Raw genomic sequence first — 55,476 nt, forward strand, 5'->3', positions numbered from 1 at the left:
CTCATCATGGCCCTTATCCAGCAGCTTGTCGCGCAGGGCTTTCGCGCTCAGCGCGCGGTAAGACAGCTGCTTGGCAGCCGCATCCAGCGCCGCGCGGTATTTATCCTCGCTCATTCGTCGTCGAGGTCGTCAAAATCGTCCGCGTCGATCGAAACTGCCTTGGACGAGCTGGCCTTGGGCGCGGCGGTCTTGGCCGCAGGCGCTGCGGCCGGTGTGCCGGGCTTTGCCGCCTTCTTCTGGTGCTCATTGCGGCGCTCTTCCTCGACCTTGTCCATGATCTGCTTCTGCACGTCGTCCGCGATGTCCGGATGGTCCTTGAAATACTGCTTGGCAGCGTCGCGGCCCTGTCCCAGACGGGTCTCGCCCATCGAGAACCACGCGCCCGACTTGTTGACGATGCCGTATTTGACGCCCAGATCGACCAGCTCGCTCGTGCGCGAGATGCCCTCGCCGTACATGATGTCGAACTCGGCCTCCTTGAACGGCGGCGCGACCTTGTTCTTGACCACCTTGACGCGCGTGTGGCTGCCGATCATCTCGGTGCCGTTTTTGAGGTGCTCCATGCGGCGCACGTCCAGACGCACGGACGCATAGAACTTGAGCGCGCGGCCGCCGGTCGTGACTTCCGGGCTGCCGTAGATGACGCCGACCTTTTCGCGCAGCTGGTTGATGAAGATCGCCACGCAGTTGGACTTGGAGATCGAGCCGGCCAGCTTGCGCATCGCCTGGCTCATCATGCGGGCGTGCAGGCCGACGAACGAGTCGCCCATTTCGCCCTCGATCTCGGCGCGCGGGGTCAGCGCGGCGACCGAGTCGATGACCACGATGTCGATCGCGCCCGAACGCACGAGCGCTTCCGCGATGTCCAGGCCCTGCTCACCGGTGTCCGGCTGGGAGACCAGCAGGCTGTCGATATCCACGCCCAGCGCCTGCGCGTACACCGGGTCGAGCGCATGCTCCGCGTCGATGAACGCGGCGGTGCCGCCCAGCTTCTGCGCCTCGGCCACGCAGTGCAGCGCAACCGTGGTCTTACCGGAGGATTCCGGCCCGTAGATCTCGACGATACGGCCGCGCGGCAAGCCGCCGATGCCCAGCGCGAGATCCAGACCGATCGAACCGGTCGGGATGTGGTCTATGTTCATGCTGGCGTTTTCGCCCAGACGCATGACCGAGCCCTTGCCGAACTGCTTTTCGATCTGCCCGAGCGCGGCCTCGAGCGCTTTCTTTTTATCGGCCGCAGGCGCGACCGGTTCCAGCTGTTTCTTGGTAGCCATGAAAAGCCTCCTGCACGTTTTGAAAATTCCTGCTCTTATTATAGCAGTGCCAAAAAACAAAAGCAAGAAAAATCGAAAATTTGTTCGTATTCTTTTTCGATAAAAAATGCCCACCAAGTCGGTGGGCATGTGTTTTGCTTATGCCAGCGGATCGCTGATATCCGTGTTGTAGCCATAAACGATGCGCGGCACGCCGGCCAGATCTTCCGTGATGCCGATGCCGCCAAAGCGGTTTTCCTCCAGAATGGCGGCGACGTCGTTTGCCTGCTTCCAACCGCACTCAAACAGGATCATGCCGCCGGTGACCAGCAGTGAACCCCATTTGGAGCAGATCGAGCGGTAAAAGTCCAGCCCGTCTACCCCGCCATACAGCGCTTCGTGCGGCTCGAAATCGGAAACACTCCGGTCGAGCTGGCGCATTTCCGCGCGGGTCACATAGGGCGGGTTGGAAACGATGATGTCGAACTGGCCCATGTTGCCGGGCGGGCGCAGACACACATCGGCGTTCACCGCCACGAAACGGCTCTGCACGCCCAGCCGCCGCGCGTTTTCGCGCGTGATGCGCAGCGCGCCCTCGGAATTGTCCACCGCGGCAACGTGCGCATCGTCCACATAGTGCGCCGCCGCGATGCCGATGCAGCCCGAACCGCAGCACAGGTCAAGGATGCGGGGCGACACCTTTTGTTTCGCCTGCTCGATCACCAGTTCGCACAGCCGCTCGGTGTCCGAGCGCGGAATAAGCACATTTTTGTCCACCTGAAAGGTCAGGCCGTAAAAATCCCATTCCCCCAGAATGTAGGCCAACGGCTCGCCGTCCAGACACTTGTCGCACAGCAGGTTCGCATAATCGACGGTCGCGTCGTCCAGATAAACGTGGCCCCAGTCGCCCGTGCGGTTTTTGTCCGCCTTGCAGGCGTACGCGGTCAGCTCGCGCGCGGCGAGCGACGGTTGCGGGTCGTCCGCTTCCTTGAAGCGGTGAAACAGCTCCATATAGACATCGTTGATCGTCTTGGTCAAATAGGACCACCTCTTTTTGTGAAATGAGCACGCGTCCGTAAGATCGCCCTCCCCCCTGGGGTGGCAACCGTTCCGGTTGTTCTGATTCTGCGAAACGGGCGGCAGCCGGAAGCCAGAACCCTGTTCTGCGCGCGCAGCGCGCCCTGAAAGGAAGCGGGGTGATTCGCAAGAGGGGAGAAACCTGTGGTGTCTCCCCTCTTGTGCGCCTGCGGCGCGCAGCCGCATCGTTTCTCTTGCTTTGCCAAAGCACCGGCGGAAACCGCACGCCCTACGTCGTGCAGCCGCAATGTTTCCGCCGCTTTGGAAAAGCGTGTTTTACCAGTTGTCCGAACCGTCGTCCGGGATGACCGCCTTCATGCCGGTGATCGCCACTTCGATCATCGAGTCGTCCGGCTCAAACACGGTCAGGTGCTGGATCATCAGGCCCGGCCAGCGCAGCGCGCGCGAGATCAGGCTTTCCGACCGCCCCGCATAGCGGTTGAACTCATAGCTGATGCCGACGACGAGCGGCAGCAGGATCAGATGCGCCAGCATGCGCAGAAACGGGTTGGTGATATCGATGATGGAAAACACGATCGACGAGACGATCGTCGCAATGATGATGAGCACAAACATAAAGCTGGTGCCGCAGCGGGGGTGATACTTTTTCTGACGGCGCACGTTTTCCACCGTCAGCTCCTCCCCTGCCTCATAGCAGAAAATGGTCTTGTGTTCCGCGCCGTGGTATTCAAACGTGCGGCGGATGTCCTTCATATGCGACACCGACCACATGAACAGCAGGAAGATGATGACGCGCACGACGCCTTCGAGCACGTTGCGCGCCAGCACGCCCCAGCTTTTCGGCACGAAGCCGCCGAGAAAGCTCGGCAGCAGCAGGAACAGCGCCACCGGCAGCGCGATGCCGATCACGGTCGAGATGCCGAGGATGAATTTGTCCAGCCCTTCCGAGCCGAACTTTTTCTCCACCCACAGCTCGAACTTGGAGGGCGGCACGTCGGCTTCCTCATCCTCAAAAAAGGACGCCGAGTAGTTGATGGCCTGAATACCGTCCTTGAGCGCCATAAACAGGCCGTAGGCGCCGCGGAAGATGGGTTTTTTCCAGAGAGCGGACGGCTGGTGCGCGTCCTCCTCCTTGACGACCAGCTCACCGCCGGCCTTGCGCACGACGGTGCAGGTCTTTTTGGGGCCTTTCATGACGATGCCCTCAATGATGGCCTGCCCGCCGATGGTGGTTTTCTTTTGCGTTGTCATGGGTTATCTCCTTCGGGGGTATAGGGATTGTCCGGGATTTTGGGGATCGCGCCCGTGATGCCGAGCGCTTCCTCGGCCTCGGCGGCCGGCAGCGTGACGGTCACGGTCGTGCCCGCGCCCAGCGTGGACGCGATATCCAGCGTGCCGCCGTGCAGGGATACGATCTCGTCGGTCACGGCAAGGCCGATGCCGCTGCCGCGCTGCTTGGACGAACCCTTGTAAAATTTCTCTTTGACGAACGGCAGCTCGGCCTCGGGAATGCCCTGGCCGTAGTCACGCACACTTGCTACCACCTTGCCGCCGTCGCGCCGCAGAGTGATGTCGATTTTCTTGCCGTCGCCGCCGTATTTCGCGGCGTTGTCGAGGATGTTGAGGAACACCTGCTTCATGCGGTGCCGGTCGCCGTTAATGTAATAGTTGGCGTCCACGTCCTCGTCATAATTCAGTTTGATGCCGCTTTTGTGCAGCAGGTTTTCATACATGTAAACCGCTTCGTACAGCTCGATCGACAGGTCGAACAGCTCGACCTCGAGCTTCATGCGGCCGGATTCGATGCGGGCAAAGTCCAGCAGCTCCTCGACCATACGGGTCAGGCGGTTGGACTCCTTCTGGATGATGGTCAGGCCCTGCATGACCTCTTCCGGGTCCTCGCCGCCGCCGGCGAGCAGTGTTTCGCTCCAGCCGCCGATCGCGGTCAGCGGGGTACGCAGCTCGTGCGACACCGAGGAAATAAAGTCGTTCTTCATACGCTCGGCGCGGCTGATCTCATCCGACATATAGTTGATCGTGTCGCACAGCTCGCCGATCTCGTCGTCATAGGTCTTTTGCAGCCGCACGCCGTAACGGCCCGCCGCAATTTCCTTGGCAATCGAGTTGATCTTGAGCACGGGATCGACGATCGACTTGACAAAATAGCTGTTGGACGCGACGACCAGCACGAGGAAGATCAGGCAGGCCAGCAGGCCGATGCCGATGATGATCCAGATCTGCCGCTCGACGATGCGCAGCGAGGTGATAAACCGCACGCCGCCGATCAAATCGCCGCGCGAGGACAGCAGCGGCGCGGTCACGCTCATCACGCGCTCGCCCGAGAGCGGATCGCGGCCGGTGTAGATCGACGTTTTCTGCGTGGAAAGCGCCTGCGTGGCGTCCTCGGTCGAGGCCATGCCGCCGCCCGACAGGCCGGAGGTGGACAGCAGGATGCGGCCGGTCGAGTCGAGGAACTGCTCTTCGAGCTTGTCCTGCTCCTGGAAGGTCGCGACGGTCGATTCCGCCTGCGTGTAAAACTGGTCGTAGGTCTCGGTAAAGTACTTGCGGAAGGTATCCGCCGCCGTGGTGGCGCGCGAGACCAGATTGTCGCGCACGGTTGCATAATAATAGCCCGATATGCCGACCGAGATCAGGATCATCACGACCGCAAGGATGACCAGCACGAACGAGAGCGAGTTCATCATCCAGCGGCCTTTGATGCCGCCCGGAGAGTGCAGCACCTTGGGCACGGCCGGCTGCGGCGGCACTTCAGGCTTTTTCTTTTGTCTGTGATAGTTCATATTCGGGGGCCTTTCTGCAAAATGCCGGTTTCAACGCGGCAAAAAGCCGCGGGAAGGCCAAATCAGCCTTCCCACATGTAGCCGTAGCCGCGCACGGTGACGATGTGCGTCGGGTCGGCCGGATCGTCCTCAATCTTGATGCGCAGACGGCGGATGTTGACGTCCACGATCTTGAGCTCGCCCACATAGTGATGGCCCCACACCATCTCGAGCAGTTCGTCGCGCGAAAGCGCCTTGCCGATGTTCTCCATAAACGCCTTCAAGAGGCCGTATTCGATCTGCGTCAGCTCGATCTTGATGCCGTTCTTGAGCACCTCGCGCGCGCGCAGGTTGAGCTTGAACGGGCCGGACTTGATGACGTCCTCCTCCGAGAAGGGCGAACCGGACACGCGGCGATACAGGGCGTCCACGCGCGCGGCCAGCTCAATGACCGAGAACGGCTTGGTGACATAATCGTCCGCGCCGTTCATCAGACCGGTGACCTTGTCCGCTTCCTGCGTGCGGGCGGTCAGCATGATGACACCCGCGGCATAGCCCGCGGCGCGCATCGCGCGGCAGACCTCATAGCCGTCAATGCCGGGCAGCATGACGTCCAGCACCGCGACCGCGATATCCTGATTGGCATGGTATTTTTCCAGCGCCTGTTCGCCGGTTTCCGCCTCTATCACTTCATAACCGCTGCGCTTGAGGTTGAGCACCAAAAACGAGCGGATATTCTCTTCATCTTCCAATACCAGTATCTTACGCTTCATGGATAGTCCTCCTTTTATTCCAAACAATCAGTTATTCCAATCCTGTTTGACGAGCGAGAAGCGGTTTTTGATCTCCTCGCCGCTGATTTGCAGCGAGCTGTCCTCCGCCTCGTCCGCGACGCGGGCAAAATACACCGCCTGCGCCGTCTGACCGAGCTGCAGCAGGTCGGTGCGGCCGGCATAGTAATCCCGGTTGGAGCCGGTGGCGCAATAGATGGTGAACAGCGGGATATGGCCGCCTCTGCCGACATATTCGGAAAACGTGACCGCGCTCAGGCCGCTGTCGGCCGATTTGGTCGCGGTGATGCGATCGTGCCAGGTCGGGTCGATGACCAGGCTCCACGCATCCGAGATATTCTGATAGGTCGTCATCACCAATGTGGGCGGCTCGTTTACGCTGTACGCGTACCAGTCGAGCATGAACACCGCATCGGACGACGCGGCGTCGGTATAGCCCGCCATGAGCACAGCACGCGGCAATTCGGTCACGCCGTCGCCGTTGACGTCGGACGCATAGACCGACACCGGGCGATAGGTGCTGCGCGAAATGGAATCCTCGCCGTCAAGCGCCAGATTGACCAGCGTCTGATCGGCAAACACAAAGATATCGGTCGTCAGACCCACGCCGCTTGCCATTTTTTCCTCGGCGAACACCGCCGTATAATCATTCAGCACATGACCGGTCTGCATGCGTTCCACCGAAACCGTTTCCGCACTCGTGGCCGCTTCGCCCACCATGGTCAGGCTGCCGCTGCGATACTGGTACAGCCGCGCCACGCGCTTGCCTTCGGGCGCGGTGGTCATCAGCAGCAGATCCTTCGCGCCGTCGCCGGTCATATCGACCAGATCCATGGCGGAATACTCGGTCTCGAGCAGCACGCCGGGCGCGCAGTCATTGGAAAAATCGCACATGGTCAGTGCACCCGTGCCGTCCGCGGACAGCCGCCAGGAAATCACCATGCCGCGCCGTCCGTCGGGCGTGATGACCGGATAATCGACCGACTGGATGGCCGTGCCCGTGCCCTCGATCGAGCCGGTGCAGACGTAGCGGTCGTCCTGCTTGCGGTAAACATATACCTTGAACTCATTGCTGGTTGCCGAGGACGAACCGCGGAAAAAGGAGATGGCTTCCTCCACGCCGTCGTTATCCAGATCGATCAGCTGGATGGAAGAGCGGTTTTCCCCTTCCACCGGCGCGGTGTAGGAGATGCCGGAAGCGATCAGCTCTTCCAGTTCAGCCTGCAATGTTTGATAGTTGGTTGACGGCTTGGGCGCCGCCAGAAGATCGTCGCCAGACGGGAACGTACAGCCGCTGAGCACCAGAAAAGCCAGCAGTACGGAAAGCATACGAATCGGTTTCATGGATTTCTCCCATTCATTCTACTGCAACAGATATACAAATTCAGTATAGCACAAAACGGTTTGCTTTGGTACTGGGAATTGCATAATTTTTAAGCGTATTGCTTTTCTTTTGCGGCAAAAGGAGGAGTCCCGGCAGCCTGTTCTGCGGATTGACAAATCCGCGTAAAGTGGGTATACTGAGGATACCTTTGTTTCATCTTTCTATTTTCTATGCGGGTATGGCGGAATTGGCAGACGTGCAGGATTTAGGTTCCTGTGCCGCAAGGCGTGTGGGTTCGACCCCCACTACCCGTACCACGTTGGAGCGGACGGCGCTCCCTTTACAAAGCCCGGCTTTCGGCCGGGCTTTCATACTGTTTTTTCCGGTCCGGATGCATCGTTTTGATGGGTCCGGATTTGTTTTTTTGCGCGGAATACGCTATACTGAAAGCACTACCGGCAGCGGCGGCCCGGCCGCCCTGTCCGTCCGGGAGGAAACAGCCATGGAATTACGGGAATATTTTCCCTTTTGGGATGAGATCAGTGAAGAACAGCGCGCGCGCTTGCAGCAGGCCGCTCTGCCCGCACATTTTGCGCGCGGCGAAACGCTGCATGAGGGCGGCGTGTGCACCGGCCTGATCATTGTCGTGCGCGGCCGCATCCGCGCCTATACCCTGTCCGCCGAGGGCAAGGAGCTGACGCTGTACCGTCTGCTCGAACGCGATATCTGCCTGCTGTCCGCGTCCTGCATCATGCGCGGACTGGATTTTGACGTTACGCTGACCGCCGAGACCGACTGCGACGTGCTGGTCATCCCGGCGGAGGCATACCAGAGCGTGATGCAGCAGTCCGCTGCGGTCGCGGGCTTCACCAACGAGCTGATGGCCGCGCGGTTTTCCGACGTGATGTGGCTGATGGACCAGCTGCTCAACCACAAGCTGGACAGCCGGCTTGCGGCCTTTCTGCTGGAAGAGCGCACGCTCGAAGGCACGGACACGATCTCGCTGACGCATGAGCGCATCGCGTCCCACCTCGGCAGCGCGCGTGAGGTGGTCACGCGCATGCTCAAGTATTTCCAGAGCGAAGGGCTGGTGCGGCTCGAGCGCGGCAGCGTGACGCTGACCGACCCCGACCGGCTGCGCGCCCTCGCGGGCGACAGCCTGCGCTGAGAAAGGGGTTTCGCCATGCCGAAAACCATCCTGTGTCTGGGCGACTCCAACACCTGGGGCTATGACCCGCGCGGCGCATTCGGCGGCCGCTATCCGGCGGACGTGCGCTGGACGGCGCGGCTTGCGCAGTCCGGCGCGTGGGTTATCCACAACCTTGGGGAAAACGGGCGGGAAATCCCGCTCACGCCCTTCGCGCTCGACCTGATCGCGCGCCAGATCGACGCGCTGCGGCCAATCGACGGCATTTGCGTGCTGCTTGGCGCAAACGACCTGCTGTGCGGCGCAGCGCCCACGCAGGCGGCGGCGCGCATGGAGCGCCTGCTGGACCGGCTGGCGGATTTCCGTGTTCCTGTATTGCTGCTTGCGCCGCCGCGCTTTGCGCCCGGCGATTGGGTGCAGGATGCGCGTCTGATCGACGCTTCGGCGCAGCTAGCCGGTTATTACCGCACGCTCGCCGCCGACCGCGGCCTTGCGTTTGCCGACGCGGGCGCATGGGACATTCTGCTCTGTTTTGACGGCGTGCACTTCACCGAAGAGGGGCACCGGCGGTTTGCGGCGCAGGCGCAGGCAGCTTTTACACAAGCCTTTGGCGCATAAAAAAAGGACGGCTTTCGCCGTCTTTTTTTAGTTGTCCTGCGCCGCAATTTCCCACAGATACAGTCCGGCGACCGTCGCATAAGGCGCATACCGTGCGCGATAAACCGCAAACTGTTCGCGCGTCAGCTCGTCCAACCCGTACAGGCGGCAGATGCCCTTGCGGATGCCGAAATCGTCAAACGCGAGCACGTCCGGCCGCTCGAGCGAGAAGATCAGCAGCATTTCGGCCGTCCAGCGGCCGACGCCGGGCAGCGCGGTCAGAGTGCGGATGATCTCTTCGTCGGATTTTTCCACAAGGCTGTGGATAGGCAGCGTTCCGTCCTGCACGGCGCGCGCCGCTGCCAGCATATAACCTGCCTTTCGTCCGGATAAGCCGCAGGCGCGCAGGTCATCTTCCCCTGCCGCCAGCACGGCCGCAGGCGTGATTTCGCCCAGCCGGTCGCACAGCCGCGCCCACACGGTCGCAAGCGCCTTGCCCGAGATCTGCTGCCCGGCGATCGAGTTGATGAGCGCGGCAAACAGGTCGGGGATCACGACGCGGTCGATGTGCCCGATGCGCGCGATCGCATCGCCCAGCACCGGGTCGCGCGCCGCCAGATAATCGGTCTCAGTCGATCCGTACCAGAAAAATTGCTGTTTCATGTGAAACACCTCACAAAAAAGGGCGGGATTGTATCCCGCCCTAAGTTTATAAAATTTTCTTCAGACGATGTAATGATTCACGCGCGGCAGCGCGTATTGTTCAGCCGCTCTGTGAGCGGCATCGGAAAGTCGAGCTCTGCCCGACTTTTCGATACGTCTGATTCGATCGAAAGCGTGGTTTCGATCGAGTGTTTACGCGTTCTTCTTGGCCTGTGCCTTCTGCTCAAAACGCTCCTTGCTGACGATGGCGCGCTGATGCGTGCCCTCGCCGATCAGGCCAGCTTCGTCGTAGGCCGCGACCTTGAAGGTCAGCATCTTGCCGTTCGGCGCAATCTCGGTCAGCTCGGTCTCGACGCGCACTTCCATGCCTTCGGGCGTGGCGGCGACATGGCTGACGTTGACCAGCGTGCCGACCGTGGTCTTACCCTCTTCCAGATAGGGCGCAACGCTGCCCGCTGCGGTGTTTTCGATTGCTGCGATCATCATGGGCGTGGCGAAAACCGACACCAGACCGCTGCCGACGTTGCAGGCCAGCTTATCGTTTGTTACGACGAACTTCTGCTCGCCCTTGATACCAATTTCCATATTTTTACTTTTCCTTTCTGCGGATCTCGGTCATGCCGCCCATGTACGGCTGGAGCACCTTCGGGATGGCAACCGAGCCGTCCTCACGCAGGTTGTTTTCCAGGAAGGCGATCAGCATGCGCGGGGGCGCAACGACCGTGTTGTTCAGCGTGTGCGCGAAGTACAGTTCCTTCGGGTTTTCCTTGCTGCGCACGCGGATGCCCAGACGGCGCGCCTGTGCGTCGCCCAGGTTGGAGCACGAGCCGACCTCGAAGTACTTCTTCTGGCGCGGCGACCATGCCTCTACGTCGCAGGACTTGACCTTCAGGTCAGCCAGATCGCCCGAGCAGCACTCGAGCGTGCGCACCGGAATATCCAGCGTGCGGAAGAAATCAACCGTGTTGTTCCAGAGTTTATCATACCACATCTTGGAATCTTCCGGCTTGCAGACGACAACCATCTCCTGCTTCTCGAACTGATGGATGCGGTACACGCCGCGCTCCTCAATGCCATGCGCGCCGACTTCCTTGCGGAAGCAGGGCGAATAGCTGGTCAGGGTCTGCGGCAGGGTGTCCTCATCGTTGATGGTGTCGATGAACTTGCCGATCATCGAGTGCTCGGAGGTGCCGATCAGGTACAGGTCCTCGCCCTCGATCTTGTACATCATGTTCTCCATTTCCTTGAAGGACATAACGCCCTTAACCACATCGCCATGGATCATGAACGGCGGGATATAGTAGGTGAAGCCACGGTCGATCATGAAGTCACGCGCATAGGACAGGATGGACGAATGCAGGCGTGCGATGTCGCCCTTGAGGTAGTAGAAGCCGTTGCCCGAGGTGCGGCGCGCAGCGTCCAGATCGATGCCGTCAAACGACTCCATGATGTCAACGTGATACGGAATTTCATAATCCGGAACGTACGGATCGCCGAACTTCTCCAGCTCGACGTTCTCGGAATCGTCCTTGCCGATCGGAACCGAGGGGTCGATGATGTTCGGAATGACCATCATGCGGCTCTTGACCTCTTCTGCGTAGGTCTTTTCGTCCGCTTCCAGCTGCTCCATCTCGTCGGCCATGGCCTTGACCTCGGCCTTGATCTTCTCGGCCTCGTCCTTCTGACCCTTGGCCATCAGGCCGCCGATCTCCTTGGACTTCTTGTTGCGCTGCGCGCGCAGCTCGTCGCAGCGGGTCTTGGCTGCACGGTACTTGGCGTCAAACTCGATGACCTCATCGACCATCGGCAGCTTTTCGTCCTGGAACTTTTTCTTGATGTTTTCCTTGACCGCGTCCGGGTTCTGACGGACAAATTTGATATCCAGCATGTTTTTCTTCTCCTTCTATATCCTTATATTATTTTTCTTCGCTATCCTGGCTATCCATCTGCTGCTGCACGGCCTCGAACAGCTTGTTGATATCCGCATCAAAGCTGTCCTCGGTGTTGCCGAGCAGACGATCTTTGCCGTATTTCTGCACCAGTTCGTCATACGCCTGCTTGGCGTCCGACAGATTGTCCGCCAGCAGCTGCGCGTTGATGCGCGCCAGAAGCGCGTAGACATCGCGCTCTTCCATGCGCTGCTCGGTGGCGCCGACAACGTCGGTTTCCGCCAGCTCGGTATCCAGCACTTCGCGCACCTTATTAAGCGCGGCGCTCTGCGCATCGAACTGTGCCTGCAAATCTTCCACTTTTTGGGTGGCGCCCTGCGCGACCGTCTGCTGCTCGTTGAGCTGGTCGGTCAGCGTGTCGAGCTGCCGGTCGGCGCGCGCCTGCGCTACATAGCTGATCAAAATAAGTGCGATCGCCACTGAAAACAGGCCGACGATATAAAACGTCAACGTGGTGCGGCTGAGTTTTTTCTCCGGCTTGGGCTCGGGCTTTTTCTTTTCCTCCATGGCGGTTCCTCCTTATACGCGCAGGCCGCGCAGCGCTTCGATCAGGCGTTCCAGATCGTCTGCGCCGTAGTATTCCAGCGAAAGCGTACCGCTGTTTTTGCCCTGTTCGATGCTGATTTTACGGCCGAGCACGCTTTCCAGCTCTTTTTCGACCTCCGCGACATAATCCACGGAAAATCCTTCGGGCTGCGGCTTGGGTGCCGGCTTTTTGTTCAGGCGCTTGGCAAGCGATTCCGCCTGCCGCACGCTCATGCCGACCATCTGCTTGGCCGCGTCCACGCGCTTGTCCTCTTCCGCTACCGAAAGCACGGCGCGTGCATGACCGCCGGACAGCTTGCCTTCTGCAACCATGGTGCGCACCTCGTCGGGCAGCGCGAGCAAACGCAAGGCGTTTGCCACCGCCGGGCGGGATTTGACCACGCGATGGGCGACTTCTTCCTGCGTCATGCCGAACTGGCGCATCAACAGGTCATAGCCCTCGGCTTCTTCGATCGGGTTGAGGTCCTGTCGCTGCAAATTCTCGATCAGCGCCAGCTCCATGACCTCGTTTTCCTTGGCTTCCAGCACCATGGCGGGAATCTCCTTGAGTCCTGCCAGACGCGCGGCGCGCCATCGGCGCTCGCCTGCAATGATCTGGTAATAACCCGCCTTGTCACCCGGCCGCACGGTGATCGGTGTGATCACGCCGTGCAAACGGATGCTTTCTGCCAGCTCTTCCAGCGCTTCCTGGTCAAATTTTTTACGGGGCTGATTGGGGTTCGGCTCGATTTTGGACAGTGCGATCTGCGAAACGCTGTCGGTTGCCCCCGCAGCACTCAAATCGGTCGCATCCGCGCCGAACAGGTTGGACAGGCCGCCGCCCAGCCCTTTTTTGCTTGACGCCATCAGCCTCTCCCCTTTCTCTCTGACTTTCTCAGTATTTCATCCGCGAGAGACAAATATGCCTCCGCACCGCGGCACATCCGGTCGTAATCCGTAATCGGCTTGCCGTGGCTGGGCGCTTCGCTCAGGCGCACATTGCGCGGCACGACCGACGAGAACACTTCGCCCGGGAAGTGCTTTTTGACTTCCTCGACCACCTGAATGGACAGGTTGGTGCGGCCGTCAAACATGGTCAGCAGCACGCCTTCCAGCTCGAGCGACGGATTCATGGACTTTTTCACCATGCGAACGGTCGTCATCAGCTGGCTCAGGCCTTCCAGCGCGTAGTATTCGCACTGGAGCGGCACCAGAAAGCTGTCGGCCGCGCACAGGCAGTTGAGCGTCAGCAGACCGAGCGACGGCGGACAATCGATGAAGATGTAGTCATAGTCGTCGCGCACGCGGTCGAGCACGCCTTTGAGACGGTTTTCGCGGTTGTCCATGGCGATCAGATCGAGTTCGGCGCCCGCCAGATTGACATTGGCACCGATCAGATCCACCCATTTGGTGGATACGATGGCGCTTTTCACGTCCGGTTCGTCCGCCACGATCAGATCATAGATCGAGGTTTCGAGCGAGCGCGGGTCTACGCCGAAGCCCGAGGTGGCATTGCCCTGCGGATCGAAATCACACAGCAGCATGCGTTTGCCGCGTTCATAGAGCGCTGCCGCCAGATTGATGGCTGTGGTGGTTTTCCCTACGCCGCCTTTTTGGTTGGCGAACGCGATAATTTTCCCCATATCTGGTTCCCTCTTATCTTTGGTTATTTTCCTACGGGTTTCATTATATCACACCCTTGTTGGAATGCAAAGCAAATCGCTTAAATTTTCTGGTTTGTTTCACGTGAAACATCAAAAAGAGCTGCCTTGCGGCAGCTCCCCTTGCCGGGCCTTATGTTTCACGTGAAACATTGCCCTGCTGTATATAAAAATGCACTATGCGCGTGCATGCGGAATCTGGATGGTCAGTGTCAGACAATCGTCGTCCTCGGTCTGATCGACCGTCGCGCCAATGCCGGCATCCACCATCACGCCAACCGCGCGGTTGAGCGTGTTGAGGAAAAAGCGCACATCCTTAATCAAACGCACGACCTTGCGCTCACCGGTCGGCGGCGCTTCCTCCTCCTTGAGCAGCGCGTCGATGTACTGCTCCGACCGGCTGACATTCAGATCATGCTCAATGATGTACTTGGTCGCATTGATGCGGTCAACCTCATTGTCCAGCCGTAGCAGACAGCGCGCATGCCGCTCGGTCAGATTTGCGCTGCGGATCATCTCCATGTTCTGCGGCGACAGGCGCAGCAGGCGCAGCTTGTTCGCGACCGCCGACTGTGTCTTGCCGACCTTGCGCGCGGCTTCCTCCTGCGTCAGGCCGTACTGGTCGATCAGCCGCTTGAAGCCCTCCGCTTCCTCAAAGAAGTCCAGATCGCGGCGCTGCAAATTTTCCACCAGCGCGATCGCGGACGAGTCCTCATTGTCCGCCGCAATCACCAGACAGGGCACATCGTTCAGCCCTGCCACGCGTGCCGCACGCAGCCGCCGCTCCCCCGCGACCAGCTCATACCCGCCGCCCGGTGCGCGCCGCACGGTCAACGGGTTGAGCACACCGTACTGCCGGATACTCTCCGCCAGCTGCGCGATCGCCTCCGGGTCGAAATACTTGCGCGGCTGGTTGGGATTGCGCACAATATCACTCACCCGTACCCGCCGTAGCGTCCGGTCCTCTTTTCCTGTCACCAACGTCAAAACCGACATCATGTCATCTCCTCCTTGTGCTGTCAAACCGCCGGAACACCGTGTCGGTTCGTCCTTCGGTAATAGATTACCATATTATTACAGTTTGGCAAGCAAAATCGACCGCAAAACCTGCCTGTTTCGACACGCATTTGTCATTTCCTTCCAGAAATCACACATTTCCATGCATTTTCGGACAAAAAATAACCCTCTGTAATTTCCATACAGAGGGTAAACAGATTGTATTGTTTTCGACTCAAAGCGGATCGGTCTGAATTTTTTTGAAGCGGCGCGGATACTGCGCCGGCGTGTCCGCGGTCTTTTGCAGACGCACCAGCACACGCTCCACCCCGTCATGCGGCACGGTGTAGCGCAGCAGCTCGGCCGAAGGCGCGCCCAGCACGGAAAACGCATGCGACGCCGCGCGGACTTCATCCATGCAGTCGGCCGCCTTCATCGCATAGAACACGCCGCCCGTCTTGACCATCGGGATGGTCAGCTCGCTCAGCATGCGCAGATCCGCGACCGCGCGCGACACCGCAACGTCAAACGACGCGCGATGCAGCGACGCAAATTCCTCGGCGCGCGCGTGCACCGGCATGACGTTGGCAATGTCCAGCGCTTCCGCGACCTCGCGCAAAAAGTCGATGCGCTTGCGCTGCGCGTCCAGCAGCGTGAACTGCGCGCCCGGACACAGGATCGCCAGCGGCAAACCGGGAAAACCCGCACCCGTGCCGACGTCCAGCACGGTCTGCCCTTCCCGGATATACGGCGCAAGCGACGCACAGTCGAGAAAATGCCGCGTGACCACCTCGCTCGGCTCGGTGACTGCGGTCAGGTTCATCACTTTGTTTTTCTCGAGCAACAGATCGCAGTACCGCAGCAATTTATCCACAGCTTGGGGACAATCCGCGTGGATGATCTGCTGCAAGCCGGTCACCAAAAGCTCATATGCCGTCATGCCTTGTCCTCCTTCCAGCGCGTCTCGATATAAATCATCAGCGCGGTGATATCTGCGGGCGACACGCCCGAAATGCGCGCGGCCTGCCCGAAGTTCAGCGGCTTGACCTGGTTGAGCTTCTGCCGCGCTTCCAGCCGCAGCGAATCCACCTGCTCATAATCCAAATCGGTCGGCAGCGGCCGCGACTGCAATTTGCGGTACTGCTCGACGTCCTTCTGCTGGCGGTCGATGTAGCCCGCGTACTTGACGCGGATCTCGACCTGCTCGCGGATGACCGCGGGCAGCGCCGGACGGTCGGGGTCGAAGTGCGCGAGATCGGCATAGCTCAACTCGGGACGGCGCAGCAGGTCGATCAGCTTGCAGCCATCCTTGACCGGTGCGCTGTTCTTGCCCGCAAGGAACCCGTTCAGCGCGTCCGACGGTGCGATGCCGACCGCCGCGATGCGGTCGATCTCCTGCTGCACCTGCTCGTACTTGCGGCGGACTTTTTCGCCGCGCTCGGGCGGGTTGAGACCGATGCGCACGCCGATCGGCACCAGCCGTTCGTCCGCATTGTCCTGCCGCAGCAGCAGACGGTATTCCGAACGCGAGGTCATCATGCGGTACGGCTCGTTGGTGCCGCGCGTCACGAGATCGTCGATCAGCGTGCCGATGTAGCCGTCCGCACGGTCGAGGATGAGCGGCTCCTCCCCCTTGAGGGCGAGCGCCGCGTTGACGCCCGCGACCAGTCCCTGTGCGGCCGCTTCTTCATAGCCGGACGAGCCGCAGAACTGCCCCGCGCCGTACAAGCCCTTGACCTTTTTGGTCTCGAGCGTCGGGCGCAGTTCGAGCGGATCGACGCAGTCGTACTCGATCGCGTAAGCCGGGCGCATGATCTCGGCGTGCTCCAAACCCTTGACCGTATGCAGCATATCGCGCTGCACATCAAACGGCATGGAGGACGAGAAACCCTGCACATAGATTTCCTCAGTGTCCAGCCCCATCGGCTCGAGGAACAGCTGATGCCGCGGCTTGTCCGCGAAGCGCACGACCTTATCCTCGATCGACGGGCAATAGCGCGGGCCGACGCCCTCGATCTGGCCGCCGTACAGCGGCGAACGGTCGAGGTTGGCGCGGATCAGCTCATGCGTCTTGGCAGTCGTGTAGGTCAGATAGCAGACCGCGCGGTTTTCGGGCGGCCGGTCGGTCTCGAACGAGAACGGGATGATCTCCTCTTCGCCCTGCTGCAGCTCCAGCCCGGCAAAGTCGATCGAGCGGCGATGGATGCGCGGCGGTGTGCCGGTTTTGAAGCGCTGCAAGCGCAGCCCGAGCGCGCGCAGCGACTCGGTCAGCGGCTTTGCCGCCGCCATGCCGTCCGGCCCGCTCTCGCGCGTGTATTCGCCGATGATGATGCGGCCGCCGAGAAAGGTGCCCGAGGCGATGATGACGGCTTTCGCCGGATGGCGTGCGCCGATCGCGGTCACGACCGCGCTGACCGCGCCGTTTTCGGTCTCGACCGAAACGATCTCATCCTGCATCAGATACAGGTTGTCCTGCCGCTCGAGCGCGTGCTTCATATACGTCCGGTATTTGACGCGGTCGGCCTGCGCGCGCAGCGAATGCACGGCCGGGCCTTTGCCGCGGTTAAGCATGCGGTACTGGATGCAGGCCGCGTCGGCCGCACGCGCCATCTCGCCGCCCAGCGCGTCGATCTCGCGCACCAGATGGCCTTTGGCCGTGCCGCCGATGGCCGGGTTGCACGGCATGTTGCCGACGGCATCCAGATTGATCGTAAAACACGCGGTTTTCATCCCGAGACGCGCGGCGGCAAGCGCGGCCTCGATGCCCGCGTGTCCCGCGCCGACGACCACCACGTCAAATGCTTCGGCTGGAAAAACCGTCATGGATCCTCCTCCTTTTTGCTGATGACAGAGTATCCCACAAAACATGGGCTTGACAAGTGCACCTTTGTGCATACCTGTTGATAACTCTGTGTAAACTTTGGATAACTTGCACTTTTGGGCAAAAGTTTGATTCTGTTTTAGTATTATTGCAGAATGATATTACAAATAGTATATGACTTTTTCCACAGAAAAGGGCCGCTGCGCGCGGCAGGCGGCCCTTTCCATTGCGGCATCTTTCCTTATTTTCCCACACAGAAATCGCTGAAGATCCGGGAAACGACCGCTTCGGTCACGGTCTCGCCGGTGATCTCGCCCAGCGCGGCAATCGCGCCTTCGGCGTCCATCACGACCGCGTCCGGCGTCATGCCCGACTGTGCGGCATACAGCGCCGCTTCGCAGCGCTCGGCCGCGCGGGCCAGCGCCGCAGCCTGACGGGCGTTGGTGATCAGCGCGCCGTCAAACGCGCCGTCCCCCAGTCCGATCGTGCGCGGAATGAGCGCAAGCAGTTTATCCATGCCCGCGCCGGTCTTGGCCGACAGCGGGACAATGTGCAGGAAGTGTTTTTTCAGCAGCTTTTCATCCAGCTGCTGCGGCAGATCGACCTTGTTGACCACAGCGATCGCGCGGTGGCCCGCCGCACGGGCGAGCACCAGCATGTCCTCATCCCCGATCGGCTGCGAGCCGTCGAACACCGCAAGGATGAGCGAGGAAGCCGAAGCTTCCGCCATCGCACGGTCGATTCCGGCCTGTTCGATCGGGTCGGTCGTGTCGCGCAGACCGGCGGTATCCGTGATGCGCAGCAGCAGCTGGCCGACCTTGACGTTTTCCTCGATCAGGTCGCGGGTCGTGCCGGGAATATCGGTGACAATCGCGCGCTCGCGGCCGAGCAGCGCATTGAGCAGCGTACTTTTGCCCGCATTCGGACGGCCGAGGATGACGCACGGCACGCCTTCGCGCAGGATGCGGCCGCGCTCATAGCTTTCGGCCATCGCGTACAGACGGCTGGTCGTGCGGTGCAGCAAAGCGGCAGCGTCGTCAAACAGCACGGGGTCGATGTCCTCATCCGGAAAATCGACGACCGCATGAAAATGCGCCACCATGCCGATCAGCTCCTCGCGCATCTGCTGCACGGGCGAGCCGACCGCGCCCATCACCTGGGCCGCCGCGTTCTGCGCGGCTTCCGCGGTGCGGGCGGTGATCAGATCGTGCACGGCTTCCGCTTCGGAAAGCCCCAGCTTGCCGTTGAGGAAGGCCCGGCGGGTGAACTCGCCCGCCTCGGCCTGCCGCACGCCCTGCGCGAACAGCGCGTCCAGCCCCTGCTGCAGCACCGCGGTCGAACCGTGGCATTGCAGTTCCGCCATCGGCTCGCCGGTATAGGTATGCGGCGCACGGAACACCACTGCATAGCAGCAGTCGATCACCTTGCCGTTTTTATCCTGCAATGTACCGTAAACCAGCTTTTGCGTGGGCGCATCCAGCATACGCTTGCCGTTTTTCGCACGAAAAACCGCGTCCACTGCTGCAATCGCCTGCTCACCCGACACCCGAATCAGACCGATCGGCCCGCCGGCAGAAGAAATGGCGGCAATCGTATCGTTCATAGGCTTTTCCTCTTATCAGGAACGGGAGCGATAGCTGTTATCCGGTGCGATCACCACGCGGCGGCCCGGCTCGGTGCCGGTCGAATACGTCGTGACACCGTTGAAATCCTGCAAAGCGGCATGGATGATGCGGCGCTCATACGGATTCATCGGCTCGAGCGTCATCGAACGGTGGGACTTGACCACCTTCATCGCCATCTTGCGGGCGAGACGCTCCAGACTCTCCGCGCGCTTCTCGCGGTAATTTTCCGTGTTGACCGACAGGCGCACATGCTCGTCCAGCGCGTTATTGAGCACCAGCGAACCAAGATACTGAATCGCATCCAGCGTGTCGCCGCGGCGGCCGATAATCGGGCCCATATCCGGGCCGGAGATCTCCAGGCGCAGCTGGTCGCACTCGACCTGCGGCAGGGTGGCAACCGTGCCTTCCACGCCCATCTTTTCCAGCAGGCCGGTGACGAAATCGGTCGCCAACTGCTCTGCCTTTTTCATGCATTCCTCGGAAACCGGGATCAGCTCGCGCTCCTTGGGAACGGACGGGGTGATCGGGCGTTCCTCGCGCGGACGGCGGTCACGACGTCCGCTGCGTTCGCGGCGCGGACGCTCGCGGCGCGGCGGGCGCTCGATCTCGAGCTTTTCCGGTACGAAATCCGCCGGCGCGGCCTTGACCAGGCGCGGCGTATCGTCCTCATCCGTGATGGAGAGCTTCTGCGGCTTGGCGGCAGGCTTTTCCTCCTTTGCCGCAGCGGGCTTGTCCGCATGGCGCGGCTTGGACGGCTTTTCCACAGGGGTGTGGACAGGTTCCGCCTTTTTGACCGGCTCATCCGGCACCTGATAGGTCACGCGCACGCGTGCCGGCGTTGCGCCGATGCCGAGAAAGCCCTTCTTGCCGTTATCCAGTACCTCGACCGACACGTCATCCCGGTCCATGCCGAGCTGATCGAGCGCCGCCTGGATGGCAGCGTCACGGGTGTCGCCCGTGGTTTCGATAAATTTCTCCATAACTTACTTGTCCCCCTTCTTTTTCTTCGCGTTCTGGGACTGTTCCTGCTGCGCAGCTCTGTGCGCCGCGCGCTTTGCTTCCTTTTCCGCCTCGATGCGGGCCGATTCCTCGGCGTCCTTCTTTTCCTTCTTACCGCGCAGGTATCTGGTCAGCGTCAGCTCCTGCACGCAGGCAAACAGGTTGTTGAAAATCCAGTAAATGCCGATGGCGCCCGGCAGGATGAATGCAAAATACAGCGACATGAGCGGCATGATGACATTCATCATCTTCATCTGGCCGGCAGCCGCGCTGTTCTGCGTGCCCTGCATTTTCTGCATGACATAGCTGGACAGGAACGCGGTGACGCCCGACAGGATCGGGATGATCCAGATGATGCTCGGATGCGTGATGGACGGCGTCTGCGCCAGGTTCAGGCCGAGGAAGTGGAAATCAATGTTGAGCAGCTCGCCCGCGCCATTGGTGATCGCCGTCACGCTGTCCGGCCAAACGCCGCCGTTATCGGTGAACAGCTGGCCGAGCTTTTCCGCGATCGTGATCTGGCCGTAATAACCCGCGGACTCCATATTGACGCCGACCAGCGTGCCCAGCTGATTGATGACATCATCCGAAAAGCCCATCATGAACTTGAGCGGCTGCTGCACGGCATAGTACAGACCCATCATGATCGGCAGCGGGATGAACTGCGGCAGGCAGCCCGTCATCGGGTTGACGCCGTGTTTGTCGTACAGTTTCTGCGTCTCTTCGTTGAGCTTGACGCGGTTGTTGGCATACTTTTTCTGCAGCTGCTGCATCTCCGCGTTGAGTGCGGTCATGGCGAGCATGCTCTTTTTGCCCTTGATGGCCAGCGGAATGCAGATCAGCTTGACCAGCAGCGCAAACAGGATCACCGCAAGACCGTAGGAACCTACCGTCTTGAAGATCGCCAGCAGGATCAAACCAAGCGGTCTGACGATGACAAGTCCGAAAATTTCTCCCATATAAACCTCCGTAGGGTTGTTTTTCCTTTGTGAAACGAAATGTGTTCCGGTGCTTTCCCTCTTTCTAACGCGTTACGGCACGGGATCATACGGCCCGCGTTTGGAAAAGGGGTGGCACCGGCAGATGCGTTTGAATGCCAGCCAGCCGCCCTTGAGCGCGCCGTATTTCTCGATCGCCTCGATCGCATATTGCGAACACGTCGGGATATACCGGCAGCAGGGTGGTCTCGCCGGGGAAATATGCCGGCGGTAAAACCGGATTGCCGCCAGCATAAAACGCTTCATGACCGAGCTGCCGCGACTTTATTCTCCTGCAAAGCCCGCAGCAGCGATTTTTCAATTTCCAAATAGGTTGCACCCACCGCGCGGCTGCGCGCGACGAGTATCAGATCCACGCCCACCGCAAATTCGTCCTCATGCAGACGATATGCCTCGCGGAACAGGCGCTTGATGCGGTTTCTCTGCACCGCACCGGCCAGCTTGGCGCTGACCGTCAGCCCCAGCCGGTTATATCCCAACCGGTTTTTCCGGCAATACAGGACCAGATGCCTGCCCGCCGAAGAAACACCCCGGTGATACAGCCGCCGGAACTCGTGGTTTTCCTTCAAGGATATGGTGTGCTTCATCTTTTTCTCCTCGTTTTTCCGATGCCCGGGAAAAAACGGAAGGTAACGCCCACACATTTTTGGGGACGTTATCTCAAATTTCTTTGCAGCTAAGTATGTTTGCAAAGCCGACCGTATCGCTTTTGCCGTCCGGCGGATACGGCCCGAAACCTGTTCGCCGGATTTTCCTTTGCCGGGCAAAACGCAGTGGTCTGCGTGTTTTCACCCGGACAAACGAAAAAAACGAGCCGCAGAATAAAGCGGCTCGCTTCGTTTTCCCTTCGCGCCGCCGGCGCGTATTGAAAAATCGGTTTTTCGCTTAGTGCGTCAGGCGTGCGCGGCCCTTGGCACGGCGACGGGCCAGTACCTTGCGGCCGTTCGACGTACGCATACGCTTGCGGAAACCATGCTCCTTGGAGCGCTGACGCTTCTTGGGCTGATAAGTTCTCTTCATTTCTTCGTGCACCTCCCTGTTCATGGATTTACGGATGGGCACCGGCATAGGTCCGGCGCGAGACGCGGGCACATGCCGCTGCCTGTCCGCAGAATATGAGACAATAATTATTATCCTATAAAAGCACCCAAATGTCAAGGTTTTTTTGCGTTTTCAACATCTTGGGGACGGGTCAAAAAATCCTACCATAACTTGCGTCTGTGTTGGCAAAAATTCCGAAAACCATACACAATTTTCTCCCCAGCTGGGGAAAACCCTTTCAGTTGAATCTGTCGGAATCTTGTGCTATTATTATATTATCTATGTACTTATATCGACAGGAGGCGCCCCATGGCTAACAATATATTGGAAATGGCGCTCGAACGCCTTGAACGCGATTTCCCGCCGTCCAGCCTTTCCGCCTGGTTCGACGATGCAACGGTTGTTTCTTTTACGGACAACCGTTTGATTTTGCATTCCCCGGTCCAGTTCAAAAAAGAATTTATCGATCAGAAGTTCATCGAGCCGCTGCAAAACGCGCTGTATGAGCTGACCGGCGACCCGATCACGGTCGTCGTCGTCACCGGCGAGTACACCGCGCCCACGACCAGCTCTTCCCCCTACGATGACTACACCTTCGAACGGTTCATCGTCGGCTCATCCAACAAGTTCGCGCACGCGGCGGCGCTCGCGGTGGCCCAGCGGCCGGCGGCGGAAAACAACCCGCTGTTCATCTACGGCAACTCGGGTCTGGGCAAAACCCACCTGATGTACGCGATCGCGAACGTGCTGCGCCGGACGCACCCGGAATTTCGCATCATCTACGTCAAGGGCGAGGATTTCACCAACGAGCTGATCACCGCCATCCAGGAAGGCAACGTACAGGCGTTCCGCAACAAATACCGCATGGTCGATCTGCTGCTGCTGGACGACGTGCAGTTCATCGCGGGCAAAGAGCGCACGCAGGAGGAATTTTTCCATACCTTCAACGCGCTGTACGAAGCGAAAAAGCAGATCGTGCTCACATCCGACCGGCCGCCCAAGGAAATCAATACGCTCGAGGACCGCATGAAAACCCGTTTCGAGTGGGGCCTGCTGGCCGATATCCAGCCGCCGGACTTTGAAACCCGCATCGCGATCATCCGCGACAAGGCAGTCAAGATGGGCGTAGACCTGCCCGACGACGTCTCCACCTACATCGCGGAGAACATCCAGTCCAACATCCGGCAGCTTGAAGGCGCGGTCAAAAAGATCAAGGCCATGCACGAGCTGATGGGCGAACGCATCACCGTTCCGCTGGCGGAAAACGCGATCGACGCCCTGCGCATCGAAAACCCCGGCCTCAACCCGACGCCCGAACGCATCATGGAAGCGGTCGCCAACTATTTCTACATCCCGGTCGAGCAGATGATTTCGCAGAACCGCTCCAAGGACGTTGCCTATCCGCGTCAGATGGCCATGTACATGATCCGTCAGGAACTCGAATATTCCTTCCCGGATATCGCCAAGATTTTCAAGCGCGATCACACGACCGTCATGCACGCCTGCAACAAAATCGAGGAGGAACGCAAGAACTCCCGAGAGACCGAAGAGGTCATCAAAAAGCTGCACAACAACATCCGCGGGGAATGAAAAACTATCCACAGAAGCCTGTGGATTCCACAAGGGTTGTCCTGTGGATAAAAAAGCAAACTGTGGAAGCTGTGGAGCGGACAGAATTCATCCACATCCCGCTGTGTACGACATTTCCCGCACCACGTCTGGGTTTGCACGGTTTTTCCCCAATTTCCCCAACCCCTACTACTACGATAAAAACCTATCCTGTTTTTTCTTACGATTTCCAAAGAAAGAGGAACGACCGATGAAATTCTCCTGTGAAAAAGAAACTCTGCTCAGCCTGATCGGCACAGCCTCCCGTGCAGTGACCGGAAAAAGCGCCATGCCGCTGCTCGAAGGTCTGCTCGTCACTGCCGATGCCGATTCACTGACCTTGACCGGCTACGATCTTTCCATGGGCATCCGCACCACGGCCGAAGCCGATATTGTCGAACCCGGTAGCATCGTTTTGAACGCCAAGCTGTTTTACGACATTGTCCGCAAGCTGCCGCAGGACGTCGTCTATCTGGAAACCGACGACAAGCTGCTGACCACCATCAAGTGCGGCCGCGCAGTGTTCAACCTGATCGCGACCGAAGCCGACGAATATCCGGCGCTGGCCGAGGTTTCGGCCGACACCGGCTTTTCTCTGCCGCAGTCCATGCTGAAAAGCATGATTGCGCAGACCATTTTCTCGGTGTCCGACAACGAGAGCAAGCCGATCCACACCGGCTGCCTGTTTGAGCTGGAAGGCAGCCGCCTGAACGTCGTCGCCGTGGACGGCTATCGCCTGTCCGTGCGCCGCGAAACCGTGGAAGGCATTTCCGGGGACATGAAATTCGTCGTTCCCGGCTCGTCGCTGCGCGAAATCGAGCGCATTTTGACTGAAGAGGACGGCGACGTCGAGATTTTCCCCGACCGCAAGAACATCCTGTTCCGCATCGGCGGCACCACGCTGATCACCCGCCTGATCGACGGCGAGTTCCTCAACTACCGCGCCGCAATCCCCGCGGAATTTGAATATGTCGTCAAAGCCGACCGCCACGAATTCATCACCTGCATCGAGCGCGTGTCGCTGATCGTATCGGAAAAGCTGAAAAACCCGGTACGCTTCCATTTTGACGGCTCGTATGTGCAGATGTCCTGCATCACGGCCGTCGGCAAGAGCTATGACGAATGTGCGTTCGACGGCAATATCGAAGATCTGGAGATCGGTTTCAACAACCGCTACATTCTGGACGCGCTGCGCGCCGCGGGCGACGATACGGTCAAATTGCAGCTCAAGGGCTCGCTCAACCCGATCGTCATTTCGCCGCTCGAAGGCGACAAATACACCTATCTTGTGCTGCCCGTGAGGTTGAAAGCCAATGACTGAGATCAAAATTGACACCGAATTTATCAAGCTGGATGCACTGCTCAAGTTTGCAAACCTCGTGTCCTCGGGCGGCGAGGCCAAGATCCGCATCGCCGAGGGCGAGGTTGCAGTGAACGGCGAACCCTGCACGATGCGCGGCAAAAAGCTGCGCCCGGGCGACACCGTGACGCTGGACGGCGAAAGCGTCCGGATCGTATGAACATCCGCTCGCTCACGCTCGAGCAGTTCCGCAACTACGAGCAGGCGCATTTTGACTTTGATCCCGCGGTCAACCTGATCTGCGGCGAGAACGGGCAGGGCAAAACCAACCTGCTCGAGGCCGCCGCGGCCTGTTCGACCATGCGGCTGTTCCGCACGGCGCAGAAAAAAGAGGGTCTGCGCTTTGGACAGGACCATGCACGGATTTTAGCGGATTTTCAGGCGCAGGGGCGCGATTTCGCGCTCGAACTGCGCCTTTCGCGCTTAAAATCCATGGAAATTTACAAAAACGGCGTGCGTCAGAAGCGGCAGTCGGATGTGCAAGGACTTTTAAAAACTGTTTTATTTTGTCCGGAGGACCTGATGCTCGTGCGGCAGGGCGCCGGTGCACGCCGCCGCTTCCTGGACACCGCGCTGTGTCAGCTGCGACCGTACTATGCGCGCTATCTCGAGGAATACAACCGCCTGCACGACCACAAGACCCGCATCCTGCGCGACAGCGAGGAAAAGCCCTCACTTTTGTCTATGTGGGAGGATTTTTCGCTGCGCATGGCGCATATTGGCGCGCAGATCATCCGTTACCGCGCATATTACTGCAAAAAGCTGCTCCAAGCGGCAGCGGCCGTCTATGCCGACATCGCGCCGCAGGAGGTGCTTTCGGGCGAGTATCAGACCGTGTCGAGCGTGACCGACCCGTTTGCCTCGGCGGCGCAGATCGAACAGGAGCTGGTCGACCACGTCCTGAGCCACAAGCAGGCCGAGATCGCGGCGCGCAGCTGCCTGTCCGGCCCGCATAAGGACGACCTTGTGCTGCTGCTCGACGGGCGCAGCGCTGCGTCCTACGGCTCGCAGGGGCAGGTGCGCACCTGCACGCTGTCGCTCAAACTTGCCGAGCGCGAGCTGTTCTTCCACGAGGACGGCGAGTATCCCGTGCTGCTGCTCGACGACGTGCTTTCCGAGCTCGACCGCCGGCGGCAGGACTTTGTGTTGAACCGCATTTCGGCCGGTCAGGTCATGATTACCTGCTGCGAGGACGGCATTTCGGACAAGCTGCGCACGGGCGCGGTTTTCCAAATAAAAAACGGCAAAATCATTTGAGTTTTTCCGGCTTTTCGGTACACAAAACCTGAAAAAAGTGGTATAATTACAATAGAATACAGCCCGAGGGACAGACCGGCGGACGATCCTCCGCGCGGCGGCTGAAAAAACCCGCGCGCGGCCGTTCCACGGTCTGTTATTTTGTCCATTTTGTGGGAAAACAGGAGGATTTTTTCCATGTATCTGCATTTGGGACAGGACTATATCGTGTCGCTGCAAAGCGTGGTCGCCGTGTTCGATATGGACACCGCCACCGCCTCCAAACGCACCGCCCGGTTAATTGAGCGGCTGCAGGACGAGGGCCGCATCATCGAGCTGTATGAGGACCTGCCGCGCGCGGGCGTGTTGTGCGACACGGCGCTCGGCGAAACACTGTATTTGACCAGTCTGTCTCCGCAGGCGCTGCAGCGCCGCGCGGAAAAGGCCTATGCGATATAGGCGCATCATCATCGTTACCGCAATTTCTGGAAAGGGAATTAATCATATGAGTGAAGAAATGGAAATCAAGGACGAAGTGCTCGACCTCAAGGTCACCGAGACATACGACGAAAGTCAGATCCAGGTGCTCGAAGGTCTGGAAGCTGTGCGCAAGCGTCCGGGCATGTATATCGGCTCGACTTCCGCGCGCGGCCTGCACCATCTGGTGTACGAAATCGTCGATAACTCGATCGACGAGGCGCTGGCGGGCTACTGCACCCATATCGAGGTGACGATCGAAAAGGGCGATGTCATCCGCGTCACGGATAACGGCCGCGGCATCCCCTGCGGCATCCACCCGCAGATGGGCATCCCGTCGCTGGAAGTCGTATTGACCGTGCTGCATGCGGGCGGCAAGTTCGACGGCGCGGGCTACAAGGTCTCCGGCGGCCTGCACGGCGTTGGCTCGTCGGTCGTCAATGCCCTGTCCGACTGGCTGGAAGCCGAGGTGCGCGACGGGCATGTGAAGCACTACATGCGCTTTGAACGCGGCGTGACCGTGATCAAGATGCGCGATACGCCGTGCGAGAGCGAAACCGGCACGACCATCCGCTTCCACGCCGACCCTGAGATCTTTGAGACGACGGTGTATGACTTCGACGTGCTGGAAAAGCGCCTGCGCGAGCAGGCATTCCTCAACGCCGGCCTCAAAATCACGCTGCGCGATGAGCGCGACGACGAGCCGGTCGAGGAAGTCATGCACTACGAGGGCGGCATCCGTCAATTTGTGCAGCACTTAAATCGCACCAAGAACCCGCTGCACGAGGACGTCATCTACATGGAAGGCAGCCGCGATACCTCGATGGCCGAGGTCGCGATGCAGTATACCGACAGTTACAGCGAGCTGATCCTGTCCTTTGCCAACAACATCAACACGACCGAGGGCGGCACGCACGAGACCGGCTTCAAGGCCGCGCTCACCCGCGTGCTCAACGAATACGGCAAGAAATACAAGCTCTTAAAGGACGACGAGTCTTTCAAGGGCGAGGACGCGCGCGAGGGTTTGACCGCCATCATCTCGGTCAAGTTGCAGGAAGCGCAGTTCGAGGGCCAGACCAAGACCAAGCTGGGCAACAGCGACATGCGCACGCTGGTGGACGCGATGGTGTCCGAAAAGCTGATGACCTTCTTTGAGGAAAATCCGGCTGTTGCGCGCGCCATCATCGAAAAAGCGCAGACCGCCGCCCGCGCCCGCGAGGCCGCCAAAAAGGCGCGCGAAATGACGCGGCGCAAGTCCGCGCTCGACTCGGCGTCTCTTCCCGGCAAGCTGGCCGACTGCATTGAAAAAGACCCGACTTACACCGAAATTTACATCGTCGAGGGTGATTCCGCCGGCGGCTCGGCCAAGGAAGGCCGCGACCGCCGCCATCAGGCCATCCTGCCGCTCTGGGGCAAGATGCTCAACGTCGAAAAGGCGCGCCTCGACCGCGTTTACGGCAACGATAAGCTGACCCCGATGATCACCGCGTTCGGCGCGGGCTTCGGCGACGACTTTGATCTTTCCAAGCTGCGCTACGGCAAGATCATCCTGATGGCCGATGCCGACGTCGACGGCAGCCATATCCGCACGCTGTTGCTGACCTTCTTCTTCCGCTTCATGCGGCCGCTCATCGAGCACGGACATGTCTATATCGCGCAGCCGCCGCTGTTCAAGAACGAAAAGGGCAAGGACGTGCGCTATACCTACACCGATGAGCAGCAGCGCGAATGCCTCGCCGAGATGGGTGAGGGCGTGCGCGTGCAGCGTTACAAAGGTTTGGGCGAGATGGACCCGCAGCAGCTGTGGGAGACCACCATGGACCCGACGCACCGCACCCTGCTGCAGGTGACGATGGACGACGCGGCGGCGGCCGACGAGACCTTTGCGCTGCTGATGGGCGAAAAGGTCGAGCCGCGACGCGAATTTATCGAGAAAAACGCCAAATACGTTATGAATCTGGACGTCTGATGCGCGTACGGTATGCATAAATAACGCCAACAATTCCGGAGGCAAAGAATGAGTCAAGAATACGAACAGCAGAAAATCATGCAGGTCGATCTCGAAAAAGAGATGAAAAAGAGCTATATCGACTATGCCATGAGCGTCATTGTCGGCCGTGCGCTGCCCGATGTGCGCGACGGCCTCAAGCCGGTACACCGCCGCATCCTGTACGCCATGTACGAGGACGGCCTGACCTCGGATAAGCCTTACCGCAAGTCCGCAACGACCGTCGGTAATGTGCTAGGCCGGTACCACCCGCACGGCGACGCATCGGTATACGATGCCCTCGTCCGTCTGGCGCAGCCGTTTTCGCTGCACTATCCGCTGATCGACGGCCACGGCAACTTCGGTTCGGTCGACGGCGATCCCCCGGCGGCTTACCGTTACACCGAGGCCCGCATGGCCAAGATCGCAAACTACATGCTGGCCGACATCAAGAAGGACACGGTCGATTTCCAGCCGAACTTCGATGAGGAGCTCAAGGAGCCGGTCGTGCTGCCCTCCCGCTTCCCCAACCTGCTGGTCAACGGCTCGTCGGGCATCGCGGTCGGCATGGCGACCAACATCCCGCCGCACAACCTGACCGAGGTCGTGGACGGTATCTGCTATGTGATCGACCATCCGGAAGCCGAGATGGACGAGATCTGCCAGTTCATCAAGGGCCCGGACTTCCCGACCGGCGGCGTCATCATGGGCCGCAGCGGCATCCGCGCAGCGTATGCGACCGGCCGCGGCAAGATCAAGGTGCGCGCCAAGACCGAGATCGTCGATCTGCCCAACGGTAAGAGCCAGATCCTGATCACCGAGATCCCGTACATGGTCAACAAGGCGCGTCTCGTGGAGTCCATGGCGAACCTCGTCAAGGACAAGCGCGTGGACGGCATCACCAACATTCAGGACCATTCCTCGCGTGAGGGCATGCAGATCGTGGTCGATATCCGCCGCGACGCCAACGCGCAGGTCATTTTGAACCAGCTGTTCACCTATACCCAGCTGGAGGACACCATTTCGATGATCCACATCGCGCTCGTGCCGGGCGCGAACGGCAAATTGCAGCCGCGCGTGTTGACGCTGCGCCAGATCATCGACCAATACGTCGCGTTCCAAAAGGACGTTGTCGCCCGCCGCACGCGCTTTGACCTCAAGAAAGCGCGCGACCGTGCGCACATCCTCGAGGGCCTCAAGGTCGCGACCGACAACATCGATCGAATCATCGCGATCATCCGCGCGTCCAAGAACGAGGCGGAAGCCAAGGTCAACCTGATGGCAGAGCCGTTCTGGATCGACCAGATCGCGCTGCTCGGCATCGTGGATGGCTCGGAGCACTTCGAGTTCCACCTCGACGAGCCGCAGGCGCAGGCGATTGTCGATATGCGTCTGGGCCGTCTGTCCGGTCTGGAGCAGGAGAAAATCAACGACGAATACAAGGAACTCGAAAGCAAGATCGCAAACTTCGAGGAGATTCTGTCGTGCGACACCAACATCCTCGCGGTCGTCAAGACCGAATTGCAGGATATCAAGCAGAAGTACGGCGACGAGCGCCATACCGAGATCGCGAACGTTGCGGACGAGATCGACATTGAAGATCTGATCGAAGAGCAGGAATGCGCGTATACGCTGACCCACTTCGGCTACATCAAGCGTCAGCCGACCTCGGTTTACCGTGCACAGCGGCGCGGCGGCCGCGGCATTTCCGCGATGAGCACGCGCGAAGAGGACTTCGCCAAGGACATTTTCACCGCCTCGACGCATGACACGATCCTGTTCTTCTCCAACCGCGGCAAGGTCTACAAGCTCAAGGGCTACCAGATCCCGGAGACCGGCCGCTCGGCCAAGGGCATGAACATTGTCAATCTGCTCGAGCTGGAAAGCGACGAAAAGATCACCGCGATGTTCCCGATCAAGGAATTTGCAGACGATAAGTTCCTGTTCTTTGTCACCCGGCAGGGCATTGCCAAGCGCGTGGTGCTGTCCGACCTGCAGAATATCCGCCGCGCGGGCCTGCGCGCCCTCAACCTCAACGAGGACGACGCGCTGGTTGATGTGCGCCTGACCGACGGCGAGCAGAACATCCTGATCGCGACCCACGAAGGCCGCGCGATCTGCTTCGACGAAAACGAAGTGCGCGCGATGGGCCGCACGGCCACCGGCGTGCGCGGCATCCGCCTGAGCGAGGGCGACTTTGTCGTCGGCGCGGCGCGTGCGCGCAAGGGCGCGTATGTGCTGTCGATCACCGAGAACGGATACGGCAAGCGCACCCCGGTCGAGGAATTCACCATCCATCACCGCGGCGGCGGCGGCATGATGCTGCATAACCTGACCGCTAAGACCGGTCTGGTGGCCGGCATTGCGGTTGTGGACAGCGATAACGACGTGATGATCATCACGGACGACGGCGTCATCATCCGCACGGGCTGCGAAGAGATCCGCGAATGCGGTAGAGGCAGCCAGGGCGTTATCGTGATGCGCACGAGCGAGGACGTCAAGGTCATTTCGATCGCCCGCACCAGCAAGGAGGAAGAGGATTCCGCCGAAGACGGCGAACAATCCGAATCCGCGGAGACGGTAGAGACCACCGAAGAATAAAAGATAAAAAGGACGCACCAAGGTGCGTCCTTTTTTTGCGCGGTGCGGCAGGCGCTTACAATTTTTCCACAGAGGTGTGGAAAAAGAAAAAAGCGATTGACAGTCCGTATATCATGTGATATATTTATCACACAAAAAGACAAATAGATCACATATGGGAGGGATCTACGATGACGCTGACCCGTGCAAAAAAACTCCATGCCGCCGCGTGGGGCGTGCTTGTTGTCCTGTGGGTGTTCGCCAAGAACTTCGGTCCGATTAAAGCGCAGCCGTGGCAGGGCATTGCCATCGCGCTGTGTGTGGCGCTGCTCATCGGGCTGCTGCTGCTGGAAAGCGGTCTGGGCGTGGAAAAGCCGGACGAGCGCGCTACTGCCAACGGCTATAAGGCCAATTCCCTGCTGTTCAACCTGCTCAACGGCGCGCTGGTGCTCTATATTGTCCTCGGCAAGGAGATGCCGCTCACCATCCCCTATGAATACGCGCTGCTGCTCATGGCGCTCATCAATCTCTTTCAGGATCTGGCGTTTCTGTATTACGAGCGCCGCGCAGAGTGACCGCCATGCTGAAAACACACATCAAAGAGCTGCGCGCGGCACGCGGCATGGACCAGGCGCAGCTGGCGGCGCTGGTCGGCGTGCGGCGCGAGACCATCGGCCGGCTGGAAAACGGGCAGTATAACCCCTCGCTCAAGCTCGCGATGGACATCGCGAAGGTGTTCGGCCTGACGGTCGAAGAAATATTCAGCTTTACCGAGGATTGAGCAAAGAAAAGCAAAAGAAAAGACCGTTTTCCAATGGAAAACGGTCTTGTTGTATCCTTGTAATGAAAAAACAGTGATTACTCTGCGGTGTAGGGCAGCAGAGCGATGTGACGGGCGCGCTTGATCGCCTCGGTCAGCTGACGCTGATGATGCGCGCAGGTACCGGTCATACGGCGGGGCAGGATCTTGCCGCGCTCAGACATATACTTGCGGAGCTTGCCAGCATCCTTGTAGTCAACGTGCTCGACTTTATCAACACAGAAAGCGCAAACCTTGCGGCGGCGACGGCCGCGCTGCGGGCGCTCTGCACGCTCCGGACGGGGCGTGAATTCCTTCTTGGTTTCTTCCATTGTCGCGTAACCTCCTTCAGTTTAGAATGGGACATCGCCGTCGTCGTCAGCCAGCTCCTGAAAATCCGAATTGCCCGCGGGCAGATCGAATGCCGGAGTCACCTGGGACGCGGCAGGCTCGGGCCGCATCTGCGATCCGTTATCATAGCCGCCGTAACCGCCGCCTGCGTAACCGGCGTTTGCTTCGCGGGACTTTTTGGTCTCGCCGAAGGAAACTTCGTCGCAGTTGATTTCAATCGCGGTGCGGTTGTTGCCGTTCTGGTCCTGCCACTGGCGGGACTGGACACGGCCGACGACAATCGCCATAACGCCCTTTGCAAACCACTGTGCAACAAACTCCGCCTGACGGCCCCATGCGACGCAGTCGATGAAGTCGGTCTGGCGTTCGCCGTTCGGGCCCTTACGGTCGCGGTCGATCGCAAGGCGGAACGAGCACACAGCCATATTGGATTGCGTGTGGCGCAGCTCGGGATCGCGGGTCAAACGACCCATCAGAATAGCCTTGTTGAGCATTGGTCGTTCACCGCCTTAGTCGTCCAGGCAGACGATGATCGAACGCATCACGCCGTCCGTGATCTTGTAGATACGGTCCAGCTCAGCCGGGAACTCCGGCTTGGACTCGAAACGGATCAGGGTGTAAGCACCTTCCGTCTGGTCCTCGATCGGGTACGCCAGACGGCGCTTGCCCCAATCTTCAACCTCTACGTTCGTGCCGTTCGCCTCGACGAGAGACTTGAACTTGTCCACAACAGCGGTAGCCGCTGCCTCTTCCAGCTTGGGGTTGACAATGAAGATCGTCTCGTACTTGCCAGAAATCTTTGCCATTTTCTTAGCACCTCCTTTTGGACTTTTGGCCCACATCCTTTGATGTGAGCAAGGATACCTTACTATTATATCCAATGGAGCGAAAAAGTCAAGGAAAATTTGAAAAAAAGATTGACGAAACGAAAAAAACATGATATACTATCAAGGCTGACATACGAAAGCGTAGTCAGTTTGGTGAAATTGCTTGCGTGGCTCAGTTGGTACACTCGTCCGCAGACGAGCGTGTCGGAGGCCAACCGCCCGAAGGGCGGCACTTAGGCCGGAGACGAGCAGCGCCGCGCCCGCAGAACGCAGGTGTGCAGCACAAACCAGACAATTTGATATCTGCTTGCGTGGCTCAGTTGGTAGAGCAGCGCATTCGTAATGCGCAGGTCGCCGGTTCGAGTCCGGCCGCAAGCTCCATGAAACCCGTTATTTCGAAAGAAATAGCGGGTTTTTTGTACTTTTTGGAGCTTTTTATTTTACACTAAAATTCTTTGGCCTTTATTTTGGCCTTTATTTTGTCTGAGTGAGAAGTTCAAGAGAAATCTCATTCATCAGCATAGCCTCAAACTGATTTGCATGTTTTTTTTGTTGATTCGGAATGAAATGCGCGTAAATATTAAGCGTTGTAGAGCTACTCGCATGTCCAAGCATATTGGCAACTTCGGTAATCGGTACACCACACATAATCTCATAAGAAGCCTTCGAATGACGAAGCATATGAGGTGTGACATGTGGCAGCTCATGCTTCTCAGCAAAATTGCTTAACCACTTACTATAGGACTCCGGATTGATCGGCAATCCATTTGCACGAGTGAACATCAGATTTGGGATAACGTCTCCCATCCACTGATCACCCATTTGAAGTGCATCCTCTTGCTGTTGTTTATGATACGACATAAGAAGCTGATTGATTTTGTATCCAATACCAATGATGCGATTCGAGCACACTGTTTTTGTATCACTAAGTATGAGCTTTCTTTTTTGATTTGGTGCAACACGTACAGCATGCAGTCCCTGCTTAATATGAATCGTTTGAAGATCGGTATTAAGACTATCCCACTGTAGACCAAGTGCTTCAGAACGACGTAAACCACTCTCTGCAATCAATAATGTCAAGAGATACATTGTATAAGGTGCTTCGTCGCGAAGCAAATCCAATAACTTATTCAAAGACTCCATTGGATAGTGTTTGACTTCTTTCTTCACGTTCTTTGTTTTTTTCACTGCATCACATGGATTGCGATCAATCAGCTCCTCCGAAACTGCTTCCTGAAGCAGTTCGTGTAATATAGACATAGTTTTAGTAACAGTTCCGGAGGAAATCGGCTGAGCTTCCCTTGCAGGATGAAAAGATTGCTGTGGATCAAGAGATAAAGCTTCACAGATTGATTGAGCATTTTCATTACGAATCGGAATACCAATACACGCATTCCTGAAAGTCGAACGAGAAATACCAATGATGTTGCATAAAGCAGTCATGGAGTATCCCTGCTTTTGCAGTTCTGTGCGAAGATCAATTGAAAATAAAGATGTGGATGTACTGGCATAAGTCTTACGGCTTTTCAGTTTGTTCTGAAATTCTTTTATATCCTTTACCGTAATGTCTTGTAAACGCTTTTCACCCAGAATCATATCAATGTAATCTAACGACTGCAAGTAGCTTGAAGTCGTATCGAATCGAAGATATATTTTTACATAATCTGTAATCCATATTTGAAGAAAATCATGTAAAGTAAGTTCTTTAGCATTAGATTCTGCATTATCTGACGTCTGTTTGGCCTTCTGAGCTTCATTTAAGAATTCTTTTTCAAACTCTGCCGCCAAAATCGGAAGCTGGCGATTGATTTCACGCTGTTTCATTGTTTCCGGTGGATTCCACTGTTTGGTTTTGATAATTTGCTTTCCATTTTTATCATAACCGTTGTAAGCAATCAATTGATAACCTTTTCCATGTTTACGGTATCTCGCCATAGTATTATCCTCCTATATACATTCCCCCTCCAAATTTTCTCTTAGACAAAATGACAAAATGACAAAATGACAAAGCAATACCAGATAGGTCATTTATGTCGGTATTTTTCGTTTTCTTCTTTTAACCAAGCTTCGTAAGCTGCTTGTTTTGTGTTATCCTTTTTCACTATTTTTTTCCAATTTGACTTTTCGGATGTGAATGACTCAAAATTCCGTTGATTTTCCGGATTTTCCGGATGAAGTTTTCGTCGGCTTAGTAATAAATTATATATTTTTCTTTCCAGCTTCAATGTTTCATTCGATGTAACACGCTGCTGATATTGTTGGATGGGCCCGATCGTCCGACAATCTACCGTAGGGTCTTGTGGACTTGGAAACGAACAGTATTCGATATTTGGACGTTTCAAAGCCACGAAAATACGTCCACAGTTCAGACAGCGTTTTAAGCGCATTTTCTGTGCCAACATCATTCGAAAGATAGAATATAGCAGATCGCAATACGAGAAACAGTAAAAAAAGTACTCATTTTGCTCCAAGGTATTATCCTCATTCAATATAGATGAGATAAATGCTTGCCTCAATTCTTTATTTGAGGGATCTAAGCTATAGCAGTATAAAAGTTTTTCGAATTCTGTTTGATTTGTATTTGCTGTATGAGAAGCATGCTGAGTAGATTGAGGTAATGACATTCGATTACAGAATAGATCGAATTTTTCAACAGATTCGAACTCGTTTGGACATTCAAAATAAGATTGTGCATAGCATTGAAGTGCAAAAAATGGTCTCAGGATCGTTATGAGTTGACTTTTAAGAGAAGCTGAATCACTTTCTATATTGTCAAATATGATAAAACCACTCTCTTTATCCAGTCCCATATAAATAGAGTAAGCTTCATTGAGAAAATCGGGTGTATATGCAAGGTAACGATCAAAAGGAGTAAACACATTCAGAAAACTTTGAACGGTATGCTTCTCTTCATTTTTCACGTATTGCATAATTGCTTCAATTAGAGCAGTTAGATCACAATTTAAAAAATCTGCAAGTAATGAAAATGTAGGACGCTCTTGTAGAGGTTCAAGCAGTATAGTGGAAGGAGCTGCATCTGAAAAAGTTTGTTGTTGAATCACAATTGGTTTATCATCAATACCCGGAAGGTTTGGTTGTTTGGGTAAGAAATACAACAATTTTTCCAAGGATGAACCAGGATAATCTACTTTTGTGAAATCTACTTTCTCACCTATGCGATGAGAGGCGAGAAATCGATTTTTCTCAGTTAGTGGTAAAAATGAAGCAATTATTTCATTATTATAAGTTGCAGCGCGTTTATCAACATTGAGAAGCGCAGAGAAATACATAGAATCACCTGCAATCTATTTATTTTTAATCATTATATCATGACCTACATTTTTTTGCAATCGAATATAGAAAAAAATATAAACAAATTACTTGACAGAATTTATGGAATAGTATTATACTGATTTCAGTAAAAACACTTTAAAAAAAGTATGAGCAAAAAAGGAGATAATCTTATGATTCGCATGCGTTATGCTGCACAGATTTTAGCAGAGATTAAAAAGAATGATCCAGAAACATCAATCTCGGTTGGCTTTATCAAAAAGTTGGCAAAGAAAGGCGTTGTGAGGACAAAAAGCACAGGACGTTGTACTTTGATCTCGATGGATGATGTAATGAATTATCTGGAGGGAAATCAAAATGACACGGACTGATATGTTGGCAAGGTTTCGTAAAGTCAAAACCCATGGTGGAAACCGGTATACAGCCTGTTGTCCGGTTCATGATGACAAACATCCAAGTTTGTCAATCTACTTTGCGGATGATGGAAAGGTATTGTTGCATTGTTTTGCAGGTTGCCGTACAGCAGATATTTTGGATACAGTTGGCTTGACATATACCGATCTGTTTCACTGTGAAAGATGGTGAGTTAACATGGAAACGTTCATCTATAAATATAGAGATGAAAATAGTAAGGTACTGTACGAAAAAATAAAAGAAGTTAAAGAAGGAGAAAAATCCTTCCGTTTCGATAAAAAACTGGATAATTGTCCAAAGGTTTTATATCGTTACCCCGAATTGTTACAGGGATTAAAAGAACATAGAATTATCTTTATAACAGAGGGTGAAAAAGATGTAGATACATTAAGGTCTATGGGTTTCACTGCCACTTGTAATTTTGATGGTGGTGGCAGCGGTAAATGGCGCGATGAGTATGATTCTATTTTTACCAATGCCACTGTAGCAATCGTATCAGATATTGATGAAAAGGGTCGTGAGTTGGCACAGGATGTTATTTCTCATCTCAATAAGGTTGCACAGTGTGTGATATGTATCGATATTGTCGCATATGGAGAGAAATTACCGGCGAATGGGGACATTTCTGATTTAGTTCAAGCAGTAGGTAAAGATGCTGTACGTTCTTGGTTGGATGCAATTATCGATTCGCCGAAAGATCAAGAGGGTGTAGATGTATATCCGAATCTTTGGTATCATCCAAATCCCTTAATTGGCTCTGTTGCGATTCCGGAGTTTCAATCAAAGTGGTTGCCGGATATCATTCGCAATTTTTCAGAGTCTCTTGCAGCATCTGTTCAAGTTTCTGTTGAGATGGTTGCATGTATTGCGTTATCTGTTGTTTCTTTTATTGCGTCCAAACACTATGTAATCTTGGTACGTGATGGATGGTATGAGCCATCAAATATATTTACGATTATTGCTGCGGAATCTGGAGAACGAAAAAGTGCAGTGATGAGTAAAGTAGTTCGTCCCTTACTTCAGTATGAAAGCCAGTGGAATAAGGAACATGAGGGCGAAATTTTACGGAGTCGCATTGAACATAAAAATATGGAAAAAGCACTTGCTGAATTAAAAAAGAAGTCTTTATTGGATGAAACAAGTCAGGCAGCATACGATGAAGCACTTCGTTCGTTTGAAAAGCATAAAGAGCTTCACAATAAACAATTGGTTGCTGATGATGTTACGGTCGAAAAAGCAGTGACTATTATGAAGCAGAATAATGAAAAACTGATGATTGTTTCATCGGAGAATAGCTTTTTATCAACTGCTCTTGGACGTTATAGCAATCAACCCAACATTGATATTTTACTCAAGGGTTATAGTGTAGAAATGGTTAGTGTTGATCGTCAAACACGAGAATCTGATCATTTAGATCATGCTTTTCTAACAATTTGTGTTGCTACACAGCCTTATGTGGCAAAAGAACTGTATGCAAATGAACTTTTTATTCGACGTGGATTGCTGGCTCGTTTTTTATTATGTTGTCCTCAGAGTACGATTGGTAATCGCTCGTTTGATGTACCGCCTATGGATTCTAAATTAAGCAAAGAGTGGGCTAATTTATGTTTTAATTTATTGCGTAATATAGATGAATCTGATTGTAAAATTATATGCAAACTTTCTCAGGAAGCAAAAGGCAAGATTAGTGAATTTTATGAAGCTCTGGAAACAAAGTTGGGAGAAGATGACAATGAATCTTTACGGGCCTTTGATGCAAAGTTGTGTGGTCATGTCTGTCGATTGGCTTTAATTTTGCATGTAAGTGAATATCCATCTGCAAATGATATGATTTCAAAAGAAAACATGGAGCATGCGATTGAAATGGGTTGGTATTTCCGTGATAGCTTTATTGCTATGATGGAAAGTATCGGTGCAGATAGTGAAACACAGCATGCGGTCAATTTGTTGAAGCGCTTGAAGGCAAGCCAGCAGAAGATTATTTCAGCAAGGGATCTTGGGCGTTTGATGCAATCTTTGAGCACAGAACAGCGCGATCAGGTAATCGCACGATTAGTGAATACAGGTTGGATTCGTCCTATCAAGCCGAATCAAAATGCTTTGGGTAGAAAACGCAAGATGGATTACGAGGTAAATCCCTTGCTGAGCAGTTTTCCGTCCAAGTAAATGAAAAATAATATTAAAAAACGCTGATATATTTGTAGACAAAAGGGTTTACAATCTTATATCAGCGTTTTTGTTTGTGATATATAGAGTGGACTCCCCGCAGCGCGTCCGCCACGGGGAATCCTGCGAGCAGAAAACAATCTTCGTGACGCCATTCACGAGGCTCGCGCGCGTGCGTATCACACCCAGACGTCCGAGGGCGATCAACACGATTTTACTCCAGATGACGGAAGCCTTCATCACGGATGTTACGGGCTGCATTGTGATCACGGCGGATGGTCACACCACAGTGCGGACAGGTGATTGATTTTACACTGAGCGGCTGCTTGCCCAGATACGCGCCACAGCAGGAACAAATCTGCGAGGACGGGAACTGCGCATCGACGCGGATCAGCTTCTTGCCGTTCTGATGCAAAATCTGTTCCAGTTTGCGGAAAAAGGCTGCACAAGCATTGTCGTTGAGCTTGGGCGCCAGCGAAGGATTCGTCTGTTTCATACCAACCAGATCCAGCGTTTCTACACAGATTGCATCATGTTCTTTACAGAGCTTATGTGCCTGCTGATACTGCCAATTGCGACGTTGCTGTACGACATGACGTTCCAGCTTGGCGGCACGCTGTTTCTGTTTGTACCAGCGACGACTGCCTGGACGAAACCGAGCTGCTGCACGATGATACCGGCGAAGCTTATCTTGTGCCAATTTACGATAACCGGGGTAACCAGCGTTTTCTCCAGTGTTGGTAACATACAATCCGTCCTGTGTATAGTCCAGACCAACTACATTTTCATAGTGTACCGGCTGCGGCTCTGCTACAGGAATGGCAACCGACAGCAACAAATCGACACGATAGACAGCGCCATAGCAATCGACCAAAATCTTTGCATAACACAGCGTTGCATGGACGGGCAACGGACGGTGATCACACATTGCAATGGTACCGACCGAGGGGATAACCAGATGGTGTTCGCTGATGCCGACCGTCTTGTAGGTAAATGACCGCTGCTCACGATTCGGTAAACGGAACCGGATACGTTCGATCTTTTGATCATACAGGCGACGAGCCAGTGCCAACACATGTTTGCGGGTCACGCTAAGCGCATAATGATCTTCTCGGCGTTTGGTTTGCATTTCATGGGCTTCGATCTCATTCTGGATGGTCTCAAAGTTTTTACCCTGCGCTACACCACGATTGGCAAGATCGGCCCAGTCATTGAACGCATGATCCTGCAAGTCAAAGAGTGCTTTGAGTTCCAGCTGCTGCATTTTGGTCGGGTACAAGCGATAGGAATAGGTACGGAATACGGTTTCAAACTTGCTATTCATGTTTGTTCCTCCTTTTGTCAGATGGTCAAATACATCGAACAAAAAATACCGTGCAGGACCTGTGGCCTACACGGTACGGGAGGATGTGAACGAATGCGAAATACGCCCCGCAAAACAGTCCCCATCTTGTCAAAGAGGTCAAAAAAGGGTATACTGGTCTTACGGTGCGGAGTAATCCGTTGTGTAGGTGGCTGATTCACCTGCGCAGGCGTGTGGGAGTTGCAGCTCCCATACGCTGCCGTATTTTTTATTCTATGTTTATATTATACCACCAGAACAAATGTTCGTCAATGTATATTGCATAAGAAGTGATTTATTTTCAGCAAATTATATCATCCATGTTTTTTAGATTGCCACATTATATAACAGACCCCACAGTCCGATCGATCTGTGGAGTCTGTTTTTATGTAGAAAAGAAACTGCTGGCTTGCAGCGCTTGAGTAAGCGTTTAAATTTCTTTCCACGCTAAATCAGATAAAGCATACTTTCCCTGTCCCACACGCACAAAATACTTTTTATAAGTAAGACTATGCGTTTGAGAGGAACCATTAGACAACATGACATTGATATACCGAGTAGATGGATTCCAACCATTAGATTTTGCAAACAAGGTAACATCATTTGTACAAAACGGTTCAGATATAGTTCCTGCTTTCACAGCCCGAGCAAATTCTATATTTAATCCGTCACCAAACTTACTCATATAGTACCTCCAAAGTCAACTACTGAAAACGAAATACACAAGTTTTTCATCTAAGCTAAAACATATAAATCATTTAATAAGCATTTCAGCTTTACATTCTTTCTATTATGATGAGAGGCAGCTAATTAAATTTACCCAACCGAAATATCCATGTTTTCACTTTATTACAGATTGTCCTGAATTGCAACGTTCATGTTTTGACTCGTAATAGTCCAATATTAAATAGATTGTGATACGGTAAATTGCGTTGAATAGCTCCGGCGTCGTGTTTGCCATCAGGGCAAAACATACTGCACCGCTAATTTCAATCGCAGGATAAATCCTGTAATGCGATGGATCTGCCACTTATGCTCAACTTGAGCAGAAGTCCGTTTTGAACCAATTGCAGCCGATACCTCACCGCATTAAGACAAACAAACGGCCGTCTCAATCGAGACGGCCGTTTGTTCTGTTCCTGTGATTAAGCAAAAGAACACCCTTGGCTAAAGCCAAAATGAGAACTATAATAATCGATCATCGCTTGCTTTTATTCACACAATCACACTCGTTTATTCAATCAGATTGTATTTATTTGGCATTCCAATGGACGTTCCAGATCTGTTGCAGCGAAGCAAATACATCCGCAGCGTCCTGTCCGGAAAAGCAGCTTTCGATCCGGATCAAACCGTCCAGTGTTTGCTCGAGCCAGTCCGGCAACGCACGACCACGATGATACGAAGGCAACTCTGTGAGCACGGATCGCCAAAACGAGCCGAGCTGTTCCTGCTCCAGCACAAACTGATTGGCAAAAGCAGGGGTTCCGCTGCGAGCTGCTCCCAACACTTCCGATGCGGTGCAGAAAGAATATTGCTGAAAAAACGCTTGCAGCAGTGCGAGACTATGCGGTGTCTGATTGCCGGACGGACACAGCGCATGGCTCATCCCGTAAATCGCCAGCTGAAGGGCTTTCGTGCGCTCGGCTTGTCCGTCGCCAAAATGCTTTTGCATACCCTCCACCACAGACAGTACACCGCGTTCCAATTCTTCCAGTTCCTCGTCACGAATAGTAGGAAGATCGTTCTGTTTGGCGCTCTTGCTTGAAGCCAAATAACCGGAGTCTCCACACCAGCCGCATTCCCACCAATTGCCGCGTATCATGACAGGGCTTCCGCAGTGCGGGCATCGGAAAGTATTCATCAGTCACCGCTCCCTTCTGCTGTCATTGTAACGGGCTGTGTCCGATTTGGCAAGGACAGAATTGATTTGTGCGTTGCGTTTGCGAAGCCAATCCTGCAAAGTCTCAGCCCAATCGGTTATATATGCGGTGTCCAATCCGTCTGGGGCACTCTCTTTTTTGAGACAGGAGCTCCTCTGCCGAAATGCCGCCGAGTGCCAAGGACAGTGCCAATTCCACTTCACAGAGTTTGTTTTCCTGCTCTACATCCCAACCCCATTACCATATCTCAGTTCTTTAGCAATACCCCAATCGACCTCTTTTTCATTACGGACACTCGCAATATTCTCGACTGGCTTCCCATAGAACTCCACCAATCTCTCTTCCAGTGTTCTATGCTGCGGTGCTTTGATTTTTTTGATTGTAAAGCCTTCTGCCGATGGAATCAATTCAACACAGTCATTTTCATGCATACCCAACGAATCAAGCAATGACTTAGGGATACAAATACCATGACTATTCCCCCACTTTTGAATTGTTGTAACCATACAATCCACTCCTTTACTTTATTATATACAAAATACATAGTTTCGTCAGTAAAGAAATATACATCCGGTTAGTCGCTCTACAATGGTGAACACCGCAGGCTCACCATTTCTTTTCCGGCCCAGCACAGTATCCGCTTCCCAATGTCCAAAGGTGTTTCTGTCCGCCACTTCCGGCGAGCGTTCATCAATAGAATGTCCTGAAATACGCTTAGAAATCTTTAGTTTTCTGCGAGAACGTCTGCTTAAAACCTCTGGAAGTTCGAATAACGTGATCGGCAATTTACCCGCCCACAACAGGTTGTATAAAGTTTTCGTGCAAGGGATTTCACGGGCAGGAAACCGTTGCTCCCGGCGTGCTCGCCCAACCCAGGTATCGAATGACCAGCTGTGCTTACGAACCATCTTCACCATCCAGTGGATAAATTGGGAGTCTCTGGGTATACTCTGCAGACGATGGCAGCGACGGCGATTGGCCTTGTATATTGCTGCTCCACGTTTGGCAGAATATTCGGCTTTGCGACCGCGTCCGCAGTATTCCGGTGTGCCGCGTTGCAGCTCATATCCAACTGTGGATGGGCTGCAGTTGATGGTACGGGCAATCGCACGATTACTATATCCCTGCTTCTTGAGCGCTTGAATGGCTCCGCGTTCCTCAGCACCAAGATGCTGTCCTCTCTTGCGCTCTATCAGATTTGTGGTAGAATGAGTTTGATCCATAGTGGTCAGGCCTTTCTGTCAGAGTTTTGTGTGGAAACTTTATTCTAACAGATTCCTTGCCGCTGTGGATCTTTTTATGTGTTCAATTTGATTTTACAATTTACCACTCTGAACTTTTTGAGAGGGAATCGGGAAACCGGTTCCCTCTCTTTTTGCTTTCATCTTGTACAAAAATAGAACGCCATCATAGGTACTTTCGGAATATGCATGCTCGAAGCTTTTTCATGATCATTTCTCCTTTTCCAAAAAATTTTATATATAAAAAAAGACAGACTTTAACTAAATCGTTAAAATCTGTCTTGTATTATTGATATTTAATCAGAAATCTGCGCAATTATAGCACAAATTGTTTCTTATAGTTTATTTACATTATATCATCTCTACGCGATGATGACAAACGCATTTCAACAGAAAAAGTGCATTACGAGTCGTGTCGAGCAATGGCAGGTTGCCTTGCCTCGATATAGAAGTCGATGTCCTCCACGATGTAGTTCGCTCCCGTCGTATGCAGGGCTTCAAAGCAGGAATACACATACTCCCATACGTCGTAACTGGTGAAAAGTTCCGCTATCTGCTTGCCGGTCAAGTGTTTTGCATTTTTGTAGGTTTCGACGCAATAAATGAGAAAATCGCCTTGTCTGCTCATAGTTACGCCTCCTCTGGAATCTGAAAATCCCCTGTTCTCTTCTCCTCATCGAACATGTTGAACAAGGTAAGAGGGCTGAAATGCCACACTTTTGTATCCTCTTGTTCCAGCAAAGCATAAACTTTCGATTTGTAAAACTCTCTGGACGCTTCTATCTCATTCAAGAGATAATTTTCACAAACCAGATTGATGACTTGCGGGACAATCAGGGTCAGAATGGCTTCAAATTTTTTATCTGCCATCAAAATCCCTCCTCCAGTACTGTACCAACAAAGTGCAGGTATGACAATGCCTTCTCCGAAGTCAATACCAACTGGCTATATAGCTTTTTGATTTTAAGCTGCTCCAATGTCTGCTCTTTCGTCAACACTCCAGCAGTATAGAGTGTGAATATCCGGTACACATCATCATTAGCCACAGGCCCAAAGATGAAATCGTAGGATTCCCCCTCATAATTGCCAGAGCGATTGTCTGATACGAAGTCCAGCCACGCTTCGTTCGCTTCGACAAAGTGAGGGATCGAACATTCCGAAAAAGCAGCTGCCTCGTCGATCTTGTAAATGTTTACCACGTTTTGTCCGGTTTCCCGGCGCTTTGCAACCTTATTAGCAAAGCTGATTGCCTGATTCTTGTTTGTCGTGGTATAAAAGCCAAACCCAAAATCCAGATAGCGGTTTTGCTGAATTAGTTTAGGCCGGTCCACAATCACATTGCTACCGTGATATAAAATCATATGCGTCCCTCTAATGTTTGCTCGGCAATCGCGCATCCTGCCTGTATTATACACAACTCAACCTTAAATTTCAATCTCATGTCGCACATCCACTTTGCGCTAAGAAACTTCTTTGACATACTCCGGGTCTTCCAACTTTATAGTTATTTAGGTTCTCCAGAGAAAAGCAGACCCGCATCTATTTTCACAATGATATTGGCAAAGGGGACGCCAAAATCCATGGGCATGAACCTGTCGAAAGTCATATACGACATGGTTCCGAAATCTGTCTTGGGATAGACTCGCTTTCATCCAGCGCCAAGTAAAACCTTGCCACGCAGCACCTCAAAATCATAGCCTCGGCCCTGCTGGGCAATGGCACGGATAACGCTGTTTAGCCCCTCCACAAAGGCGTTGGTATAAGGTGCATCAAAGTAATTGAATATCTCGTCGTATGACCGCTCCACAGTACGGCAAATGCGCTTAAAACCGGGCGGTTCCTTTGGGATACTGCTTTTCCAACAGCGATAGTAATACTCCGCATCTGAGCGACTCTTGCAATCGTACATACGGTAAAAATCCTCTTTTAGGTTGTATGCACTTTCTAAAAGAGGTATTTTTCAAGCCAATCATCTCGTATGTCGGCGGCACGCTCAGACAGGTTATCTCCTCGTGCAAGGAAGATAGACCGATTTTGCTTTAAGGTGTAGGGGCTGGTTCTTGTGATACTCCTACGAATGGAGTCCAGTTCATCGTTTGCCATCCGATCCACATGGAACTTATCCACGACTACAAGGGCATGGGGGAGAACTTCCTGAACCGCAGTACGGTAACCAGCCCACATATCCATAGTGACAACCTTTACCTTCTTTGGCTGCTGTAGGCTCTCCAATAGGTCAACGATAGTTTGCTTACTGCGGTTCTTCAGAAGTTCCATGACTGTGTTTTCATCCCCATTGGCGATAACTGCCCAGGGCTAAGTATGGTGGTAGTCATCCCTCATTAGGCAAATTTCATCAATGCCTAAAATGGATGGAGTCTCTTGTGCGGATACCGTTGGAATTGATTTAACGGCCTCCAGAAATGTGTTTCGGATGGTAGTATCCGAAATTTTGTATTCGTTTTCGATGTCTACAAAGGGCGTTGAAATGGCTTTCTGACCTATTTCCTTGCGCAGGCGGTTTGTGATGCGACCCCTGCCATCAACCGATTTCAAAGGCTCTGCAAATATCTGACCGCACTCACCGCATCGGTAATACCGGCGTTTAAGCATGAGAGCAACACGCTTGCCTTGGTTGTTCAGGTCACGAATCGTCTGGGTGCGTGTCTTTGCAACGCCTAAGTTTGTCTGGTAGCATCCACACGCTGGGCATATGTCGGGCTTCTCTTTGGTCTGCACCCAGAACCCCATATCATACTCGTTCCGCTTGAAATCTGTGACCTCAAATTCAGGCAGTCCGAGCATCTTCTCCATCAAAGGGTTGCTCACTTGCCTGCCTCCTCAGTGGCAGAAGGCTTCTTTTTTTGCACCTTTTTCTGCTCTTTTTTCAATGCCTCCATGCCGAGACGAATCAATTCCAATGTTACGGCAGAACGGCTTGGATAGCGGTTTTCAAAGCGCAAATCATCAATTTCTTTCAATAGTTTGTTGGTGTTACAACGGAATGGACGACCGACGGCAAAATCATTATGGTCGATTTCAGTATACCGGAAAACGAACTCAAAATCGTATTCCTCCTGAATGGATAGACAAGAGATAAACCATAACCACTTATGCTCAACTTGAGCATAAGTCCGGTTTGCGCTGATATTCCTGCAAATGCAACGAGTGGGTTACACAATCTGATCATGCTACTGACGGGACAAAGTATGTAGACACCATGCAGCTTTTCAGCGTGGAGCATTTTGGCATTCTAAAGAAAAGTTGCCGAGATCTACGACTTATGAGGCTAAATTGTTTAAAGCGTTAAAGTAAAAGTTGTCAGGATCTACGACTTATCGGGCTAAATTATTTAAAGTGCTAAAGCAAAAGTTGCTAAGATCTACGACTTTCTCGAAGAGTTTTATCAAAGTACCTTTGGCTTTTTGTTGCATCTCAGATCGATATTTGTATATTTCAATCTCTATTGCCCCCAAAAGTTGTATATTTTAAGATTGTCGTCTGAAAAATCGAAAAAATAAGTATTAAAAATTATAAAATAAAAAAAATGAGTCGCTTATTTTATGAAAAAATCACCTATAATTTTTCTGATTTTTTATCGGTAAAAAACAGGGGAAAATAGCAGCTATTGAGTAGTCAGCTGGAAAACAAAAGCGACACAGAAAATCTTCTGTGCCGCTGCATTTCTCTTTATTTTTGTTTGTCTGTCCGCCCCACCAAATAGTCCAGAGATACTCCATAATACTCCGCCAGCTTGACCGCCAGATCGAGTGGCAGCACACGTTCGCCTCGTTCATATTTGGAATAAAGGGATTGATCACATAGTATTATTTCAGAAATCTGCTTCTGTGTTAAATCTGCATCTTCGCGCAAATCCCGGATTCTTAGATTCATATCTATCACCAAAATTACTATATCAAAGGACAAATCGTCCTATTGACTTTTTGGACTATATGTCCTATTCTGGTGATAAAGAGGTGATTTTATGCCGGACTACAAAAAGATGTACCTGACGCTGTTCCGCGCCACAGAGCAGGCAATCAATACGCTGATTCAAGCGCAGCGGGAATGCGAAGAATTATATATCAGCGAACCCGATACCGAACTCAAAATACTCCCTCTCCCGAATAGTCAGTCGAACGAGGATCCATAAGGCAATGGGCGAAGCTTTCCTGTCTTACAAAAACCAGAAATTTGTTCGATTATTATTTGATTCTTTCTATTTTTCAGCTTTAACTCGATAATAAAATTGCAAAATCTATTGACAAATCATATATGTCATGATATCATATAATCAAGCTATAAGTAATTCGCCTTGGGGTAACCATGCGCGCTACTCATCAATAACCGTTTACTTGCACACTTATTCTATGACAGAGTAGGTGTGCTTTTTTTATTGCCGATAAAACGCTGCCATGCCTTGATGACAACTGCTTGCAGCGGATCAATAGGACAGCCAAATATGGTGCTGTTCTGTTGGGAAGGGGAAGCTCTTTTTCCATTTCCCTTGCTTTCTCTGCAAAGAGAAAGCGGTGCAGATGATGCATACTGCTATGCTCGGAATTGCACGCATCATCGGTACCAGCGAAGCACATTCACCCAGCGGGGAGCCGTCTATTTTCGTTCCTCGTGCCGGACAAATCTGTAGAATAGTTGCGATTTATTAGAAAAGTTGTACGAAAAAACAAGTTGAAAAACATCGTGATTTTGCGAAGCACGTTTTTCAACTAAATAGTACACATGGAACGTAACTTATTCACCGCATATCGCCCTCCCAACTTGTTACTTTGCTATGTTTTCCTGCATTTTTATCGTGGAATTTCTGAAGGCATCGAACAAGCAACAGAGGGGGTAATCAAAATCAACCCAGTATAGGGGGCGCATTTACCATGAAAAACGAGCATTTGAAATTAGCCATCCAATACAATCAACGCTTTTTGGAGCAGGCAAAAACGGTCATCGGCAAGGTGCAGGAACGGCAAAATGACCTGTTGGTCCTCCAGCAGTATCCTTTCATGCAGACCGATGAACTGTTCCAAAAAGCTGTTACCGAATCCTATCTGGCACAAACCGAACTATGCGTCAAGCTGTCCAGTCAGTTGACCTCGTCCGAGCTGTGCACATGGATGGCTCCTGATCTGTACCAATCGCTCTATCAAAAGCAGCAGACCCAGCAGGCGCAGGCAGCGGACATTGATCTGATCCAGAAAGATGCATGCATACTTATTCGTATGCCTCATCCATTGCTCCGGTATCATATCAAGAAAACAGGCGCACCGTTTTTAGACACATTGGAGCAAGTGCTGTACCATATGCCGCTTCCGCATGGTTTCGCTGCACAGAAAGTGTTTGCATTCTGGCATATCTATCCGAGTGCCGGATGGGAGCATCGGTCTTTGCCGGATAACGATAATTATCTGCTCAAGCCGATCATCGATATCGTCTGCCGCATTTGGGGCATGACAGATACCGGAGACGACCTTGCACTGTTTTACAACAGCACCCGCGATGATTCCGTGCCCGATCAGACCTATCTATTGATTGTCACACAGAAGGCAAATTTGCCGTTCTATGATTGGCATAAAGTAAAGAGTATTTTCGGTCTTTGAACAGAATCATAACAGACCCGGTATATGGAAGGGAGGAAAACAACCATGCCGAAAACGGTATCAAAAAATCAAAAAATCGTCCTGCAAGCCATGATGCCTAAAGGGTTTCTACGCAATCAGGATGTCATTACATTGTTTTCAGGGAAGAGCAAAACCTACTGTTACGAGCTGTTGAATCAAATAGAGCGGAAAGGTTTTGTGCGGAAAAAGACGCAATGCATTCACGATAGCGATCATCAATACACGACCCATTATTTTGAACTGACAGATATCGGTATGCAATATTTAATGGCATGTTCCGATATGCCTGCGCTCAAGGCTGCCAAAGATTTATATACAGATGCGGTTTTGCCTTGTGCGGCTATGAAAACCAAACAAAGAGCCCGTCAATTTCGGATCAAGGAGATCGAGCAATTTTGTAGCGGCTGCCGCGTGCTGGTATCTACCGATCCCCGTCCAGCCGAATCCAGCAATATTTACGGAAGCCGTGAACGAGAATCAGCCAAAATTACGTCGGTAGAGAACCTTTACGAGCAAGGATTGATCGCATTTCGTAAGAACTTTCTTCTGCCGGATACCTCGTTTGCTTTTTATTCTGCCGCAGAGATCAAGCCTCTGAACATTTCCGCAGAACAGGAATTTCGTCATGAAAGTTCGGTCATCAGCTCTACTTATCTGGGTGCTATTCTGAACGTGCGACGCGGATTGATCGTATATCGCCCGCGCAAAGGCATGGGAATGGGCTGGAATCAAAAAGTCGAGCAGGCAGTACGCGATCGTGTTATGACGTTTGCCTGCCAGCATCTGAAGCATTGTAATTCGATTTTGTTTTACAAGGCAGTCTCCGGCCTGATTCTCGTCTCGGATGCCAAGGAAGCCGCAGCTGTCATTACCGGCAAAGAAGTCAAAGAGTTTCACCCGGAAAGAGCATTCTCCTCTCCATTCGACGTGTATTTGCTGACCAATGATGCATTTGGTCGGCAGCAGCTTCGCTTTCTCTTGGAGCATCCCGATCCGGAACAGGAGTTAACTGCTCGGCTGGCAAGCATTAAGGGGCTGGATACACAGTGCGGCACTTTGCTCTTTCCGGTAAAGTATCAGGATACACCATGCTTTTTAGGGGTATTGCCCGATGCGCATTGGCTTTGCAAACTGTACACAGATTATAAGCCCAATCAATACTACGTCATTTGTGAGCGGAGCCAGACAGAGTTCTACCGGACCGTGTTGCCGGATGTGCGGCAGCTGGTTTTGAATTCTTCTCTGCTCGATTCCGACTAAAGAGACCTATTATAAAAAATCCGGCATCTGCAAAGAAAGCAAACGCCGGTAGTACACAAAAATTGTATTTTAGTCTTCAAAGAGCTTTGAAACTGGTACATTCAGCACATCTGCAATGGTAAACATCGTTTCCATTGATACACCGAATGATCTGGTCGGACTTTCAATTTTGGCAACAAACGACCATGACTTGCCGATCGCTTCCGCAAAAGTCTCTTGGGTCATGCCGCGCAGTTTACGGTAGTACTGCACTTTCAAGCCAAACCGGATAAACTGCTCGTGATACTTCGTTTCCATAGGTCACCTCTCTATACAAAGAGAGTACCACCTGAAGCAAAAAATATTTATGGATTTGTACTGCCTTTTATGTCAATACAATGATATAATACTGCCATAGAAAGATAGGGGACGCATTGTTGCAGAAGCAATTCCGGCCGCTATTATCTGAATGAGTAAAATCAGCTGAAAGACAATAAAATGACGAAAATCCACTTTATCGTGTTTTTTCGTCATTTTCTTCTATATATTACATGATATTTTCAACATGACAGTCCAGCAACCTGCAAAGCAGATCGTTGTAATGCCTCCGGAACGGTTCTTATTTCAGATCTGCATCAATTTATGGACATAACACAGCAGTCATATCAGCAGAAGGTGGGGGTTGTATGATGCAGAAAATTAAGCGATGGGGCGTATTACTGGTTTGTTTACTTCTCATTTTGTCCGGATGTAAAGCAGATCTCGCGAGCAGCAGCCCCGACACAGTCAGCGAAACAACCGAGCAAACGTCAATCAGCAACGTATCCGAAGCGACCCTGCCCGAAGCCAACCCACAACCGCAATGGGAAATTCCGCAGTATGCAGGCGCGCCCTATACCGAGATCCATAACAACATTCCCTTTTTCACAGATGACGAGATCACCAACCAATCCTTTGAGACATACAGTCCGCTGGATGCGCTCGGTCGCTGCGGCGTGGCATTTGCCTGCGTGGGACAGGATCTGATGCCGACCGAAGAGCGCGGCAGCATCGGACAGGTCAAGCCGAGCGGCTGGCATCTGGTCAAATACGACTGCGTGGACGGCAAATATCTGTACAATCGCTGTCACCTGATCGGATACCAGTTGACTGCTGAAAACGCGAATGAGCGCAATCTAATCACTGGCACGCGGTATCTGAACATCGAGGGCATGCTGCCATTTGAAAATCAGGTCGCGGACTATGTGCTGCAGACCGGCAATCATGTGCTCTATCGTGTGACGCCGTTTTTCGAGGACGATAATCTGCTGGCAAGCGGTGTTCTCATGGAGGGCTATTCGGTCGAGGACAGCGGCAACAACATCTGCTTTTGTATTTATGCCTATAACATCCAGCCCGGCGTACAGATTGATTATGCCACTGGGGAAAGCGTATTGGCAGATGCAGTCCCTCCTGAGACGACCGAGCAAGCACCTCCTGAGGATGAACCAAACTATGTACTCAATCACAACACGCGCAAATTCCATCGTCCGAATTGCTCCAGCGTGGAGGATATCAAGCCATCCAACCGGGAGGATTACTTCGGTTCGCGGGAGGCACTGATCGAACAGGGGTATGCGCCGTGCAAGCTGTGTTGCCCCTGATTGCATTGCCGCAAATGGAATCACTCTTGCTGTGCACCAAGTCATTCGCTCATTTTCTTGTAGTCCTGTGCATAATCGTCTAAAATATCGGCTGTATCAGCCCGCATCTGCTCCCGTGTTATCTCAGTGGCCGGAGTCATGATGAACTGATTGCAGATCTCCGTCATCCGCGCTTTAGTCTGGCTGTCAATGCGAAACGTCATATTGGTGTCCATCTGCCGCACCTCCTTGTACTACAAATATAGTACTTACCATGTGCAATGTAAATGATTTGCATTTGGAAAACTTAAAGCAGTGTAGGGCTTGATTCTTGACATTTGTTTGACCGTTTCTGTGATTTATATTATAATTTTCCCATAAGATACAACAAGTGTGGAGGGGAATGCAAATGGATGGTCAAAAACAATTTGACTGGGTCGAATTTTATCAGGCGTTTGCATGGAAGCTGCTTGATTTTCATAATAATCGACAGGTTTTGGTCGATCACATCCGGGAGGTATATCAAAATACGGGAATTGCAATGCCAACATTGGAACGAGATCATAAAATCGTGGACATTGACCCCTTCACGGTGTTTGGCTTGTTCAATAAAAGCTCTCAACGGGAGGATAACCGCAAAAAGATCATTGCAGCGATGGCAGAGCTTTTTGATATTTCTGCGCCGCTGCCTACCTCTTTTGTCAGCGTACCGGTGCTGAACAATCAGAATGCCACGTTTTATGATTTCACCGGCTATCGCGGAGAAAATGATATTGAAGACCTTTGGCAGCTATTTTCCGCAGCACTCTGGTATGCAGACAATCAAACGGAAGCCAATCAGGCGGAGCTCTCTTTGTACTTTGACCGAACGATTCAAAAAAGAGGGAACGGCAACAGCAAGATCACCATGGGGCTGTACTGGATCGCACCACAGATTTTTCTCAATCTGGATCAGCGAAACACATGGTACATCTATGAATCCGGAAAAATCCCAGCTGAGATCGTCAACACGCTGCCCACCCCCGAGCCAAAAATCCCAGCCGAAAAGTATTTTACGATTACAGAAAAGATCCGCACCTATTTGCAGAGCGGCACCTGTCCATATCACAATTTCATGGAACTGAGTGCAGAGGCATGGCGATATTCCGAAGAGATCAATCAGCAAAACAAGGCCTCCGCAGCCGATATCGCTTCGGTAGCAACCTCTGTTTTTCGGCAGGACATATCAGACGAAGATGCAAACACCATTCGATATTGGTTGTATGCACCGGGGGATGGCGCAAAAATTTGGGATGAATGCTATCAGCAAGGCATTATGGCGATTGGTTGGGATGAAATCGGCGATTTGCGCTTGTTTGGCAACAAAGAAGAGATGAAGCAGCGCATGAAGGAGACGATGGACCCCAGCCGCTCGTATAAGATGGCTGCACATGCGACATGGCAGTTTGCCAACGAGATGAAACCCGGTGATATCATCTTTGCCAAAAAAGGCATGCACACTGTAATCGGGCGCGGTATTGTCCGGTCGGCGTATTTCTTCGATTCTGCTCGCAGCCAATACAAAAATGTGCGCAAGGTAGAGTGGACTCACAAGGGCGAATGGCAACATCCCGGACAAGCTGCCATGAAAACGCTGACCGACATCACCCCGTATACAGATTATGTAAAACAGCTCAGTGCGCTGTTCGAAAGCGATGAGATCAACGACGAAGAACCGCCCGAGATCCTTTATCCGCCCTATAATGCAGCGCAATTCCTCGAAGAAGTGTATATGGATGCGGCGAAATACCAAAAGCTCAGATCGCTATTGCACCATAAAAAGAACATTGTTTTACAAGGTGCTCCCGGCGTCGGTAAAACCTTTATTGCCCGCCGTCTTGCCTATTCCATCATGGGCTGCAAAGATACAGAACGTGTTGCCATGGTGCAATTCCACCAGAGCTATGCCTATGAGGATTTTATCATGGGGTATCGTCCGGATGGGAATGGATTTAAACTCAATCCCGGCGTGTTTTATAGCTTCTGCAAGCAGGCGGAAGACGACAGCGATAACCCGTATTTTTTCATCATCGACGAAATCAACCGCGGCAATCTGAGCAAGATTTTCGGTGAGCTGTTCATGCTGGTGGAAAAGGACAAGCGTGGAAAAGTGAAAGTGACGCTGCCAAATCACGATCAATTCTCTGTACCGGAAAACATCTATATTATCGGCACAATGAACACCGCTGACCGTAGTCTTGCCATGCTGGACTATGCGCTGCGCCGTCGCTTTGCGTTTTTCGATCTGGAACCCGGTTTCCGTACTGCGGGCTTCCAAGCCTATCAGGCGGAGCTGGCAAACGAGAAATTTGACCAGCTGATTGCGCAGGTTGAAGAACTCAACAAGGCGATTGCGTCGAATGAATCACTTGGTGCGGGATTCTGCATTGGTCACAGCTTCTTCTGTGCATTGGATGGCGATATTGCGCAAAAGCTGGAGGAAATCGTTGAGTTTGAACTGATCCCGCTGCTTCGGGAATACTGGTTTGATGAACCGTCCAAAGTGCAGCATTGGACCGACCGGTTAAGGGGCGCGATCGCGTGATACCGATTCAAAACATCTACTACATGCTGTCCTATGCGTTTCAGACTTTATCCGAACAAGGCTATCGGGATTTGGCGCTTGAATCCTATCATCATGTGGCAGATCTATGTGCTGCAATTTTGTCCAAAGGGGTCGCCATACAGGTCAAGCGCGGTTTGCATCGTGAATATCGGCTCAAAACCGATGCATTATCCTCCCCGCGTGGCCGGATCGAGCTTTCCGATTCCATTCGAACGAGAAGCAAGATGCGTGGGCAGCTGGTATGTACCTACGATGAATTTTCAGCCGATAATGACCTGAATCGTGTGCTGAAAACCACCATGCTGCTTCTGCTGCGCAGCAAAATTGATACAGAACGGAAGAAAGCGCTCCGGCGTGTGCTGGTATTCTTTGAGGGTGTGCAAACACTACCAATCCGAAGCATCCGCTGGAATATACAGTACAATCGCAATAATCAAACCTATCGCATGCTGATCAGGATTTGCCAAATGGTACTGCAAGGGCTGCTGCAAACGACCGAGGATGGTTTTGTCCGCCTGATGGACTTTCTGGATGAGCAGCACATGCATAAGCTGTATGAAAAGTTTATATTCCAATACTATTATCAAGAATTTTCAAATCTCACTGTTCGCGC

62 protein-coding genes and 2 tRNA genes (2 of these 64 running past the window's edge) are annotated in these 55,476 nt (G+C 53.3%); 22 read left to right on the top strand and 42 right to left on the bottom strand.

What is annotated here, in order from left to right; translation table 11 throughout:
• From EJL02_RS08930 to EJL02_RS08960, 7 genes are all read right to left on the bottom strand, one after another.
• A protein-coding gene (locus EJL02_RS08930; RefSeq protein WP_125116065.1) for a regulatory protein RecX crosses the window boundary here: on the bottom strand, positions 1-114 show its 5' end (the start). The gene continues 357 nt to the left of window position 1, outside the view; only the first 114 of its 471 coding nucleotides appear in the window; it begins with the start codon at positions 112-114; its stop codon lies beyond the left edge, outside the window.
• Positions 111-1,274 carry a recombinase RecA gene (gene recA, locus EJL02_RS08935; RefSeq protein WP_125116066.1) on the bottom strand — a complete coding sequence of 388 codons (1,164 nt, stop codon included), beginning with the start codon at positions 1,272-1,274 and terminating at the stop codon, positions 111-113. Before recA ends, EJL02_RS08930 begins: the two co-directional genes overlap by 4 nt.
• A 138-nt stretch (positions 1,275-1,412) precedes the next feature.
• A complete protein-coding gene (gene prmC / locus EJL02_RS08940; RefSeq protein ID WP_164510361.1) occupies positions 1,413-2,291 on the bottom strand; it encodes a peptide chain release factor N(5)-glutamine methyltransferase in 879 nt (292 codons plus the stop codon).
• Positions 2,292-2,606: 315 nt separating this feature from the next.
• Positions 2,607-3,542 (bottom strand): DUF1385 domain-containing protein, encoded by a 936-nt coding sequence (locus EJL02_RS08945; RefSeq protein WP_125116068.1) that lies wholly within the window; start codon positions 3,540-3,542, stop codon positions 2,607-2,609.
• Positions 3,539-5,092 carry a sensor histidine kinase gene (locus EJL02_RS08950; protein WP_125116069.1) on the bottom strand — a complete coding sequence of 518 codons (1,554 nt, stop codon included), beginning with the start codon at positions 5,090-5,092 and terminating at the stop codon, positions 3,539-3,541. The genes EJL02_RS08945 and EJL02_RS08950 overlap by 4 nt, the downstream gene beginning before the upstream one ends.
• A gap of 62 nt (positions 5,093-5,154) precedes the next feature.
• Complete coding sequence (locus EJL02_RS08955; RefSeq protein ID WP_125116070.1) at positions 5,155-5,844, bottom strand: response regulator transcription factor; 690 nt, start codon at positions 5,842-5,844, stop codon at positions 5,155-5,157.
• A gap of 27 nt (positions 5,845-5,871) precedes the next feature.
• The gene (locus EJL02_RS08960) at positions 5,872-7,206 is read right to left on the bottom strand and encodes a hypothetical protein (RefSeq protein WP_125116071.1); all 1,335 of its coding nucleotides are present in this window, start codon (positions 7,204-7,206) and stop codon (positions 5,872-5,874) included.
• A 212-nt stretch (positions 7,207-7,418) separates the two neighbouring features.
• Between EJL02_RS08960 and EJL02_RS08965 the strand changes: the two genes are divergently transcribed.
• The 3 genes from EJL02_RS08965 to EJL02_RS08975 all read left to right on the top strand — a co-directional run bounded on the left by EJL02_RS08965 (position 7,419) and on the right by EJL02_RS08975 (position 8,951).
• Positions 7,419-7,503: transfer RNA gene (locus EJL02_RS08965), tRNA-Leu, on the top strand.
• 185 nt (positions 7,504-7,688) lie between these two features.
• Positions 7,689-8,354 carry a Crp/Fnr family transcriptional regulator gene (locus EJL02_RS08970; protein ID WP_125116072.1) on the top strand — a complete coding sequence of 222 codons (666 nt, stop codon included), beginning with the start codon at positions 7,689-7,691 and terminating at the stop codon, positions 8,352-8,354.
• A gap of 15 nt (positions 8,355-8,369) precedes the next feature.
• Positions 8,370-8,951, top strand: a complete 582-nt coding sequence (locus tag EJL02_RS08975) for a GDSL-type esterase/lipase family protein (RefSeq protein ID WP_125116073.1) — start codon at positions 8,370-8,372, stop codon at positions 8,949-8,951.
• Between the two features lie 27 nt (positions 8,952-8,978).
• Here EJL02_RS08975 and EJL02_RS08980 read toward each other — a convergent pair whose 3' ends face one another.
• The 15 genes from EJL02_RS08980 to rpmH form a co-directional block, all read right to left on the bottom strand.
• On the bottom strand, positions 8,979-9,593 hold the full coding sequence (locus EJL02_RS08980; protein ID WP_125116074.1) for a DNA-3-methyladenine glycosylase family protein: 615 nt from the start codon (positions 9,591-9,593) through the stop codon (positions 8,979-8,981).
• Positions 9,594-9,785: 192 nt separating this feature from the next.
• Entirely contained in the window at positions 9,786-10,178 is a 393-nt protein-coding gene (locus tag EJL02_RS08985) for a thioesterase family protein (RefSeq protein ID WP_125116075.1), read from the bottom strand.
• Between the two features lie 4 nt (positions 10,179-10,182).
• Positions 10,183-11,481: a serine--tRNA ligase gene (serS, locus tag EJL02_RS08990; protein WP_125116076.1), complete on the bottom strand. Its 1,299-nt coding sequence runs from the start codon at positions 11,479-11,481 to the stop codon at positions 10,183-10,185.
• Between the two features lie 28 nt (positions 11,482-11,509).
• Entirely contained in the window at positions 11,510-12,049 is a 540-nt protein-coding gene (locus EJL02_RS08995; RefSeq protein ID WP_125116077.1) for a DUF2003 domain-containing protein, read from the bottom strand.
• Positions 12,050-12,061: 12 nt separating this feature from the next.
• Complete coding sequence (locus EJL02_RS09000) at positions 12,062-12,934, bottom strand: ParB/RepB/Spo0J family partition protein (RefSeq protein WP_125116078.1); 873 nt, start codon at positions 12,932-12,934, stop codon at positions 12,062-12,064.
• Positions 12,934-13,710 (bottom strand): ParA family protein, encoded by a 777-nt coding sequence (locus EJL02_RS09005; RefSeq protein ID WP_125116079.1) that lies wholly within the window; start codon positions 13,708-13,710, stop codon positions 12,934-12,936. Before EJL02_RS09005 ends, EJL02_RS09000 begins: the two co-directional genes overlap by 1 nt.
• Before the next feature lie 195 nt (positions 13,711-13,905).
• The gene (locus EJL02_RS09010) at positions 13,906-14,727 is read right to left on the bottom strand and encodes a ParB/RepB/Spo0J family partition protein (RefSeq protein ID WP_243114443.1); all 822 of its coding nucleotides are present in this window, start codon (positions 14,725-14,727) and stop codon (positions 13,906-13,908) included.
• A 232-nt stretch (positions 14,728-14,959) separates the two neighbouring features.
• On the bottom strand, positions 14,960-15,664 hold the full coding sequence (rsmG, locus tag EJL02_RS09015) for a 16S rRNA (guanine(527)-N(7))-methyltransferase RsmG (RefSeq protein ID WP_125116080.1): 705 nt from the start codon (positions 15,662-15,664) through the stop codon (positions 14,960-14,962).
• Positions 15,661-17,547 carry a tRNA uridine-5-carboxymethylaminomethyl(34) synthesis enzyme MnmG gene (gene mnmG, locus EJL02_RS09020; protein WP_125116081.1) on the bottom strand — a complete coding sequence of 629 codons (1,887 nt, stop codon included), beginning with the start codon at positions 17,545-17,547 and terminating at the stop codon, positions 15,661-15,663. The genes rsmG and mnmG overlap by 4 nt, the downstream gene beginning before the upstream one ends.
• Positions 17,548-17,786: 239 nt before the next feature.
• Positions 17,787-19,148, bottom strand: coding sequence for a tRNA uridine-5-carboxymethylaminomethyl(34) synthesis GTPase MnmE (mnmE, locus tag EJL02_RS09025; RefSeq protein WP_125116082.1), 1,362 nt, complete (start codon positions 19,146-19,148; stop codon positions 17,787-17,789).
• A 15-nt stretch (positions 19,149-19,163) separates the two neighbouring features.
• Positions 19,164-20,150: an RNA-binding cell elongation regulator Jag/EloR gene (gene jag, locus EJL02_RS09030; protein WP_125116083.1), complete on the bottom strand. Its 987-nt coding sequence runs from the start codon at positions 20,148-20,150 to the stop codon at positions 19,164-19,166.
• 3 nt (positions 20,151-20,153) lie between these two features.
• Positions 20,154-21,128, bottom strand: a complete 975-nt coding sequence (locus tag EJL02_RS09035) for a YidC/Oxa1 family membrane protein insertase (protein ID WP_125116084.1) — start codon at positions 21,126-21,128, stop codon at positions 20,154-20,156.
• 72 nt (positions 21,129-21,200) lie between these two features.
• Positions 21,201-21,413, bottom strand: coding sequence for a membrane protein insertion efficiency factor YidD (gene yidD, locus EJL02_RS09040; RefSeq protein ID WP_125116085.1), 213 nt, complete (start codon positions 21,411-21,413; stop codon positions 21,201-21,203).
• The gene (gene rnpA, locus EJL02_RS09045) at positions 21,410-21,754 is read right to left on the bottom strand and encodes a ribonuclease P protein component (RefSeq protein WP_125116086.1); all 345 of its coding nucleotides are present in this window, start codon (positions 21,752-21,754) and stop codon (positions 21,410-21,412) included. Before rnpA ends, yidD begins: the two co-directional genes overlap by 4 nt.
• Positions 21,755-22,052: 298 nt before the next feature.
• Positions 22,053-22,187 (bottom strand): 50S ribosomal protein L34, encoded by a 135-nt coding sequence (gene rpmH, locus EJL02_RS09050; RefSeq protein ID WP_125116087.1) that lies wholly within the window; start codon positions 22,185-22,187, stop codon positions 22,053-22,055.
• A gap of 330 nt (positions 22,188-22,517) precedes the next feature.
• Between rpmH and dnaA the strand changes: the two genes are divergently transcribed.
• The 9 genes from dnaA (at position 22,518) to EJL02_RS09095 (ending at position 32,237) form a co-directional block, all read left to right on the top strand.
• The gene (dnaA, locus tag EJL02_RS09055; protein WP_125116088.1) at positions 22,518-23,798 is read left to right on the top strand and encodes a chromosomal replication initiator protein DnaA; all 1,281 of its coding nucleotides are present in this window, start codon (positions 22,518-22,520) and stop codon (positions 23,796-23,798) included.
• A gap of 229 nt (positions 23,799-24,027) precedes the next feature.
• Positions 24,028-25,137, top strand: coding sequence for a DNA polymerase III subunit beta (dnaN, locus tag EJL02_RS09060; RefSeq protein WP_125116089.1), 1,110 nt, complete (start codon positions 24,028-24,030; stop codon positions 25,135-25,137).
• On the top strand, positions 25,130-25,336 hold the full coding sequence (locus EJL02_RS09065; protein ID WP_125116090.1) for an RNA-binding S4 domain-containing protein: 207 nt from the start codon (positions 25,130-25,132) through the stop codon (positions 25,334-25,336). The genes dnaN and EJL02_RS09065 overlap by 8 nt, the downstream gene beginning before the upstream one ends.
• Positions 25,333-26,433 (top strand): DNA replication/repair protein RecF, encoded by a 1,101-nt coding sequence (gene recF, locus EJL02_RS09070; protein ID WP_125116091.1) that lies wholly within the window; start codon positions 25,333-25,335, stop codon positions 26,431-26,433. The genes EJL02_RS09065 and recF overlap by 4 nt, the downstream gene beginning before the upstream one ends.
• A 177-nt stretch (positions 26,434-26,610) precedes the next feature.
• Positions 26,611-26,871, top strand: coding sequence for an extracellular matrix regulator RemB (remB, locus tag EJL02_RS09075; protein ID WP_125116092.1), 261 nt, complete (start codon positions 26,611-26,613; stop codon positions 26,869-26,871).
• 46 nt (positions 26,872-26,917) lie between these two features.
• Positions 26,918-28,858, top strand: a complete 1,941-nt coding sequence (gene gyrB, locus EJL02_RS09080) for a DNA topoisomerase (ATP-hydrolyzing) subunit B (protein WP_279221210.1) — start codon at positions 26,918-26,920, stop codon at positions 28,856-28,858.
• A gap of 48 nt (positions 28,859-28,906) precedes the next feature.
• Complete coding sequence (gyrA, locus tag EJL02_RS09085) at positions 28,907-31,477, top strand: DNA gyrase subunit A (RefSeq protein WP_125116094.1); 2,571 nt, start codon at positions 28,907-28,909, stop codon at positions 31,475-31,477.
• Positions 31,478-31,647: 170 nt separating this feature from the next.
• Entirely contained in the window at positions 31,648-32,031 is a 384-nt protein-coding gene (locus EJL02_RS09090; RefSeq protein ID WP_125116095.1) for a hypothetical protein, read from the top strand.
• Positions 32,032-32,036: 5 nt separating this feature from the next.
• The gene (locus EJL02_RS09095; RefSeq protein WP_125116096.1) at positions 32,037-32,237 is read left to right on the top strand and encodes a helix-turn-helix transcriptional regulator; all 201 of its coding nucleotides are present in this window, start codon (positions 32,037-32,039) and stop codon (positions 32,235-32,237) included.
• A 77-nt stretch (positions 32,238-32,314) separates the two neighbouring features.
• On the opposite strand, the gene rpsR is transcribed toward EJL02_RS09095, so the two are convergent.
• From rpsR to rpsF, 3 genes are read right to left on the bottom strand one after another with little or no spacing between them, the layout of a single operon-like run.
• Positions 32,315-32,587, bottom strand: a complete 273-nt coding sequence (gene rpsR / locus EJL02_RS09100) for a 30S ribosomal protein S18 (RefSeq protein WP_031473842.1) — start codon at positions 32,585-32,587, stop codon at positions 32,315-32,317.
• 21 nt (positions 32,588-32,608) lie between these two features.
• Positions 32,609-33,100 (bottom strand): single-stranded DNA-binding protein, encoded by a 492-nt coding sequence (locus EJL02_RS09105; protein ID WP_125116097.1) that lies wholly within the window; start codon positions 33,098-33,100, stop codon positions 32,609-32,611.
• 15 nt (positions 33,101-33,115) lie between these two features.
• Entirely contained in the window at positions 33,116-33,412 is a 297-nt protein-coding gene (gene rpsF, locus EJL02_RS09110; protein ID WP_125116098.1) for a 30S ribosomal protein S6, read from the bottom strand.
• 326 nt (positions 33,413-33,738) lie between these two features.
• Here rpsF and EJL02_RS09115 point away from each other — a divergent pair.
• Positions 33,739-33,814: transfer RNA gene (locus EJL02_RS09115), tRNA-Thr, on the top strand.
• A 93-nt stretch (positions 33,815-33,907) separates the two neighbouring features.
• On the opposite strand, the gene EJL02_RS09120 is transcribed toward EJL02_RS09115, so the two are convergent.
• On the bottom strand, positions 33,908-35,368 hold the full coding sequence (locus EJL02_RS09120; RefSeq protein ID WP_125116099.1) for a tyrosine-type recombinase/integrase: 1,461 nt from the start codon (positions 35,366-35,368) through the stop codon (positions 33,908-33,910).
• An 89-nt stretch (positions 35,369-35,457) separates the two neighbouring features.
• Entirely contained in the window at positions 35,458-36,723 is a 1,266-nt protein-coding gene (locus tag EJL02_RS09125; RefSeq protein WP_125116100.1) for a DUF6076 domain-containing protein, read from the bottom strand.
• Positions 36,724-36,897: 174 nt separating this feature from the next.
• Here EJL02_RS09125 and EJL02_RS09130 point away from each other — a divergent pair, with 174 nt between their 5' ends.
• Genes EJL02_RS09130 through EJL02_RS09140 form a run of 3 tightly spaced genes read left to right on the top strand, consistent with a single transcriptional unit; the run spans position 36,898 to position 39,304 of the window.
• Positions 36,898-37,095, top strand: coding sequence for a hypothetical protein (locus tag EJL02_RS09130; RefSeq protein ID WP_125116101.1), 198 nt, complete (start codon positions 36,898-36,900; stop codon positions 37,093-37,095).
• Between the two features lies 1 nt (position 37,096).
• A complete protein-coding gene (locus tag EJL02_RS09135) occupies positions 37,097-37,309 on the top strand; it encodes a CHC2 zinc finger domain-containing protein (protein WP_206426960.1) in 213 nt (70 codons plus the stop codon).
• Positions 37,310-37,315: 6 nt separating this feature from the next.
• Positions 37,316-39,304, top strand: a complete 1,989-nt coding sequence (locus EJL02_RS09140) for a YfjI family protein (protein ID WP_125116103.1) — start codon at positions 37,316-37,318, stop codon at positions 39,302-39,304.
• Positions 39,305-39,518: 214 nt separating this feature from the next.
• On the opposite strand, the gene EJL02_RS09145 is transcribed toward EJL02_RS09140, so the two are convergent.
• From EJL02_RS09145 to EJL02_RS09205, 13 genes are all read right to left on the bottom strand, one after another.
• Entirely contained in the window at positions 39,519-40,628 is a 1,110-nt protein-coding gene (locus tag EJL02_RS09145; RefSeq protein ID WP_125116104.1) for an RNA-guided endonuclease InsQ/TnpB family protein, read from the bottom strand.
• Positions 40,629-41,076: 448 nt separating this feature from the next.
• Positions 41,077-41,331 (bottom strand): hypothetical protein, encoded by a 255-nt coding sequence (locus EJL02_RS09150; RefSeq protein ID WP_125116105.1) that lies wholly within the window; start codon positions 41,329-41,331, stop codon positions 41,077-41,079.
• Positions 41,332-41,898: 567 nt separating this feature from the next.
• On the bottom strand, positions 41,899-42,468 hold the full coding sequence (locus EJL02_RS09155) for a hypothetical protein (protein ID WP_125116106.1): 570 nt from the start codon (positions 42,466-42,468) through the stop codon (positions 41,899-41,901).
• A gap of 279 nt (positions 42,469-42,747) precedes the next feature.
• On the bottom strand, positions 42,748-43,032 hold the full coding sequence (locus EJL02_RS09160; protein ID WP_125116107.1) for an AbrB/MazE/SpoVT family DNA-binding domain-containing protein: 285 nt from the start codon (positions 43,030-43,032) through the stop codon (positions 42,748-42,750).
• 45 nt (positions 43,033-43,077) lie between these two features.
• On the bottom strand, positions 43,078-43,749 hold the full coding sequence (locus EJL02_RS09165; RefSeq protein WP_125116108.1) for an IS30 family transposase: 672 nt from the start codon (positions 43,747-43,749) through the stop codon (positions 43,078-43,080).
• A gap of 421 nt (positions 43,750-44,170) precedes the next feature.
• Entirely contained in the window at positions 44,171-44,395 is a 225-nt protein-coding gene (locus EJL02_RS09170) for a DUF3791 domain-containing protein (RefSeq protein WP_125116109.1), read from the bottom strand.
• Between the two features lie 2 nt (positions 44,396-44,397).
• Positions 44,398-44,637: a hypothetical protein gene (locus EJL02_RS09175; RefSeq protein ID WP_125116110.1), complete on the bottom strand. Its 240-nt coding sequence runs from the start codon at positions 44,635-44,637 to the stop codon at positions 44,398-44,400.
• Positions 44,637-45,128 (bottom strand): DUF3990 domain-containing protein, encoded by a 492-nt coding sequence (locus EJL02_RS09180; RefSeq protein ID WP_125116111.1) that lies wholly within the window; start codon positions 45,126-45,128, stop codon positions 44,637-44,639. Before EJL02_RS09180 ends, EJL02_RS09175 begins: the two co-directional genes overlap by 1 nt.
• A 287-nt stretch (positions 45,129-45,415) precedes the next feature.
• Positions 45,416-45,676: a transposase gene (locus tag EJL02_RS14580; protein WP_125116112.1), complete on the bottom strand. Its 261-nt coding sequence runs from the start codon at positions 45,674-45,676 to the stop codon at positions 45,416-45,418.
• Between the two features lie 35 nt (positions 45,677-45,711).
• Entirely contained in the window at positions 45,712-46,071 is a 360-nt protein-coding gene (locus EJL02_RS14585) for a transposase (protein WP_279221211.1), read from the bottom strand.
• Between the two features lie 12 nt (positions 46,072-46,083).
• The gene (locus EJL02_RS09195; RefSeq protein ID WP_125116114.1) at positions 46,084-46,596 is read right to left on the bottom strand and encodes a transposase family protein; all 513 of its coding nucleotides are present in this window, start codon (positions 46,594-46,596) and stop codon (positions 46,084-46,086) included.
• The gene (locus EJL02_RS09200; protein WP_330548626.1) at positions 46,593-46,748 is read right to left on the bottom strand and encodes a hypothetical protein; all 156 of its coding nucleotides are present in this window, start codon (positions 46,746-46,748) and stop codon (positions 46,593-46,595) included. Before EJL02_RS09200 ends, EJL02_RS09195 begins: the two co-directional genes overlap by 4 nt.
• Positions 46,749-47,457: 709 nt before the next feature.
• Positions 47,458-47,661: a helix-turn-helix domain-containing protein gene (locus tag EJL02_RS09205; protein ID WP_125116116.1), complete on the bottom strand. Its 204-nt coding sequence runs from the start codon at positions 47,659-47,661 to the stop codon at positions 47,458-47,460.
• Between the two features lie 91 nt (positions 47,662-47,752).
• Between EJL02_RS09205 and EJL02_RS14185 the strand changes: the two genes are divergently transcribed.
• From EJL02_RS14185 to EJL02_RS09215, 3 genes are all read left to right on the top strand, one after another.
• Positions 47,753-47,920, top strand: a complete 168-nt coding sequence (locus EJL02_RS14185) for a hypothetical protein (RefSeq protein ID WP_164510362.1) — start codon at positions 47,753-47,755, stop codon at positions 47,918-47,920.
• Positions 47,921-48,656: 736 nt separating this feature from the next.
• A complete protein-coding gene (locus tag EJL02_RS09210; protein WP_125116117.1) occupies positions 48,657-49,376 on the top strand; it encodes a hypothetical protein in 720 nt (239 codons plus the stop codon).
• Between the two features lie 45 nt (positions 49,377-49,421).
• The gene (locus EJL02_RS09215) at positions 49,422-50,657 is read left to right on the top strand and encodes a hypothetical protein (protein ID WP_125116118.1); all 1,236 of its coding nucleotides are present in this window, start codon (positions 49,422-49,424) and stop codon (positions 50,655-50,657) included.
• A gap of 69 nt (positions 50,658-50,726) precedes the next feature.
• On the opposite strand, the gene EJL02_RS09220 is transcribed toward EJL02_RS09215, so the two are convergent.
• Positions 50,727-50,954: a helix-turn-helix domain-containing protein gene (locus tag EJL02_RS09220; protein WP_125116119.1), complete on the bottom strand. Its 228-nt coding sequence runs from the start codon at positions 50,952-50,954 to the stop codon at positions 50,727-50,729.
• A 368-nt stretch (positions 50,955-51,322) separates the two neighbouring features.
• Here EJL02_RS09220 and EJL02_RS09225 point away from each other — a divergent pair, with 368 nt between their 5' ends.
• A complete protein-coding gene (locus EJL02_RS09225; protein ID WP_442858010.1) occupies positions 51,323-52,279 on the top strand; it encodes a DNA/RNA non-specific endonuclease in 957 nt (318 codons plus the stop codon).
• A 41-nt stretch (positions 52,280-52,320) separates the two neighbouring features.
• Here the strand turns inward: EJL02_RS09225 and EJL02_RS14190 are convergent, their stop codons facing one another.
• Positions 52,321-52,494 carry a hypothetical protein gene (locus tag EJL02_RS14190; protein WP_164510363.1) on the bottom strand — a complete coding sequence of 58 codons (174 nt, stop codon included), beginning with the start codon at positions 52,492-52,494 and terminating at the stop codon, positions 52,321-52,323.
• Between the two features lie 173 nt (positions 52,495-52,667).
• Here EJL02_RS14190 and EJL02_RS09230 point away from each other — a divergent pair, with 173 nt between their 5' ends.
• Both EJL02_RS09230 and mcrC read left to right on the top strand, forming a co-directional pair.
• On the top strand, positions 52,668-54,842 hold the full coding sequence (locus tag EJL02_RS09230; RefSeq protein WP_125116120.1) for an AAA family ATPase: 2,175 nt from the start codon (positions 52,668-52,670) through the stop codon (positions 54,840-54,842).
• A protein-coding gene (mcrC, locus tag EJL02_RS09235) for a 5-methylcytosine-specific restriction endonuclease system specificity protein McrC (protein ID WP_125116121.1) crosses the window boundary here: on the top strand, positions 54,839-55,476 show its 5' portion. Its footprint extends 427 nt past the window's final position; only the first 638 of its 1,065 coding nucleotides appear in the window; the start codon lies at positions 54,839-54,841; its stop codon lies beyond the right edge, outside the window. Before EJL02_RS09230 ends, mcrC begins: the two co-directional genes overlap by 4 nt.

The sequence above is a fragment of the Agathobaculum sp. Marseille-P7918 genome (genome assembly GCF_900625105.1).
GTDB lineage: Bacteria > Bacillota > Clostridia > Oscillospirales > Butyricicoccaceae > Agathobaculum.

What these genes read in the sequence shown, in the direction of transcription:
- remB (WP_125116092.1), top strand. Translation starts at nt 26,611, where the DNA reads ATGTATCTGCATTTGGGACAGGACTATATCGTGTCGCTGCAAAGCGTG.
- EJL02_RS09005 (WP_125116079.1), bottom strand. Translation starts at nt 13,710, where the DNA reads ATGGGGAAAATTATCGCGTTCGCCAACCAAAAAGGCGGCGTAGGGAAA.
- rpmH (WP_125116087.1), bottom strand. Translation starts at nt 22,187, where the DNA reads ATGAAGAGAACTTATCAGCCCAAGAAGCGTCAGCGCTCCAAGGAGCAT.
- EJL02_RS09215 (WP_125116118.1), top strand. Translation starts at nt 49,422, where the DNA reads ATGCCGAAAACGGTATCAAAAAATCAAAAAATCGTCCTGCAAGCCATG.
- EJL02_RS09175 (WP_125116110.1), bottom strand. Translation starts at nt 44,637, where the DNA reads ATGGCAGATAAAAAATTTGAAGCCATTCTGACCCTGATTGTCCCGCAA.
- EJL02_RS09010 (WP_243114443.1), bottom strand. Translation starts at nt 14,727, where the DNA reads ATGATGTCGGTTTTGACGTTGGTGACAGGAAAAGAGGACCGGACGCTA.
- EJL02_RS09065 (WP_125116090.1), top strand. Translation starts at nt 25,130, where the DNA reads ATGACTGAGATCAAAATTGACACCGAATTTATCAAGCTGGATGCACTG.
- EJL02_RS14185 (WP_164510362.1), top strand. Translation starts at nt 47,753, where the DNA reads ATGCCGGACTACAAAAAGATGTACCTGACGCTGTTCCGCGCCACAGAG.
- EJL02_RS09095 (WP_125116096.1), top strand. Translation starts at nt 32,037, where the DNA reads ATGCTGAAAACACACATCAAAGAGCTGCGCGCGGCACGCGGCATGGAC.
- EJL02_RS09230 (WP_125116120.1), top strand. Translation starts at nt 52,668, where the DNA reads ATGGATGGTCAAAAACAATTTGACTGGGTCGAATTTTATCAGGCGTTT.
- EJL02_RS09135 (WP_206426960.1), top strand. Translation starts at nt 37,097, where the DNA reads ATGTTGGCAAGGTTTCGTAAAGTCAAAACCCATGGTGGAAACCGGTAT.
- EJL02_RS09180 (WP_125116111.1), bottom strand. Translation starts at nt 45,128, where the DNA reads ATGATTTTATATCACGGTAGCAATGTGATTGTGGACCGGCCTAAACTA.
- EJL02_RS09170 (WP_125116109.1), bottom strand. Translation starts at nt 44,395, where the DNA reads ATGAGCAGACAAGGCGATTTTCTCATTTATTGCGTCGAAACCTACAAA.
- serS (WP_125116076.1), bottom strand. Translation starts at nt 11,481, where the DNA reads ATGCTGGATATCAAATTTGTCCGTCAGAACCCGGACGCGGTCAAGGAA.
- EJL02_RS09150 (WP_125116105.1), bottom strand. Translation starts at nt 41,331, where the DNA reads ATGAGTAAGTTTGGTGACGGATTAAATATAGAATTTGCTCGGGCTGTG.
- EJL02_RS09165 (WP_125116108.1), bottom strand. Translation starts at nt 43,749, where the DNA reads ATGGATCAAACTCATTCTACCACAAATCTGATAGAGCGCAAGAGAGGA.
- EJL02_RS09210 (WP_125116117.1), top strand. Translation starts at nt 48,657, where the DNA reads ATGAAAAACGAGCATTTGAAATTAGCCATCCAATACAATCAACGCTTT.
- EJL02_RS08945 (WP_125116068.1), bottom strand. Translation starts at nt 3,542, where the DNA reads ATGACAACGCAAAAGAAAACCACCATCGGCGGGCAGGCCATCATTGAG.
- EJL02_RS08980 (WP_125116074.1), bottom strand. Translation starts at nt 9,593, where the DNA reads ATGAAACAGCAATTTTTCTGGTACGGATCGACTGAGACCGATTATCTG.
- EJL02_RS09225 (WP_442858010.1), top strand. Translation starts at nt 51,323, where the DNA reads ATGATGCAGAAAATTAAGCGATGGGGCGTATTACTGGTTTGTTTACTT.
- EJL02_RS09000 (WP_125116078.1), bottom strand. Translation starts at nt 12,934, where the DNA reads ATGGCGTCAAGCAAAAAAGGGCTGGGCGGCGGCCTGTCCAACCTGTTC.
- EJL02_RS09125 (WP_125116100.1), bottom strand. Translation starts at nt 36,723, where the DNA reads ATGTATTTCTCTGCGCTTCTCAATGTTGATAAACGCGCTGCAACTTAT.
- EJL02_RS08975 (WP_125116073.1), top strand. Translation starts at nt 8,370, where the DNA reads ATGCCGAAAACCATCCTGTGTCTGGGCGACTCCAACACCTGGGGCTAT.
- recF (WP_125116091.1), top strand. Translation starts at nt 25,333, where the DNA reads ATGAACATCCGCTCGCTCACGCTCGAGCAGTTCCGCAACTACGAGCAG.
- rpsR (WP_031473842.1), bottom strand. Translation starts at nt 32,587, where the DNA reads ATGGAAGAAACCAAGAAGGAATTCACGCCCCGTCCGGAGCGTGCAGAG.
- gyrA (WP_125116094.1), top strand. Translation starts at nt 28,907, where the DNA reads ATGAGTCAAGAATACGAACAGCAGAAAATCATGCAGGTCGATCTCGAA.
- EJL02_RS08995 (WP_125116077.1), bottom strand. Translation starts at nt 12,049, where the DNA reads ATGGAGGAAAAGAAAAAGCCCGAGCCCAAGCCGGAGAAAAAACTCAGC.
- mnmE (WP_125116082.1), bottom strand. Translation starts at nt 19,148, where the DNA reads ATGAACGATACGATTGCCGCCATTTCTTCTGCCGGCGGGCCGATCGGT.
- EJL02_RS09105 (WP_125116097.1), bottom strand. Translation starts at nt 33,100, where the DNA reads ATGCTCAACAAGGCTATTCTGATGGGTCGTTTGACCCGCGATCCCGAG.
- EJL02_RS08955 (WP_125116070.1), bottom strand. Translation starts at nt 5,844, where the DNA reads ATGAAGCGTAAGATACTGGTATTGGAAGATGAAGAGAATATCCGCTCG.
- EJL02_RS09090 (WP_125116095.1), top strand. Translation starts at nt 31,648, where the DNA reads ATGACGCTGACCCGTGCAAAAAAACTCCATGCCGCCGCGTGGGGCGTG.
- EJL02_RS09120 (WP_125116099.1), bottom strand. Translation starts at nt 35,368, where the DNA reads ATGGCGAGATACCGTAAACATGGAAAAGGTTATCAATTGATTGCTTAC.
- yidD (WP_125116085.1), bottom strand. Translation starts at nt 21,413, where the DNA reads ATGAAGCGTTTTATGCTGGCGGCAATCCGGTTTTACCGCCGGCATATT.
- dnaA (WP_125116088.1), top strand. Translation starts at nt 22,518, where the DNA reads ATGGCTAACAATATATTGGAAATGGCGCTCGAACGCCTTGAACGCGAT.
- dnaN (WP_125116089.1), top strand. Translation starts at nt 24,028, where the DNA reads ATGAAATTCTCCTGTGAAAAAGAAACTCTGCTCAGCCTGATCGGCACA.
- recA (WP_125116066.1), bottom strand. Translation starts at nt 1,274, where the DNA reads ATGGCTACCAAGAAACAGCTGGAACCGGTCGCGCCTGCGGCCGATAAA.
- EJL02_RS09035 (WP_125116084.1), bottom strand. Translation starts at nt 21,128, where the DNA reads ATGGGAGAAATTTTCGGACTTGTCATCGTCAGACCGCTTGGTTTGATC.
- gyrB (WP_279221210.1), top strand. Translation starts at nt 26,918, where the DNA reads ATGAGTGAAGAAATGGAAATCAAGGACGAAGTGCTCGACCTCAAGGTC.
- rpsF (WP_125116098.1), bottom strand. Translation starts at nt 33,412, where the DNA reads ATGGCAAAGATTTCTGGCAAGTACGAGACGATCTTCATTGTCAACCCC.
- EJL02_RS08985 (WP_125116075.1), bottom strand. Translation starts at nt 10,178, where the DNA reads ATGGAAATTGGTATCAAGGGCGAGCAGAAGTTCGTCGTAACAAACGAT.
- EJL02_RS09160 (WP_125116107.1), bottom strand. Translation starts at nt 43,032, where the DNA reads ATGGTTACAACAATTCAAAAGTGGGGGAATAGTCATGGTATTTGTATC.
- EJL02_RS09145 (WP_125116104.1), bottom strand. Translation starts at nt 40,628, where the DNA reads ATGAATAGCAAGTTTGAAACCGTATTCCGTACCTATTCCTATCGCTTG.
- EJL02_RS08950 (WP_125116069.1), bottom strand. Translation starts at nt 5,092, where the DNA reads ATGAACTATCACAGACAAAAGAAAAAGCCTGAAGTGCCGCCGCAGCCG.
- EJL02_RS08970 (WP_125116072.1), top strand. Translation starts at nt 7,689, where the DNA reads ATGGAATTACGGGAATATTTTCCCTTTTGGGATGAGATCAGTGAAGAA.
- rnpA (WP_125116086.1), bottom strand. Translation starts at nt 21,754, where the DNA reads ATGAAGCACACCATATCCTTGAAGGAAAACCACGAGTTCCGGCGGCTG.
- jag (WP_125116083.1), bottom strand. Translation starts at nt 20,150, where the DNA reads ATGGAGAAATTTATCGAAACCACGGGCGACACCCGTGACGCTGCCATC.
- rsmG (WP_125116080.1), bottom strand. Translation starts at nt 15,664, where the DNA reads ATGACGGCATATGAGCTTTTGGTGACCGGCTTGCAGCAGATCATCCAC.
- EJL02_RS09140 (WP_125116103.1), top strand. Translation starts at nt 37,316, where the DNA reads ATGGAAACGTTCATCTATAAATATAGAGATGAAAATAGTAAGGTACTG.
- EJL02_RS09205 (WP_125116116.1), bottom strand. Translation starts at nt 47,661, where the DNA reads ATGAATCTAAGAATCCGGGATTTGCGCGAAGATGCAGATTTAACACAG.
- EJL02_RS09155 (WP_125116106.1), bottom strand. Translation starts at nt 42,468, where the DNA reads ATGATACGCGGCAATTGGTGGGAATGCGGCTGGTGTGGAGACTCCGGT.
- mnmG (WP_125116081.1), bottom strand. Translation starts at nt 17,547, where the DNA reads ATGACGGTTTTTCCAGCCGAAGCATTTGACGTGGTGGTCGTCGGCGCG.
- EJL02_RS08960 (WP_125116071.1), bottom strand. Translation starts at nt 7,206, where the DNA reads ATGAAACCGATTCGTATGCTTTCCGTACTGCTGGCTTTTCTGGTGCTC.
- EJL02_RS14580 (WP_125116112.1), bottom strand. Translation starts at nt 45,676, where the DNA reads ATGTACGATTGCAAGAGTCGCTCAGATGCGGAGTATTACTATCGCTGT.
- EJL02_RS14190 (WP_164510363.1), bottom strand. Translation starts at nt 52,494, where the DNA reads ATGGACACCAATATGACGTTTCGCATTGACAGCCAGACTAAAGCGCGG.
- EJL02_RS09220 (WP_125116119.1), bottom strand. Translation starts at nt 50,954, where the DNA reads ATGGAAACGAAGTATCACGAGCAGTTTATCCGGTTTGGCTTGAAAGTG.
- EJL02_RS09130 (WP_125116101.1), top strand. Translation starts at nt 36,898, where the DNA reads ATGATTCGCATGCGTTATGCTGCACAGATTTTAGCAGAGATTAAAAAG.